This window comes from Sphingomonas jeddahensis (genome assembly GCF_001981525.1).
Classification (GTDB): domain Bacteria; phylum Pseudomonadota; class Alphaproteobacteria; order Sphingomonadales; family Sphingomonadaceae; genus Sphingomonas; species Sphingomonas jeddahensis.
Window position 1 is genome coordinate 55415 of record NZ_MPSB01000007.1, and the last position, 55823, is coordinate 111237.

At 65.6% G+C, this 55823-nt stretch carries 57 protein-coding genes (2 of these 57 running past the window's edge); 30 read left to right on the forward strand and 27 right to left on the reverse strand.

The window, feature by feature from the left end:
* Together SPHI_RS09140 and SPHI_RS09145 are read left to right on the forward strand one after the other, a co-directional pair.
* Positions 1–117, forward strand: partial view of a YybH family protein gene (locus SPHI_RS09140; RefSeq protein ID WP_076744622.1) — the final stretch only. The gene continues 300 nt to the left of window position 1, outside the view; only the last 117 of its 417 coding nucleotides appear in the window; the start codon falls outside the window, past its left edge; it ends in the stop codon at positions 115–117.
* A gap of 16 nt (positions 118–133) precedes the next feature.
* Positions 134–565, forward strand: coding sequence for a DUF488 domain-containing protein (locus tag SPHI_RS09145; protein WP_198927842.1), 432 nt, complete (start codon positions 134–136; stop codon positions 563–565).
* Between the two features lie 134 nt (positions 566–699).
* Here the strand turns inward: SPHI_RS09145 and SPHI_RS09150 are convergent, their stop codons facing one another.
* Both SPHI_RS09150 and gyrA read right to left on the reverse strand, forming a co-directional pair.
* Positions 700–1050 (reverse strand): DUF952 domain-containing protein, encoded by a 351-nt coding sequence (locus SPHI_RS09150; protein WP_076744624.1) that lies wholly within the window; start codon positions 1048–1050, stop codon positions 700–702.
* The gene (gene gyrA, locus SPHI_RS09155; RefSeq protein WP_076744625.1) at positions 1047–3830 is read right to left on the reverse strand and encodes a DNA gyrase subunit A; all 2784 of its coding nucleotides are present in this window, start codon (positions 3828–3830) and stop codon (positions 1047–1049) included. The genes SPHI_RS09150 and gyrA overlap by 4 nt, the downstream gene beginning before the upstream one ends.
* 185 nt (positions 3831–4015) lie before the next feature.
* Between gyrA and SPHI_RS14980 the strand changes: the two genes are divergently transcribed.
* The 3 genes from SPHI_RS14980 (at position 4016) to SPHI_RS14985 (ending at position 5039) form a co-directional block, all read left to right on the forward strand.
* Positions 4016–4189: a hypothetical protein gene (locus SPHI_RS14980; RefSeq protein ID WP_158049670.1), complete on the forward strand. Its 174-nt coding sequence runs from the start codon at positions 4016–4018 to the stop codon at positions 4187–4189.
* A gap of 140 nt (positions 4190–4329) precedes the next feature.
* The gene (locus SPHI_RS09160; protein WP_144036175.1) at positions 4330–4731 is read left to right on the forward strand and encodes a hypothetical protein; all 402 of its coding nucleotides are present in this window, start codon (positions 4330–4332) and stop codon (positions 4729–4731) included.
* A gap of 149 nt (positions 4732–4880) precedes the next feature.
* Entirely contained in the window at positions 4881–5039 is a 159-nt protein-coding gene (locus tag SPHI_RS14985) for a hypothetical protein (RefSeq protein WP_158049672.1), read from the forward strand.
* 297 nt (positions 5040–5336) lie between these two features.
* On the opposite strand, the gene SPHI_RS09165 is transcribed toward SPHI_RS14985, so the two are convergent.
* The 7 genes from SPHI_RS09165 to SPHI_RS09195 form a co-directional block, all read right to left on the reverse strand.
* Positions 5337–5981 carry a TetR family transcriptional regulator gene (locus SPHI_RS09165; protein ID WP_083719914.1) on the reverse strand — a complete coding sequence of 215 codons (645 nt, stop codon included), beginning with the start codon at positions 5979–5981 and terminating at the stop codon, positions 5337–5339.
* A gap of 24 nt (positions 5982–6005) precedes the next feature.
* Entirely contained in the window at positions 6006–7199 is a 1194-nt protein-coding gene (locus tag SPHI_RS09170) for a CaiB/BaiF CoA transferase family protein (RefSeq protein ID WP_198927843.1), read from the reverse strand.
* A gap of 53 nt (positions 7200–7252) precedes the next feature.
* Entirely contained in the window at positions 7253–8152 is a 900-nt protein-coding gene (locus SPHI_RS09175; protein WP_076744629.1) for an SDR family oxidoreductase, read from the reverse strand.
* A 250-nt stretch (positions 8153–8402) separates the two neighbouring features.
* Positions 8403–10001, reverse strand: coding sequence for a S10 family peptidase (locus tag SPHI_RS09180; protein WP_076744630.1), 1599 nt, complete (start codon positions 9999–10001; stop codon positions 8403–8405).
* A 184-nt stretch (positions 10002–10185) separates the two neighbouring features.
* Positions 10186–11382 carry a CoA transferase gene (locus SPHI_RS09185; protein WP_076744631.1) on the reverse strand — a complete coding sequence of 399 codons (1197 nt, stop codon included), beginning with the start codon at positions 11380–11382 and terminating at the stop codon, positions 10186–10188.
* Between the two features lies 1 nt (position 11383).
* Complete coding sequence (locus SPHI_RS09190; RefSeq protein WP_233130826.1) at positions 11384–12562, reverse strand: acyl-CoA dehydrogenase family protein; 1179 nt, start codon at positions 12560–12562, stop codon at positions 11384–11386.
* 11 nt (positions 12563–12573) lie between these two features.
* Positions 12574–13482: an SDR family NAD(P)-dependent oxidoreductase gene (locus tag SPHI_RS09195; protein WP_076744709.1), complete on the reverse strand. Its 909-nt coding sequence runs from the start codon at positions 13480–13482 to the stop codon at positions 12574–12576.
* Positions 13483–13590: 108 nt separating this feature from the next.
* Between SPHI_RS09195 and SPHI_RS09200 the strand changes: the two genes are divergently transcribed.
* The 3 genes from SPHI_RS09200 (at position 13591) to SPHI_RS09210 (ending at position 17464) form a co-directional block, all read left to right on the forward strand.
* Positions 13591–14355, forward strand: a complete 765-nt coding sequence (locus SPHI_RS09200; RefSeq protein WP_076744632.1) for an IclR family transcriptional regulator domain-containing protein — start codon at positions 13591–13593, stop codon at positions 14353–14355.
* Positions 14352–15515 (forward strand): acyl-CoA dehydrogenase family protein, encoded by a 1164-nt coding sequence (locus SPHI_RS09205; protein WP_076744633.1) that lies wholly within the window; start codon positions 14352–14354, stop codon positions 15513–15515. The genes SPHI_RS09200 and SPHI_RS09205 overlap by 4 nt, the downstream gene beginning before the upstream one ends.
* 62 nt (positions 15516–15577) lie before the next feature.
* Entirely contained in the window at positions 15578–17464 is a 1887-nt protein-coding gene (locus SPHI_RS09210; protein WP_076744634.1) for a gamma-glutamyltransferase family protein, read from the forward strand.
* Positions 17465–17524: 60 nt separating this feature from the next.
* On the opposite strand, the gene truA is transcribed toward SPHI_RS09210, so the two are convergent.
* Positions 17525–18283, reverse strand: coding sequence for a tRNA pseudouridine(38-40) synthase TruA (gene truA, locus SPHI_RS09215; RefSeq protein ID WP_076744635.1), 759 nt, complete (start codon positions 18281–18283; stop codon positions 17525–17527).
* A complete protein-coding gene (gene fmt, locus SPHI_RS09220; RefSeq protein ID WP_076744636.1) occupies positions 18280–19251 on the reverse strand; it encodes a methionyl-tRNA formyltransferase in 972 nt (323 codons plus the stop codon). Before fmt ends, truA begins: the two co-directional genes overlap by 4 nt.
* 56 nt (positions 19252–19307) lie before the next feature.
* Here fmt and recR point away from each other — a divergent pair, with 56 nt between their 5' ends.
* The 3 genes from recR to rmuC all read left to right on the forward strand — a co-directional run bounded on the left by recR (position 19308) and on the right by rmuC (position 21938).
* Complete coding sequence (recR, locus tag SPHI_RS09225; RefSeq protein ID WP_076744637.1) at positions 19308–19904, forward strand: recombination mediator RecR; 597 nt, start codon at positions 19308–19310, stop codon at positions 19902–19904.
* 47 nt (positions 19905–19951) lie between these two features.
* On the forward strand, positions 19952–20488 hold the full coding sequence (gene def, locus SPHI_RS09230) for a peptide deformylase (RefSeq protein WP_076744638.1): 537 nt from the start codon (positions 19952–19954) through the stop codon (positions 20486–20488).
* Between the two features lie 64 nt (positions 20489–20552).
* Positions 20553–21938, forward strand: coding sequence for a DNA recombination protein RmuC (gene rmuC, locus SPHI_RS09235; RefSeq protein ID WP_076744639.1), 1386 nt, complete (start codon positions 20553–20555; stop codon positions 21936–21938).
* A 380-nt stretch (positions 21939–22318) separates the two neighbouring features.
* On the opposite strand, the gene eda is transcribed toward rmuC, so the two are convergent.
* The 8 genes from eda to SPHI_RS09275 form a co-directional block, all read right to left on the reverse strand.
* Positions 22319–22924 (reverse strand): bifunctional 4-hydroxy-2-oxoglutarate aldolase/2-dehydro-3-deoxy-phosphogluconate aldolase, encoded by a 606-nt coding sequence (gene eda / locus SPHI_RS09240; protein WP_076744640.1) that lies wholly within the window; start codon positions 22922–22924, stop codon positions 22319–22321.
* On the reverse strand, positions 22921–23889 hold the full coding sequence (gene glk / locus SPHI_RS09245; protein ID WP_076744641.1) for a glucokinase: 969 nt from the start codon (positions 23887–23889) through the stop codon (positions 22921–22923). The genes eda and glk overlap by 4 nt, the downstream gene beginning before the upstream one ends.
* 129 nt (positions 23890–24018) lie before the next feature.
* A complete protein-coding gene (edd, locus tag SPHI_RS09250) occupies positions 24019–25836 on the reverse strand; it encodes a phosphogluconate dehydratase (RefSeq protein ID WP_076744642.1) in 1818 nt (605 codons plus the stop codon).
* 136 nt (positions 25837–25972) lie between these two features.
* Positions 25973–26680, reverse strand: a complete 708-nt coding sequence (pgl, locus tag SPHI_RS09255; protein WP_076744643.1) for a 6-phosphogluconolactonase — start codon at positions 26678–26680, stop codon at positions 25973–25975.
* Between the two features lie 108 nt (positions 26681–26788).
* Positions 26789–28252, reverse strand: coding sequence for a glucose-6-phosphate dehydrogenase (zwf, locus tag SPHI_RS09260; RefSeq protein WP_076744644.1), 1464 nt, complete (start codon positions 28250–28252; stop codon positions 26789–26791).
* A gap of 68 nt (positions 28253–28320) precedes the next feature.
* Complete coding sequence (gene argC, locus SPHI_RS09265) at positions 28321–29235, reverse strand: N-acetyl-gamma-glutamyl-phosphate reductase (RefSeq protein ID WP_076744645.1); 915 nt, start codon at positions 29233–29235, stop codon at positions 28321–28323.
* Positions 29232–29576 (reverse strand): SH3 domain-containing protein, encoded by a 345-nt coding sequence (locus tag SPHI_RS09270; protein ID WP_233130828.1) that lies wholly within the window; start codon positions 29574–29576, stop codon positions 29232–29234. Before SPHI_RS09270 ends, argC begins: the two co-directional genes overlap by 4 nt.
* Positions 29542–29868, reverse strand: coding sequence for a MarR family transcriptional regulator (locus SPHI_RS09275; protein WP_076744711.1), 327 nt, complete (start codon positions 29866–29868; stop codon positions 29542–29544). The genes SPHI_RS09270 and SPHI_RS09275 overlap by 35 nt, the downstream gene beginning before the upstream one ends.
* A gap of 209 nt (positions 29869–30077) precedes the next feature.
* Between SPHI_RS09275 and secG the strand changes: the two genes are divergently transcribed.
* The 3 genes from secG to SPHI_RS09290 all read left to right on the forward strand — a co-directional run bounded on the left by secG (position 30078) and on the right by SPHI_RS09290 (position 32755).
* The gene (gene secG / locus SPHI_RS09280) at positions 30078–30467 is read left to right on the forward strand and encodes a preprotein translocase subunit SecG (RefSeq protein WP_076744646.1); all 390 of its coding nucleotides are present in this window, start codon (positions 30078–30080) and stop codon (positions 30465–30467) included.
* Positions 30468–30552: 85 nt separating this feature from the next.
* Complete coding sequence (locus SPHI_RS09285; RefSeq protein ID WP_076744647.1) at positions 30553–32187, forward strand: CTP synthase; 1635 nt, start codon at positions 30553–30555, stop codon at positions 32185–32187.
* The gene (locus SPHI_RS09290; RefSeq protein WP_083719915.1) at positions 32180–32755 is read left to right on the forward strand and encodes an NUDIX hydrolase; all 576 of its coding nucleotides are present in this window, start codon (positions 32180–32182) and stop codon (positions 32753–32755) included. The genes SPHI_RS09285 and SPHI_RS09290 overlap by 8 nt, the downstream gene beginning before the upstream one ends.
* 203 nt (positions 32756–32958) lie before the next feature.
* On the opposite strand, the gene SPHI_RS09295 is transcribed toward SPHI_RS09290, so the two are convergent.
* Positions 32959–33429, reverse strand: coding sequence for an Hsp20 family protein (locus SPHI_RS09295; RefSeq protein ID WP_076744648.1), 471 nt, complete (start codon positions 33427–33429; stop codon positions 32959–32961).
* 214 nt (positions 33430–33643) lie between these two features.
* Between SPHI_RS09295 and SPHI_RS09300 the strand changes: the two genes are divergently transcribed.
* Entirely contained in the window at positions 33644–36136 is a 2493-nt protein-coding gene (locus SPHI_RS09300; RefSeq protein WP_076744649.1) for a TonB-dependent receptor, read from the forward strand.
* A 6-nt stretch (positions 36137–36142) separates the two neighbouring features.
* On the opposite strand, the gene SPHI_RS09305 is transcribed toward SPHI_RS09300, so the two are convergent.
* Positions 36143–37030 (reverse strand): LysR family transcriptional regulator, encoded by an 888-nt coding sequence (locus SPHI_RS09305; RefSeq protein WP_076744650.1) that lies wholly within the window; start codon positions 37028–37030, stop codon positions 36143–36145.
* Between the two features lie 113 nt (positions 37031–37143).
* Here SPHI_RS09305 and SPHI_RS09310 point away from each other — a divergent pair, with 113 nt between their 5' ends.
* Positions 37144–37857, forward strand: coding sequence for a pirin family protein (locus tag SPHI_RS09310; RefSeq protein WP_076744651.1), 714 nt, complete (start codon positions 37144–37146; stop codon positions 37855–37857).
* Between the two features lie 26 nt (positions 37858–37883).
* On the forward strand, positions 37884–38486 hold the full coding sequence (gene wrbA, locus SPHI_RS09315; RefSeq protein WP_076744652.1) for an NAD(P)H:quinone oxidoreductase: 603 nt from the start codon (positions 37884–37886) through the stop codon (positions 38484–38486).
* 48 nt (positions 38487–38534) lie between these two features.
* Here wrbA and SPHI_RS09320 read toward each other — a convergent pair whose 3' ends face one another.
* Positions 38535–39329, reverse strand: a complete 795-nt coding sequence (locus SPHI_RS09320; RefSeq protein ID WP_076744653.1) for a M15 family metallopeptidase — start codon at positions 39327–39329, stop codon at positions 38535–38537.
* A 47-nt stretch (positions 39330–39376) separates the two neighbouring features.
* On the opposite strand from SPHI_RS09320, the gene SPHI_RS09325 reads away from it, so the two are divergent.
* From SPHI_RS09325 to SPHI_RS09340, 4 genes are all read left to right on the forward strand, one after another.
* Positions 39377–40027: an RluA family pseudouridine synthase gene (locus SPHI_RS09325; protein ID WP_076744654.1), complete on the forward strand. Its 651-nt coding sequence runs from the start codon at positions 39377–39379 to the stop codon at positions 40025–40027.
* Positions 40020–40418, forward strand: coding sequence for an alternative ribosome rescue aminoacyl-tRNA hydrolase ArfB (gene arfB, locus SPHI_RS09330; protein ID WP_076744655.1), 399 nt, complete (start codon positions 40020–40022; stop codon positions 40416–40418). Before SPHI_RS09325 ends, arfB begins: the two co-directional genes overlap by 8 nt.
* 51 nt (positions 40419–40469) lie before the next feature.
* Positions 40470–40799 carry a hypothetical protein gene (locus SPHI_RS09335; protein ID WP_144036176.1) on the forward strand — a complete coding sequence of 110 codons (330 nt, stop codon included), beginning with the start codon at positions 40470–40472 and terminating at the stop codon, positions 40797–40799.
* A gap of 70 nt (positions 40800–40869) precedes the next feature.
* On the forward strand, positions 40870–41952 hold the full coding sequence (locus SPHI_RS09340) for a helix-turn-helix transcriptional regulator (RefSeq protein ID WP_076744657.1): 1083 nt from the start codon (positions 40870–40872) through the stop codon (positions 41950–41952).
* A gap of 15 nt (positions 41953–41967) precedes the next feature.
* Here the strand turns inward: SPHI_RS09340 and SPHI_RS09345 are convergent, their stop codons facing one another.
* Together SPHI_RS09345 and SPHI_RS09350 are read right to left on the reverse strand one after the other, a co-directional pair.
* Positions 41968–43164 (reverse strand): mechanosensitive ion channel family protein, encoded by a 1197-nt coding sequence (locus tag SPHI_RS09345; RefSeq protein WP_083719917.1) that lies wholly within the window; start codon positions 43162–43164, stop codon positions 41968–41970.
* 17 nt (positions 43165–43181) lie between these two features.
* Positions 43182–44132: a DNA topoisomerase IB gene (locus SPHI_RS09350; protein ID WP_083719921.1), complete on the reverse strand. Its 951-nt coding sequence runs from the start codon at positions 44130–44132 to the stop codon at positions 43182–43184.
* Between the two features lie 170 nt (positions 44133–44302).
* Here SPHI_RS09350 and SPHI_RS09355 point away from each other — a divergent pair, with 170 nt between their 5' ends.
* On the forward strand, positions 44303–44854 hold the full coding sequence (locus SPHI_RS09355; protein WP_076744659.1) for a type 1 glutamine amidotransferase domain-containing protein: 552 nt from the start codon (positions 44303–44305) through the stop codon (positions 44852–44854).
* 40 nt (positions 44855–44894) lie between these two features.
* Positions 44895–45692 (forward strand): formate dehydrogenase accessory sulfurtransferase FdhD, encoded by a 798-nt coding sequence (fdhD, locus tag SPHI_RS09360; protein WP_076744660.1) that lies wholly within the window; start codon positions 44895–44897, stop codon positions 45690–45692.
* Between the two features lie 141 nt (positions 45693–45833).
* On the opposite strand, the gene SPHI_RS09365 is transcribed toward fdhD, so the two are convergent.
* Complete coding sequence (locus SPHI_RS09365) at positions 45834–46160, reverse strand: HNH endonuclease (RefSeq protein WP_233130831.1); 327 nt, start codon at positions 46158–46160, stop codon at positions 45834–45836.
* Positions 46161–46265: 105 nt separating this feature from the next.
* On the opposite strand from SPHI_RS09365, the gene SPHI_RS09370 reads away from it, so the two are divergent.
* Positions 46266–47012, forward strand: coding sequence for an SDR family NAD(P)-dependent oxidoreductase (locus SPHI_RS09370; RefSeq protein ID WP_076744661.1), 747 nt, complete (start codon positions 46266–46268; stop codon positions 47010–47012).
* Positions 47012–48079 (forward strand): oxidoreductase family protein, encoded by a 1068-nt coding sequence (locus SPHI_RS09375; RefSeq protein WP_076744662.1) that lies wholly within the window; start codon positions 47012–47014, stop codon positions 48077–48079. The genes SPHI_RS09370 and SPHI_RS09375 overlap by 1 nt, the downstream gene beginning before the upstream one ends.
* A 76-nt stretch (positions 48080–48155) precedes the next feature.
* Here SPHI_RS09375 and SPHI_RS09380 read toward each other — a convergent pair whose 3' ends face one another.
* The gene (locus SPHI_RS09380) at positions 48156–48812 is read right to left on the reverse strand and encodes an SDR family NAD(P)-dependent oxidoreductase (protein ID WP_076744663.1); all 657 of its coding nucleotides are present in this window, start codon (positions 48810–48812) and stop codon (positions 48156–48158) included.
* Positions 48813–48937: 125 nt separating this feature from the next.
* On the opposite strand from SPHI_RS09380, the gene SPHI_RS09385 reads away from it, so the two are divergent.
* Positions 48938–50233 carry a hypothetical protein gene (locus SPHI_RS09385; protein ID WP_076744664.1) on the forward strand — a complete coding sequence of 432 codons (1296 nt, stop codon included), beginning with the start codon at positions 48938–48940 and terminating at the stop codon, positions 50231–50233.
* A gap of 131 nt (positions 50234–50364) precedes the next feature.
* Here the strand turns inward: SPHI_RS09385 and SPHI_RS09390 are convergent, their stop codons facing one another.
* Entirely contained in the window at positions 50365–50844 is a 480-nt protein-coding gene (locus SPHI_RS09390) for an Lrp/AsnC family transcriptional regulator (RefSeq protein WP_076744665.1), read from the reverse strand.
* A gap of 184 nt (positions 50845–51028) precedes the next feature.
* Between SPHI_RS09390 and SPHI_RS09395 the strand changes: the two genes are divergently transcribed.
* The 4 genes from SPHI_RS09395 to SPHI_RS09410 all read left to right on the forward strand — a co-directional run.
* The gene (locus SPHI_RS09395) at positions 51029–52708 is read left to right on the forward strand and encodes a sensor histidine kinase (RefSeq protein ID WP_198927844.1); all 1680 of its coding nucleotides are present in this window, start codon (positions 51029–51031) and stop codon (positions 52706–52708) included.
* 32 nt (positions 52709–52740) lie between these two features.
* On the forward strand, positions 52741–53727 hold the full coding sequence (locus SPHI_RS09400; protein ID WP_233130833.1) for a polysaccharide deacetylase family protein: 987 nt from the start codon (positions 52741–52743) through the stop codon (positions 53725–53727).
* A gap of 124 nt (positions 53728–53851) precedes the next feature.
* Positions 53852–54379: a TspO/MBR family protein gene (locus tag SPHI_RS09405; protein WP_076744666.1), complete on the forward strand. Its 528-nt coding sequence runs from the start codon at positions 53852–53854 to the stop codon at positions 54377–54379.
* 1234 nt (positions 54380–55613) lie between these two features.
* Positions 55614–55823, forward strand: the 5' end (the start) of a protein-coding gene (locus SPHI_RS09410; RefSeq protein ID WP_076744667.1) for a tyrosine-type recombinase/integrase. The gene runs 1578 nt beyond the window's last position; only the first 210 of its 1788 coding nucleotides appear in the window; its start codon is at positions 55614–55616; its stop codon lies off the right edge, out of view.

Consider the following 55823-nt stretch of genomic DNA (forward strand, 5'->3'; position numbering starts at 1 on the left):
CACGTGGCACGCTGGACGCTGACGCCGGCCAGCGGCGCTGCGCAGACTGGACTCACGACCTTGCTGTTCGAGCGGCGCAAGGAGGGATGGCAGATCATCGCCGACCATAGTTCGTAAGGGCACGATGGCGGCGTTGACGATCTATACCATCGGATATGAGGGCGTGACGATGGACGCCTTCACCACCGCGTTGCGCGACGCGGGAGTGGAGCGGGTGATCGACGTCCGGGCGCTCCCGCTCTCGCGCCGGCCGGGCTTCTCCAAATCGACGTTGGCCGCTTCACTGCGTGAGGCAGGGATCGACTATGTCCATCTGAAAGCGCTCGGCACGCCCAAGCGCGGGCGCGATGCGGCGAAGAAGGGCGACGCGGTGACGTTGCGCGCGGTGTATGACGATCAGTTGATGCTGCCGGAGGCGCAAGCGGCGGCGGCGCAGATGCGGGCACTGGCGGCGGAGAAGCCGTCGGCGCTGCTGTGCTACGAGCGTGATCCGTGCCACTGCCATCGAACGTTGCTGTTGCAGGCCGAGGGTGAAAACGCTGAGGTGGTGAATCTGTTCGCCTGAGGATCGCTTATCCTCGCCGCTGCGCGGGGACGGACGGCCGCAGTGGGCGCCGGTGGAAGGGCGCTTTCACAGAGCGCATTGCTTGTGGAGGCGCCCTCCACCAGCTTCGCCGGCCCCCCCCGTGCCGGCGAGGGTTAGCCGGTGACCGGCAGTCGTACCTTGCCTTCGTCGTCGCGATCGAGGGCGCTGTAGGCCACCACCACGTCCAGCGTCAGCGTGCCGTAGAGGTGGGGGAACATCTGCCCGCCACGGCTTTCTTCCCAAAGGATCTTGTCGCCAAGCGCTTCGAGATCGACGGCCGCGACGTACAGGTCGCTCTTGCCGGCGAAGTGCTTGTCCACCGTCTCCGTCAGCTGGGCGGCGGTGGAGAGGTGGATATAGCCATCCTCCAGATCCACCGGTGCGCCGGCGAATCTGCCGTCATGCTCCAGAGTCGCCATCTGCTCGGCGGTGAGCACCTTATAAGCGGTGGTCGGGTTCGTCATTGGCCATCCTCCGGTCCGGCGGCGGCATCGTCACCCACCGTTGCGCCGGTGTCCGGAGCGATCTCGGGCGCGGACAGTTCCGCGGCAACTGCTTCCTCCGCCGCATTCTCGGGCTCGGGCTCCTCGTCGATCCGCGCGCAGCCGACGACATGCTCGCCGTCGCCGACGTTGAACAGGCGCACGCCGGCCGAGTTGCGGCCGATGACGCGCAGGCTTGCGAGCGGCATGCGGATCAGCTTGGCCTGATCGGTGACGAGCATTAGCTGGTCGTTCTTGCTGGCCGGGAAGCTCGCCACCACCGGGCCGTTGCGCGCGATGTTGTCGATGTTGGTGATGCCCTGGCCGCCGCGGCCGGTCCGGCGATATTCGTAAGCGGACGAAAGCTTGCCGTAGCCGTTCGCACAGACGGTGAGGATGAACTGTTCGTGGGCGCGCAGGTGCTCGAAGCGGGCCATGTCGCTCGGCTCACCCTCGCGCTCGGTGGCCTTCCAAGGTGCGAACTTCAGATACTCCTCGCGTTCCTCCTGCGTCGCGCCGGCGCGGTGGAGGATCGAGAGTGAGATCACCTCGTCACCATCCGCCAGCCGCATGCCGCGCACACCGGTGGAGTTGCGGCTCTGGAACTCGCGCACGTCGTCGCCGGGGAAGCGGATCGCCTTGCCCGCGCGGGTAGCGAGCAGGACGTCGTCATTCTCCTCCAGCAGCGCGACGCCGATCAGGCGATCGTCGGCATCCTCGCCCTCGAACTTCATGGCGATCTTGCCGTTCGAGGGCACGTTGGTGAAGGCGTCCATTGAATTGCGCCGCACGCTGCCGCGCGACGTCGCGAACATGACGTGAAGCTTGCCCCATTCTGCCTCGTCCTCGGGCAGCGGGAGCACGGTGGAGATCGTCTCGCCGGGCTGGAGCGGGAGGAGGTTGATCATCGGGCGGCCGCGGGTGTTGGCGCTGCCCTCGGGCAGGCGCCACACCTTCATGCGATACACGCGGCCCAATGTGGAGAAGAACAGCACCGGCGTGTGCGTCGAGGTGACGAACAGGCTGGTGACGGCATCCTCGTCCTTGGTCGCCATGCCGCTGCGGCCCTTGCCGCCGCGCGCCTGGGCGCGGAACGCCTCCAGCGGCGTGCGCTTGATATAGCCCTGCATGGTCACGGTGACGACCATGTCCTCGCGCTCGATCAGATCCTCGTCGTCGATGCCGTCGGCGGCGGCGGCGATCTCGGTGCGGCGCGGGGTGGCGAAGAGCGAGCGGATCTCGGTGAACTCGCCGCGCATCACCTCGTACAGCTTCACGCGATCGGCGAGGATGGCGAGCAACTCGGCGATCGAATCGGCCAGCGCCTTCAGCTCGTCGCCGATCTCGTCGCGGCCCAGCGCGGTGAGGCGGTGGAGGCGCAGGTCGAGGATCGCGCGGACCTGGATCTCGGTCAGGCGATAAGTGTCGCCGGTGATCTCGGTTTCGACCGCCTCGACCAATTTGATGTAGCCGGCGATCTCGGCAATCGGCCAGTCGCGCGCCATCAGCTTGCCGCGCGCCTCGACCGGCGAGGACGAGCCGCGGATGATGCGGACGACCTCGTCGAGGTTGGTGACCGCGATCACCAGGCCAAGCAAGATGTGCGCGCGATCACGCGCCTTGGCGAGTTCGAACTTCGAGCGGCGGGTGATGACCTGCTCGCGGAACTGGACGAATGCCGCGATGATGTCGCGCAGCGGCAGCATCTCGGGCCGGCCGCCGCGGATCGCAAGCATGTTGGCGGGGAAGCTGCCCTGCGCCGGCGTGTGGCGCCAGAGCTGGTTGAGGACGACGTCGGTGGTGGCATCGCGCTTCAGCTCGATGACGACGCGGACGCCTTCGCGGTTCGATTCGTCGCGGACGTCACCGATGCCCTCGATCCGCTTGTCCTTGGCGGCCTCGGCGATCTTCTCGACCAGCGCGTTCTTGCCCTGCTGGTACGGAATTTCGGTGAGGACGATCGAGCGGCGGTCGCCGCGGCCTTCCTCGATCTTGTAGCGCGAGCGGACGATGATCGATCCGCGGCCGGTCTCATAGGCGCTGCGCGCGCCGGCGCGGCCGAGGATCACGGCGCCCGTGGGGAAGTCCGGGCCGGGTACGATCTCCATCAGCTCTTCGGTGGTCAGCGGCTCGCCGCCGTTCACCGCGCGATCGAGATAGGCGAGGCACGCGTCGATCACTTCGCCGAGATTGTGCGGCGGGATGTTGGTCGCCATGCCGACCGCGATGCCGCCGGCGCCGTTGACCAGCAGGTTGGGGAAGCGCGCGGGGAGGACGGAAGGTTCGCTTTCCGAGCCGTCATAGTTCGGCTGGAAATCGACCGTGTCCTTGTCGAGATCGTCGAGCAGGTAATCAGCGATGCGGGCGAGGCGCGCCTCGGTGTAGCGCATCGCGGCGGGCGGATCGGGATCCATCGAGCCGAAGTTGCCCTGGCCGTCGATCAGCGGCGCGCGCATCGACCAATCCTGCGTCATGCGCGCCAACGCGTCATAGATCGCTGTGTCGCCGTGCGGGTGATATTTACCGATCACGTCACCGACGATGCGCGCCGATTTGCGATACGGCCGATTGTAGGTGAAGCCGCTTTCGTTGGCCGAGAAGAGGATGCGGCGGTGGACGGGCTTCAGGCCGTCACGCACATCGGGAAGGGCGCGCGCCACGATCACGCTCATCGCGTAATCCAGGTAGCTGGTCTTCATTTCCTCGACGATCGAGATCGGAGCAATGTCCGAAGGGTCGGCGAGGACGGTCTCGTCGGTCAAAACGCTACTTTCGGGTTGGGAATCCTGATCGGCTCGCTCTAGGACCCTGCCACGGAAATGTCACGCGCGCGTACGTGCGCGCACGAGGCCCGGTCGGCCCGGAACATTACACCACAACCTTTGTTATTGTATTAGCGGCCGAAGTTTGTTCTGCTGTGCAAAAGCAAGGTGGGGGCAGCGCAGGCATGCGGAAGAAAACCGCGATGATTGCGGAACTGGAACAGCGTGCGCGCACCGCGTCGACGCTCGCCGAAGGGCAGCGGCTCCAGATGGAGGCCGAGCAGCTCCGCCAGCAACAGCAGGCCGGTGGGTGGAACTGGCTCAACCTGCGCTTTGCGGCGGCATTGCCGCGCAACTGACCGCCGCGCCGCGGAAGCGTCGCGGGTTGAAGCGGATCGGCTGTACCTTCGCTGCGGCGGGCAGGGGAGAATAGGCGCGTTTCTGTCACCTTGAGGGCGCAGGTCCGGACCGGTGCTGGCCACCGGATCGGAGGGTCACGATGAGGCGATTGGGCTGTCTGCTGTTCTTTCTATTGCCGGGCACGGCGCAGGCACAGACGCTGGTTTACCATCCGATCACCGCGCCAGGTGTGATGTTTCCTGTCGTGATGAATCCCTGTCCGGGCGGCACATGCCCTTTGGCCAAGGCGGCGCGTGCGGATCGCGCTGGCAGGAGCGCGCGGGCATCTGCCGCACGGCGAGGGGCGGATGCGCTGGCGTTCACGTCGAGCGTCGCCGCGCGGCAAGCGAATGTGGCGCGGTTCGTGCGCGCATCGAACAACGATGCCGCGCTGCGCCAGATCGCCGCGCAGGCCGACCGTATCTTTTCGGCATTGTCGCGGCAGATGGCGTCCAAGGGGCTGAGCGCAAGTAACGTCGGCGATGCCTATACCGTGTGGTGAATCGCAGCCTATGATGCGGTGCATGGCCATGGCGGCACGCGCCGGACAGCCATTTATCAGGCGGTGAAAAAGCAAGCAGCGGCGGCGATGCTGGGCGATCCGCGGGTGCGTGGGGCGACATCGACGCTGAAGCAGGAAATGGCGGACGCGTGCTGGTTCAGGCGATCATGATCGATGTGTCGCTGGAGCAGGCCAAGGGCGATCGGGACAGGGTTGAGGCGGTGGGGCGAGCGGTGGCGCTGGGCGCGCGGAAGATGGGGGCGGACCTAACGACGATGAGATTGTCGGAAGGCGAATGTTCTGGGTGAGGGTTGCAGGCGTCTCTGGGCCGGAGTGCCGGCAGAGGTTATCACAAGGTCGATAGCCGAGGATGTGCGGCGCGGTGGATGCCGGGACTAGCTCGGCATGACGGGTGGGGTTGGCCTCTGCTTTGCCCGTCCGCGCCGCCTTCCCATCTGGGCCCCGGCCTTCGCCGGGGAGGTGGCGCATGAGGCATAAGCCAGCTTTGGGTCACCGTCGGCGACTACGCGCACCTTCTCACTTGGGCTTTCCCGACTGGGTACCGGCGCTCGCTGGCGAGGCGGTGCGCCTTGGTGGGGCGGGTCTTAGACGCGCAGTCCGTTGAGGATGACGTCGAGCACCGTTGCCGGGAAGTCGCGCGCGAAGGAGGCGTCGCTGAGTTTGCCGCCCATGATGTCGGCGAAGGCGACACGCGACGAGAAGAGATATTGGCAGGCGCCGACGATGATGAAGTAGAGCTGGTCGGGATCGATCGCGCGCAGCTGGCCTGCCGCGACGCCGGCCTCGATGATGCGGCGCTGTGCGTCGAACAGGGGGGTGACGAAGCTCGCCTTGATCCGCTCCGACGCCTCGCCTTGGGTTTCGCGCAGCAGATGGTTGAGCAGCCCGACCAGATAGGGGTAGCGGCTGTAGGTCCGCACGATGCCGGTGATATGGATCTTCAGCTTGGCGAGCGGGTCGATCGCCATCGCGTTAAGTTCGTCGAGCTGCGCCAGCGAGCGCGCCGTGTCACGCTCGACCAGCGCGACGAGCAGGCCTTCCTTGCTGCCGAAATAATATTTCACCAGCGGCGCGGTGACGCCGGCGCGGCGCGCAATGGCGTGCAGCGACACTTCGGGTGTGCCGAGTTCGATCATCAGATCGCTTGCCGCTTGCAACAGCACCTCGCGTGCGGGCCCCTCGCTCCGTCCCGCCCCGGTCATCGGTGCTGCCCCGTCTGCTTTCGCCATTGAATCCCCTTGCTCAAGCCGATCCTAGGCTGCCGAAACGGCCTTGGCGATACCGAGTTCTGCGCGGATCGCATCGCCATCCGCGTCGAGCGCCGGGGCCAGCTTCGCCGAGGGCGTATGCGCCTCGAAGTCGATCGGCGTTGCGGGCAGTCGGATCGCGGTGCCGTCGCTGCCCTGGGCGTCGACATAACAGCCTGCAGCGAGCGCCTGCGGATCGCGCGTCGCCTGCGCCACCGACTGGACCGGGCCGAAGATGATCTTTTCCGCCTCGAGCGCGACCTGGGTCTGTTCCCAGGTCATCGCGCCGAACGCCGCGTCGAGAATGTCGACCAGCGCCGGACCGTTGCTGCGCCGGTTACGCACGCCGGTAAACCGTTCGTCCTCGAGCAGCTCGGGACGGCCGATCGCGCGCGCGATGCGCGGCCAATCGCCCGAGCCCTGACGCGGCACCATGACGAACCACTGGCCGTCCGACGTTTGGAAGAAGTTGTTGAGCGGATTGACCGCCTCGGGGCGCGCCTTGGTGGAGGCGAGCTTGTTCATCTGCAGTTGGATGGCGTGCTCGCAACTTGCGGCATAGATGCCCATGCGGAGCAGCGAGGTTTCGAGCTTCTGGCCCTGTCCGGTTTGTGCGCGATGGAACAGCGCGCCCATGACCCCGGCGACCAGGCCCATCGCCGCCATGTGATCGCCAATGCCGGTGCGCAGCTGCGCGGGATCGCCGCCCTTGACGGTGGTCAGTGCACACAGGCCCGAACGCGCCCAGAAGGCGGTGATGTCGAAGCCGGGCTTGTCCGCCTCCGGACCGTTCGAGCCATAGCCGGTGAAGTTGGCGAAGATCAGGTCGGGCTTGATCGCCTTGAGCTGTTCCCAGCCGAGCCCCAGCCTCTCCAGGCTGGCGGGACGGGTGTTGGTGACGAACACGTCGGCGGTGGCGACGAGGCGGCGAAGCACCTCGGCGTCATCGGCGTTGGTCAGATCGAGTGCGATCGAGCGTTTGCCGCGATTGTCATTGTCGAAAACGCGATTCTCGGTGTTCTCCAGCCCGATCGAGCCGAAGAACTGGCGGAACGGGTCGCCGGCAGGCGGCTCGACCTTGATGACTTCGGCGCCCCAATCCGCGAGGATGCCGCACGCGCCCGGTCCAGCGACATAACTGGCCAACTCGACCACGCGAATGCCCTGCAACATCAATCCAACTCCCGTGTCGTGCGGCATTGTCGCTCTCGCGGCCGCTTGTGTTCACCTTTACCGCGCGTGTTTCCGCTTGTTCAAGCGGTGCGCTGCGCCTTGTCCTTTGCGGTGGTCGCGCGGATCGATTGCCGCGCCTCGGCCCACTGCTCGTCTGTCCAGGAGCGCATCGAGGAAAAATTACCGCCGGTGGCGAGGTAGCGCGCGCCGTCGATCGCGATTGTCTGGCCGCTGACATATTCGGCCTGCGGCGACATCAGGAAGGCGGCAAGATTGGCGAGTTCGGGCATTCGCCCGACGCGGCCCATCGGATAGTCGGTGGTGTCGCGGAAGGCGCTGCCGCCCTCGGTGGGGCGCAGGCGGGCGGACATGCCCTCGGTAGGGAAAGTGCCCGGCGCAATGCAATTGAGGCGGATGCCCTTGTCGGCCCATTCCACGGCCAGACTTTGCGACATGACGTTGATGCCCGCCTTGGACATGGCGCTGGGCACGGTGAAGGCCGAGCCGTTCCATACCCAGGTGGCGAGGATCGACAGCACCGAGGCGGACACGCCCTGGTCAATCCAGCGCTTGCCGCACGCCAAAGTCACGGCGAAGGAGCCGCGGAACACGATGTTCGAGATGGCGTCGAACCCGCGCATCGAGAGATCCTGGGTGCGGCTTACGAAATTGCCGGCCGCATTGTTGACGAGGCCGGTGAGCGCGCCGCCGTTGTTCCAGATCCGGTCGAGCATGTCATCGATCGCGTCGGCATCGCGGATGTCGCAGGCGAGGCCAACCATCTTGCCGCCATGCTGGCCCATCAGCTCCTCGGCGGTTTCATCGAGCACGTTGCCGCGGCGGCCGCAGATGAACACCTCCGCGCCGAGGATCAGGAACGCCTCAGCCATGACCTTGCCGAGCCCCGTGCCGCCGCCGGTGACGAGGATGCGGTGGCCGTTTAGCAGGCCATCGCGGAACATCAGATCGTCGCGGGTCAAAGTTATCCCTCCCTTGGAGCGATGCTGGTTCGCGGGAGTGGGCGATCGATCGAGAATCGCGATCGCCCCGCGTCCTGCATCGCGATCTTTATGATCGTTAAAACAGGTGCGGGGTTGCTGCAAGCATAAACGCGTGGAGGCGTTTACGGTCGGAAAGGAGGGTTGAGGAGGAGATGGCAGTGTGGGGGGCATGACGCTTTATTACTGCCCTCTCTCCGACCCTCTCCCCCGCAAGCGGGGAGAGGGAGAATTAATTTGGCGTGGGCGAGCGCGCGTCGCTGACCGCTTCGTCGTACCAGCGGGCGAGATCCACCTTCATCTGGCGCAGCGCATCCGGGTTCAGATAGGTCATGTGGCCGGCCGGATAATATGTGTAGGTGAGGTTGGCCTGCTGCGCCGGCTCGAGCATCATATGGCCGAGATCGTTTTCCGTGCCGAAGAACGGCGTCGCCATGTCGTAATAACCGTTGAGCGACAGCACCTTGAGATACGGATTGGTCCGCATCGCCGCAGCGAGATCGATGGCGGTGTTGGGATTGTTCTGGCTGCCGAAGCCGCTGCCCGGTGCCTTGTGCGCCCAGTTCCACTTGAATCCGGCCCCGTCGCGTGCGGAGAGCCGGTACGGCAGCTCGGTCCGGTAGCCCAAGGTCGAGTGCAGATAATCGTGAAAGGACGCAATGTACGCGCCGGAGATTGCGTCAGACGATGCGTCGGTTTCGGGCCGCTCGCCCGCCGCATCAGTGTCGATGCCGAGATAGCGAGAGTCGAAGCGGCCGACCGTGCGGGCGGAATCGCGCAGCAGCTCCTTGCGGAAGCGCGACAGTTCGATGCGCAGGTTGTTCTGCTTGATATACCCCGGGCTGACGCCGATCAGCTGGCTCATCTGCTCGGCGATTTGATCACGTTCCTGCGACGAGATCAGCTGACCCTTGGCGAGCGCGGCCAAATACGGGCCGGTGGCGAAAGCGCGCGCCCGGGCGACGATCGTCGCGACGTCGGCGGGGCGGTTCTGCAGGCGATTATGGTACCAGGCGGTGGCGGCATAGCTGGGCAGATAGTTGATATAAACCTGGTCGAGCCCGGGCTGACGATAGCCGTAGTTCATGATCGAGCTGAGCAGCATCACGCCGTTCAGCGCCATGCCGCGATCCTGAAGCTGATAGGCGAGCGCGCCGGCCCGCAGCGTGCCATAGCTTTCGCCCAGAATGAACTTGGGGCTCATCCAGCGGCCGTATTTGGTGACATAGCGCATGATCGCTCGCGCGAAGACGTCGACATCCTCGTCCACGCCGTAGAAATCGCCCGGCTTCATGTCGCCAAGCGGGCGCGAATAACCGGAACCGATCGCGTCCAGGAAGACGAGGTCGGTCTTGTCGAGCAGCGAGTCCGGATTGGGGCCGACATCGTACGGCGCGGGACGGACGAATTCGGGGTTGGTGGTGCGGATGCGGATCGGGGCGAAGGATCCCATGCGCAACCAGAAGCTCGGCGATCCCGGGCCGCCGTTGAACAGGAAGGTGATCGGCCGCTTGGTGCCCGGCTTGGTGCCGTCGAGCGTGTAAGCGGTGTAGAACATCGAGGCCGTCGGCTTGCCTTCGTTGTCGCGCGTCGTCAGCGTGCCGGCGCTGGCGATGTAGCTGTAGCGCTTGCCGTCGATCGTCACGCTGTCGCGGTGGCGGGTTTCGGTCTCTTCGACTGGTGCCTTGGCCCAGGCGGCCTCCGCCTCGGCCTTGACGACTTCGGCATGGGGGCGGGCGGAGGGCTGCTTGCTGTCGGGCTTGTCCTGCGCCGCAAGCGGGGCGGCGAGTGCGGCGGCGGCGATCAGTGCGGGGAGGATGTGCTTGGTCACGAATGGCTCTGCATGGCGAAATGGGGCATCATCTTTGACCTAAACTCGAGCGGGGGCAAGACGGTACTATCCTGCTCGACACGACAGGCTGATGGGGGGGTAGTCGCTGACGGTGCGCATCGTGGCGACGCCCCTCCACCACCGCCTTCGCCGGCGGTCCCCCTCCCCGTGCCAGGTAGGATTGTTATCCGTTGCGGGCGATGCCGGAGTCGAACAGGCGGCCAATCTCGCCGGAGGATAGGCCGAGGCGTTCGGCGAGGATCTGCTCGCTGTGCTGGCCGTTGCGGGGGGCGGGAGCCGGGGGACGACGCTCGTCGTGCGGGAGGGTCGCGAAGGCGCCGGCGGCGGGGTAAGAGGTGCCGCTGGGGTCGGCGGCGGTGCCGAAGATCGGGTTGTCGCCGACTAGTCGCGGGTCGCGCACGGCGTCAGCCATTGTGCCGTAGGCCGAGTGGACGATGCCGCCCTTGTCGAACGCTGCGGCAAGATCGGCGTGGTCGCGGGAACCGATCGCGGCCTCGAACAGCGGGAAGAGAGCGTCGCGGTGGTTAAAGCGCAGGCCATCGTCGGTGGCGAAGCTGACGCCGCGGTCGGCCTCGACGCGGGCGATCGCGTCGCCGAGGTTCAGCGCGGCGATGAGGTTCGCCCATTGGCGGTGGGTGACGACGACGATCATCGTGCGCTTGCCGTCGCGGGTGACGAAATCGCGCCCGAACAGGCCGAAGACGGTGTTGCCGAGGCGGGGGCGATCGGTGCCGGTGTCCAGCACCTCCGCGATGCCGCCGAGGTTGGCGACGGTGCCGATCGCGACGTCGGAGAGCGGGATGCGGACCTCGCCGCCCTGGCCGGTGGCGTCGCGGCGGCGGAGCGCGGCCATCAGTGCGAAGGCGGCATAGGCGCCAGTTAGGAGGTCCCAGGCGGGGAGGACGTGGTTGACCGGCTCGGGGCCGGCACCGGTGAGCATCGGGTAGCCGACCGCGTTATTCACCGTGTAGTCGAGTGCGGGGCTGCCGTCCGCCCAGCCCATTACGCGCACGGTGATGAGGTCGGGGCGGCCCTCCGCCAGCGTGTCATGCGCGAGGAAGCCTTTCACCGGAAAGTTGGTGACGAACTGCCCCGTCGCGCGCACCAGCGCCTGGAGCAGTTCGCGCCCCTCCGGCCGGCCGAGATCGAGCGCGAGGCTCTTCTTCGCGCGGTTGAGGTTCTCCCAGTAGAGCGAATCGCCCTTGCCGGTGACCGGCCAGCGGCGGAAATCGGGGCCGCCGCCGATTTGGTCGACGCGGATAACCTCCGCCCCCATCTGCGCGAGATACAGCCCAGCAGTAGGCGAGGCGACGAAGGACGACGCCTCGATCACGGTGAGGCCGGGGAGGAGGTTGTACATATCAGTTCACCCCGGCGTTGAACTCGCGCAGCATGTGCTTGGCGATCTGCAGCTGCAGGATCTGCGTGGTGCCTTCGTAGATGCGATAGATGCGCGCATCGCGGAAGAAGCGCTCCGCGTCATATTCGGCGAGATAGCCGGCACCACCATAGATCTGGACGACACGATCGACGATCCGGCCGCATGCTTCGGAGGCGAACACCTTGGTCGCGGCCGCCTTGCGCAGCACCGGCTCGCCGGCGTCGACGCGGCGGGCGCAATCGGCAAGCATCGTCTCGGAGGCGTAGAGCTCGATATCGCTGTCGGCGAGCATCTGCTGGATCAGCTGGAAATTGGCGATCGGCTCGCCGAACGCCTTGCGCTCGCTGGCGTAGCGAAGCGCCGAATCGACTGCCCGGCGGGCATAGCCCATCGACGCCGCCGCCACCGACAACCGTCCGTTGTCGAGGCTCTTCATCGCGGTGACGAAGCCTTTGCCTTCCTCCAGCCCGAGCAGGGCATTGGCGGGGACATGGACGTCTTCCATGATGATGTCGGCGATGTGGGTGCCGGCCTGGCCCATCTTCTTGTCGGACTTGCCGACCGTGACGCCGGGGGTGTCCATCGGCACGATGAAGGCGGAGACGTGCGCGTTCTTAGGCAGCGCCTCCTTCGAGGTGCGCGCCATGATGACGGCCATCTTCGCGTCGGGGGCATTGGTGATGTAGCGCTTGGTGCCGTTTAGCACCCAGCCGTTGCCGGAGCGCACCGCCATCGTCTGCATGCCGGCGGAGTCGCTGCCCGAGCCCGGCTCGGTCAGGCCGAAGGCGACGACCATGCCGGCGGCCATCTGCGGCAGCCATTCGGCCTTTTGCTCCTCGGTGCCGCCGTTGCGCAGCGCCGAATTGACCATGCCGACGGTGATCGAGATGATCGATCGGAAGCACGGCATGGCATAGGCCAGCTCACGGATCGTCTGCGTGTACTGGTAGGTGTTCATCCCCGCGCCGCCGTACTCCTCGGCGATGGTCAGCCCGAACAGCCCCATGTCGCGCATCTCGCCGAGGATGTCGGCGGGGATGCGATCGGTTTCGAGGATCTCCTTCTCGGCCGGGATCAGCCGGTCACGCACATAGCGGCGCAGCTGGTCGATGAACTGATCGAACGTCTCGGCATCCATGCCGGGGTTGAGCGTGGACATGTTGGTGGTCCTCAGATCGGATCGTAGGGGAAGACGTGCGCCGACACTTCGTCGGCCCGCGCGAAGCTGGGGCGGAAGGAGGGGACGAGCTCGTCGGCGATCGCCTGCGCCGTCCACCCTTCGGTCTTGGTCATCGACCGAACTGGTCGCGGTTTGGAGAAGAGCACGATCTCGTTGCGGCGGACGGCGAAGATCTGGTTGCTGACGTCCTTCGACGCATCCGAGGCGAGGAACGCGACCAGCGGGGCGATCTTCTCGGCGCCCATCGACTGCATGCGCTGGACGCGCTCCATCGCGGCGGGCGTGTCGGTCGGGATCGAGGCGGTCATCCGGCTCCAGGCGAAGGGCGCGATGCAGTTCGAGCGGACGCCGACGCGCGCCATGTCGAGCGCGATCGATTGCGACAGGCCGACGATGCCGAGCTTGGCGGCGGAGTAGTTCGCCTGGCCGATGTTGCCGATCAGGCCCGAGGTGGAGGTGAAGTGGACGAAGCTGCCTGAGCCTTGCTCACGGAAATAGGGCGTGGCCGCCTTGGAGACGTTGAACGCGCCGTTGAGGTGGACGTCGATCACCGCGCGCCAATCCTCGTGGCTCATCTTGTGCCAGATCGTATCGCGCAGGATGCCGGCGTTGTTCACCACCGCGTCGATGCGGCCGAACTTCTTGACGGCATCCTCGATGATCGTCGTCGCGCCGGCCGGATCGGCGACGCTAGCGAGATTGGCGATCGCCTGCCCGCCGGCGGCGATGATGTCGCTCGCGGTCTGCTCTGCGGGACCGGCCTCGCCGCCGTCGCCGCTTTCGCCGACGCCAGGATCGTTGATCACCACCGCCGCGCCTTCCTTGGCGCACAGCAACGCGATCTCGCGCCCGATCCCGCGGCCCGCGCCGGTGACGGCTACGACCTTTCCGTCGAGAATGCCCACGCTCCACCTCCTCAAACTGTTGCGCAGCGGGTTACGGCGGCCCGCCCGTCATTTCAAGATGGTGCATTGCCGTTTCACTCCAATGAAGTTTATGACGCTGGCATGAGTTCGCCCGTGCCCTCCGTCGTTCAAGCCTTCGCGATCATGCGTGCGCTGGGAGACGGGCGCGCGCTGACGCTGTCTGAAGTCGCGCTGACCTGCGGGATCAGTCCGTCCAGCTGCCTTGGCTTGTTGCGGACGTTGGTGGGGGAGGGGGTGCTCTCGCTCGGCGAGGGCAAGCGCTACGCGCTGTCGCCGCCGTGGTCGGAGATTGCCGCCAGCGACCTTGATCGATCGACCCGCCTCGTCGCCCGTGCGCGTCCGTTGCTGGAGCGTGCCGCTCGCGCGTGGCATGCGCCGATCGGCCTGTGGCGAGTCGCCGGGCGCGATCGGTTGCAGCTCGTCGCGCTGGGGCAGAGTGTCGCCGCGACGCGAATCCACATGGAGGAAGGCCAGCGCCAGCCGATCGGCAGTGGGGCGGTAGGGCGTGCGCTTGCCGCTGCGCAGCGGGTTGGGCGCGACGAACTGGCGCGGCGGTTCGCCGCAGTGCGCTGGCAGCGGCCCGTCAGCTTCGATGATTATGCCGCCGAAGTAGCGCAGGCTGTGACGCAGGGTCACGGCGTGGATGACGGCCTCAGCTACGCGGGCATCACCTCCGTTGCGGTCTGCCTTCCGGATGACACGCTTTGTGTCTCCGCATCGGTTTTCGCCGGCTCACGCACCGATGCCGAGTTCGCCGACCTTGCCGCCGCGCTTCAGGAGCTGGCGGCGGAGATCGCCGCGCTCGACCAGAAACACGCCCTGCCGCTCAGAAAGGCCCGCGCATGATCCCCGCTGCCCGTGACGACTTTCCCGAGATCCGTAACGCTGTCCGCGCGCTCGTCCGCGAGTTCGGGGACAGCTATTTCCGCGAAGTGGACGACCAGCGCGTCTATCCCGAGGCGTTCGTCGAGGCGCTGACCAAGGCGGGCTGGATGGCGGCGCTGATCCCGGAGAGCTACGGCGGGGCTGGTCTTGGCCTCACTGAAGCTTCGGTCATCATGGAGGAGATCAACCGCGCGGGCGGCAATTCGGGCGCTTGCCACGGCCAGATGTACAATATGAACACGCTGCTGCGCCACGGATCGGACGCGCAGAAGCAGCGCTTCCTGCCCGAGATCGCAAGCGGCGCTTTGCGGCTCCAGTCGATGGCGGTGACTGAGCCGACCACCGGCACGAACACGACCGAATTGAAGACCCGCGCCGAGCGCCGTGGCGACAAATATGTCGTCAACGGCCAGAAGGTGTGGATCAGCCGCATCCAGCATTCGGACCTGATGATCCTGCTCGCGCGCACGACGCCGCTCGACGAGGTTAAGAAGAAGGCCGACGGGCTGTCGATCTTCCTGGTCGATCTTCAGGCGGCGATCGGCAACGGCATGGAGATCCGCCCGATCCGCAACATGGTCAATCACGAGACCAATGAAGTGTTCTTCGACGATCTGGAGCTGCCAGCAGACAGTCTGATCGGCGAAGAAGGCAAGGGTTTCCGATACATATTGGACGGACTCAACGCGGAGCGCGCGTTGATCGCGGCCGAGTGTATTGGCGACGGCTATTGGTTCGTCGAGCGGGCGGTCCAGTACGGTTCGGAGCGGATCGTGTTCGACCGGCCGATCGCCAAGAACCAGGGTGTCCAGTTCCCGATCGCCCAGGCCTATATGGAGGTGCGCGCGGCGGACCTGATGCGCTACGAGGCGTGCCGGCTGTTCGACGCGCACTTGGCCTGCGGGGCAGAGGCGAACATGGCCAAGCATCTTGCGGCGGAATCGTCGTGGAAGGCGGCAAATGCGTGTTTGCAGACGCATGGCGGCTTCGGCTTCGCGGCGGACTATGATGTCGAGCGCAAGTTCCGCGAGACGCGGCTGTATCAAGTCGCGCCGATCAGCTCGAACCTGATCCTGAGCTTCGTCGGGGAGCATGTGCTGGGAATGCCGCGCAGCTTCTGACCAGCGGCCTTGCCGCCTGAAGTGATTGCAGCAACAAGGGGCTGAAATTGGGGAGCCTTTTGATGCGTCGTCGGACCTTTGTCGCCACCTTGCCCGCGCTTGCCATGGCGCCAGCGCTCGCCCGCGCGCAGCAGGGTGCCCCCAGCCAATCGCAAGGCACCGAAGGGCCGGGGCAGGGCGGCGCGCCGCAGCCGGCGACGGCGAAGGCGGCGGAATTGCCCGGTCACTGGAAAGCCGGCGAAGACCGCTTCATCCGCCCCGATGTGCATGCCGGTGATCGGCCGGTAGGCGCCAGCTTCGCCTCGCGCACCGCAGTCTATGGCGTGAACGGGGCGGCGGGCACTGCGCACCCGATGGCGACTCAGGCGGGGATCGACATCCTGCGGCAGGGCGGATCTGCCGTCGATGCTGCCATTGCGATCAACGCTTGCCTTGGCCTGCTGGAGCCGACCGCCAACGGCATCGGCGGCGACGTTTATGCGATGATCTGGGATCCGAAGCTGAAAAAGGTCGTCGGCCTCGCCGGCTCCGGTGCCAGCCCGCGCGGGCTGTCGCTGGAAACGGTGCGCGGGCGGGCAAAGAACGGCGTGCTGCCGCCGCTGGGTGCGATCACCGTTTCGGTGCCAGGCACCGTGGATGGCTGGTGGACGATGCACCAGCGCTACGGCAAATTGCCCTGGGCCAAGCTGTTCGAGCCGGCGATCGCGATGGCCGAGGCGGGGACGCCGGTGCCCGACATCATCGCTTATTACATCCGCCGCAGCATGGTGAACTTCGCGCGGCCCGGCAACGGCGTGGAGGATGCGAGCAACGCGCTCAAGACCTGGGGCATGGCGGACGGCAAGGGGCCGAAGGCGGGGCAGGTGTTCCGCAACCCCGACCTTGCACGCACCTATCGCGCGATCGCGCAGGGCGGGCGTGACGCTTTCTATGCCGGTGATCTCGCGCGGATCATGGACCGGTATTTCAAGCGCATCGGGGGCTGGCTACGCTACGAGGATCTGGCGGCGCACCGTTCGGAATGGATCGAGCCGAACCGCACCGATTATCGCGGCGCCACCGTTCACGCGCTGGGCGCCAACACGCAGGGCATCGCGACCTTGCAGATGCTCAACATCCTCGAGCATTTCGACTTGGAGGGGGCCGGGTTCCAGTCGGCGCTGTCGATCCACCTCCAGGCGGAGGCCAAGCGGCTGGCCTATGAGGATCGCGCGCGTTTCTATGGCGATCCCAAGTTCTCGGACGTGCCGGTCGAATGGCTCGTTTCCAAGGAATATGCCGCTGAGCGCGCCAAGCTGATCCGACCGGACCGCATCCTGACGCCGGTTTATCCGGGGCAAGCGCCGAGCCGTGGGGACACGACCTATTTCTCCTGCGCCGACAAGGATGGGATGATGGTGTCCCTTATCCAGTCCAACTTTCGCGGCATGGGTTCGGGACTGGTCGCCGACGGCCTTGGCTTCATGTTCCAGGATCGGGGGCAATTGTTCAGCCTGAAGGACGGACATCCCAACATCTATGCGCCGGGCAAGCGGCCGTTCCAGACGATCATCCCGGGCTTTGCGACAAAGGGAGACGATCCATGGATGAGCTTTGGCGTCATGGGCGGTGACATGCAGCCGCAGGGGCAGACGCAGATCATCGTTAACCGTGTCGATTATGGGCTGGAGATCCAGTCCGCCGGCGACGCGCCGCGCTGGCACCACGAGGGTTCGTCACAGTCGATGGGCGAAGACGATCCCGACCTCGGCCCCAAGGGGCGGCTGCGACTGGAAAGCGGCGTGCCGCTCGCGACCCGGCAGAAGCTGGCGGAGATCGGGTGGAACATCGGCGATCCGGACGGCGGCTTTGGCCGATACGAATGCGTGGAGCATCGCATGGATGGCGCCACCCGCGTCTATGCCGCGGCCAGCGAGATGCGCGCCGATGGGTGCGCGCTGGCTTACTGAGGGAGTTGCGATCACCAGGAGCGGATCAAGGTGATCGGGTCTCGCTTTGGATGAGGTGATTCAGCGGCCGTCGGTTGTTGGCGGATAGCTGGCGCCCATGAAGAACAGGCCGTCGGGCGGCGCGTTGAGGCCGAGCCGTGCGCGATCGGCCGCCAGCAGCGCATCGCCCATGTCAGCGACCGACCAGCGGCCCAGACCCACCATTGCGAGACAGCCGACCATCGAGCGGACCTGATGGTGGAGGAACGAGCGGGCCTGTGCGATCACCATGACCAGATCGTCTTCGCGCAGCACGTCGAGCTTGTTCAGCGTCTTGACCGGGCTGGCCGACTGGCAGTGCGCCGAGCGGAAGGTGGTGAAGTCGTGCTGCCCGATCAGCAACTGCGCCGCCTCGTGCATCGCGGCTTCGTCCAGCGGCTGGGCGATTTGCCACGCGAGACCCTTCTCCCACGTCAGTGGGGCCCGCCGGTTGATGATACGATATTCGTAGGATCGCCCGGTGCAGGAGAAGCGGGCGTGCCAGTCGTCCGCCACTTCCTCGCACGCCAGGATCGCGACCGGATTCGGCCGGAGACGCGCGTTCAACGCCTCGCTTAGGCGAAAGGCGGCGATCGGCTTGGCGATGTCGAGATGCGCGCGCATGGCGGTGGCGTGAACGCCGGCGTCGGTGCGGCCGGCGGCATGGACCGCCGTGCGTTCGCCGGTGATGGCGAAGGCGGCTTCCTCGATCGACTGCTGCACGCTGGGGCCATGGTCCTGCCGCTGCCAACCCATGAAGGGGCGGCCGTCATATTCCACCGTCAGCGCGAAGCGAGTCATAGGCGCGTGCCGGCTGGGATCGGGAAGCCGCGCAGAAGTTCCTCGACGCTCATCACGCCGCGACCGGCGCGCTGGACCGAGGTGGGGCGGATCGCGCCGGATGCGCAAGCGATCGCGAGTCCGTGGTCGAGAACCTGTCCCGCCGCTCGCCCTGAGCTTGTCGAAGGGCTGCTTTCCGTCGTGGGCAAGGACAGGGCTTCGACAGGCTCAGCCCGAGCGGGGGTGTCCATCACCTCCGCCGCAAGCACACGGACGCGTTCTCCATTCACCTCGAACCAGGCGCCGGGCGGATTGAAGGCGCGGATTTGCCGCTCAACCGCAGCGGCATCCTGTGCGAAGTTTAGTCGCAGCTCTTCTTTGGCGATCTTCGTCGCATAGGTGATCCCATCTTCCGGCTGCGCGATCGGCGGATGGCCGTCGAGATCGCCCAGCACCGTCACCATCAGTCGCGCGCCCATGTCGGCGAGTTCGTCGGTGAGTTCGCCCGTCGTCTTGCCAGCGATGGGTGTCCGCGCCTCCAGCCGCACCGGTCCGGTATCCAGCCCAGCCTCCATCTGCATGATCCCGACGCCGGTTTCCGCGTCTCCGGCGAGGATCGCCCGGTGAATAGGCGCGGCGCCACGCCAGCGCGGGAGCAGCGAGCCATGAATGTTGAAGCAGCCGTGGCGCGGCGCATCAAGAATGGCTTGCGGGAGGATCAGGCCATATGCCGCGACCACCGCCACGTCGGCCCGCAACGCCGCAAAGGCGACCTGCTCGTCGGCGCTGCGCAACGAGGCCGGCGTGAGCACCGTGATCCCCAGTTCTTCCGCCCGGCTGTGGACGGGGGAGGGCACCAGCGCACGGCCGCGCCGGCCACCCGGCCGTGGCGGCTGGCTATACGCCGCGACGACATCATGCCCGGCGGCGACCAGCGCATCGAGCGCTGGCACCGCGAACTCGGGCGTTCCCATGAAGATGATCCGCATGGGCGGCGCTTCAACGCGCTGGCGCGGGCGGGCGCAACCCCCTATCTGTTCCCGTGATGGCATCGCAGGAGATCGAGGCGCTGACGGGCGCGCTAGCGCGGCTGCCCGGTCTTGGCCCCCGATCGGCCCGGCGGGCGGTGCTTCACCTCGTCAAGAAACGTGAGGGCGCGCTGGTGCCGCTGCTGACCGCATTGCAGGCGGTGGAGGAGCGGCTGGCGACCTGCTCGTCCTGCAACAATGTCGACACCACCGATCCGTGCGCGATCTGTGCCGATCCGCGGCGCGATGCGCGTGCTTTGTGCGTGGTGGAGGAAGTGGCGGATCTGTGGGCGCTGGATCGCTCGCGGTTGTTTCCGGGGAAGTATCATGTGCTCGGTGGGCGGCTGTCTGCGCTGGAGGGCGTGCGGCCGGAGGATCTGGCGATCGATCAACTCGTCCGCCGCGTCGAGGGCGGCGGGGTGGACGAGGTGGTGCTGGCGATGAATGCCACGCTGGAGGGCCAGACCACCGCGCATTATATCGCCGAGCGGCTGGAGCGTTTTCCGGTGCGGCTCACGCAACTGGCGCATGGCCTGCCGGTCGGTGGCGAGCTGGACTATCTCGACGAGGGGACACTGGCGCAGGCGCTCCGCGCACGTCGTCCGGTTGCCTAATTCGCGGCTCGCTTGATTCGCCAACCGGCTGCCAATATCTGCTCGGGATGGCCGTTCTTCCCATTGTAGAAATCCCGGATCCTCGTCTTCGCCTGATGTGCGAACCTGTCGCCACGATCGACGACGAGGTGCGTCAGCTTGTCAGTGATATGACCGAGACGATGTATGCCGCGCATGGCATTGGCCTCGCCGCCATCCAGGTCGGCGTGGCGCGCCGCGTAGTCGTGATCGATCTTCAGGAGCGCGAAAGCGAGGACGAGGAAAAGCCCGAGGCTGTCCGCAATCCCCGCGCGTACATCAATCCCGAGATCCTGTCGGTCTCCGACGAGTACTCCCGCTATCAGGAAGGCTGCCTGTCGATCCCTGAACAATATGCGGAGGTCGAGCGCCCGGCGCGCTGCCGCGTGACGTGGCTCGGCCTCGATGGCGAGCGGCACGAGGAAGAGATGGATGGTCTGCTCGCGACCTGCATGCAGCACGAGATCGACCATCTGAACGGCGTGCTGTTCATCGATCATATCACGCGGCTGAAGCGCGACATGCTGCTCAAGAAGCTCGCGAAGGCGCGCAAGAACGCGGCCTGATTGGCGCTTGCCTCGTTGCGGGGCGAGGGGTAGGTTCGCGCTTCGTTCTCCTTGAGGAAGAAGCGTGGAGCCTGTCGCGGTCCTGTTCGTCGTTATTGCGTTGCTGGTCGGGTTGGCTGCCGGTTGGTGGCTCGCGAACCGTGGGCTGGCCGCGTTGCGCGCCGAGCGTGATGCGCGCACGAACGAGTTCAAGAAGGCGATTGTCGATCTGGCGGGCGCCGAGGAGCGGGCCAGGGCGGCGGATGCGTTGCGGACCGAGCTGGCGGCGATCCGTGACGACCGCGATGCGCGCCGGGCGGAGATCGCGCGGCTGGAGGCGGAAGCGCGTGGATTCGATGCGCGGCTGACCGAATTGCGTGAAGCGAAAGACGCGCTGGCGGCGCAGTTCGGGCAGGTCGGACAGAAGCTGCTGGCCGAGGCGCAGGACCGTTTTCTCCAGCGCGCCAACGAGCGTTTCCGCGAGTCGGAGGAGACGGCGGGGCAGAATTTGCGGGCGATGCTCCAGCCGGTGAGCGAGCGGCTTCAGCGCTATGAAGAGGGCGTGCAGAAGGTCGAAGCCGAGCGGCGAGATGCTTTCGGCGAATTGCGCGGGCAGATCGAGCAGATGCGCGTCGGGCAGGAATCGGTGCGCAGCGAGGCGGCGAAGCTGGTCAATGCGCTACGCAATGCGCCGAAGGCGCGTGGTCGCTGGGGCGAGCAGCAGTTGCGCAACGTGCTCGAAAACTGTGGGCTTTCCGAACATGCCGATTTCGCCACGGAAGTGTCCGTGACCGACGGGGAGGGCGGACGCTTCCGCCCCGACGTGATCGTGCGCATTCCGGGCGGGAAGTCGCTGGTGATCGACGCCAAGGTGTCGCTGAACGCTTATCAGGATGCGTTCGGCGCAGTGGACGAGGCGGAGCGCGCGGCGGGGCTGACGGCGCATGCCGCGGCGATGCGCGCGCACGTCAACGGGCTGGGCGCCAAGGCCTATTGGAACCAGTTCGACGATGCGCCCGACTATGTCGTGATGTTCGTGCCGGGGGAGCATTTCCTCTCCGCCGCGCTCGAGCATGACCCGACGCTCTGGGATTTCGCCTTCGATCGCCGGGTGCTGCTGGCCACGCCGACCAACCTGATCGCGATCGCGCGCACCGTGGCGGCGGTGTGGCGGCAGGAGCAACTGGCGGAGCAGGCGCGCGAGATCGCGCAACTCGGCAAGGATCTCTATGCGCGGCTTTCGGTGATGGGCGGGCATGTCGCGAAGCTGGGGAAGAACCTCGATACTGCCATGGGGGCGTACAACCAGTTCGTCGGTAGCCTGGAATCGCAGGTGCTGACCCAGGCGCGGCGGTTCGAGGCGCTCAAGATCGACACCGCGGGCAAGAGCATCGAGGCGCCGCCGGTGAGCGAGCAGAGCGCGCGGCCGTTGACGAAGCTGATCGCTGAGGTGGGCGAGGCGGCGGAGTAGCCGCCCCCGGACGTCGGCCCTTCCGTCATGCCGGGCTTGTCCCGGCATCCACTGGGTCGCGCTTTCAGCGACGTGGCATTTGCGGCGGCCTGGATGCCGGGACACGCCCGGCATGACGGGTTTGGCTGACGTTGCCTCGCTCGCGCTGTCATCCCGGCCTTGAGCCGGGACCCATCGTGCGGCAAACGCTGTGCCGAGTGATCTGGCGTCAGCATCTGCGGCGCCTTGGGTCCGGGCGCAAGGCCGGGATAACTAAGTACGTGGCTTACTCTCACCGGACAGATCAACCATCCGGTCGTGCTGAGCTTGTCGAAGCATGTGCGTTCTGGGCACGCCCTTCGACAGGCTCAGGGCGAACGGAGCTCAATGAGGTAGTGTCTTTATCCCCGCAACGCCGACGCCGCGCGCGCCTTGGCCTCGATCTCCGCAGGCGTGCCGCTAGTGACCCAGCTGCCGCCGACGCACAGCACCCGGTCGAACGCCAGCCAATCCGCCGCATTGGCTTCCGAAATCCCGCCGGTCGGGCAGAATCGGCACTGGTAAAAGGGGGCGGCGAGTGCCTTCAGTGCCTTGAGGCCGCCCGACGTTTCGGCGGGGAAGAACTTGAAATGGGTGAGGCCCAGGTCGAGCCCGCGCATGATGTCCCCCGCGGTCGCCACGCCGGGGAGGAACGGGACGCCGCTGGCGATGATCGGATCGGCGAGCCGCTCGGTCAGGCCGGGGGAGACGATGAACTCGGCGCCGGCGTCCATCACCTGGCCGAATTGCTCTTCCGTCACGACGGTGCCGGCGCCGACGATCGCGCCGGGCACCTGCTTCATCTCGCGGATCGCGTCGAGCGCGGCGGGGGTGCGCATTGTCACCTCCAGCACCTTCAGCCCGCCGGCGACCAGCGCCTCGGCGAGCGGCCGCGCGGCCGCCGCATCCTCGATCACCAGCACGGGGATGACCGCGCTGGTCCGCATGATGTCGCCGATTTCGCTCATGACGTATGTTCCTGTGCAAAGGCAGCCGCGGCGCCGAACAGGCCCGGCTGGGGATGGGTGATGAGCTTGACCGGAATGCCGGCCATCATCGATTGGAAACGCCCCTTGGCGACGAAGCGCTGGTCGAAGCCGGAGCGGAGCAGCTTGTCCTTGATGCGCAGGCCCAGTCCGCCGGCGATCACGACGCCGTTCGCGCCATGCGCCAGCGCAAGGTCGCCCGCCGTCGCGCCGAGCGCGAGGCAGAAGCGGTCGAGCGCGGCGAGCGCGATCGAATCGGTGCCCTCCAATGCCTCGGTCCAGATCGCCTTGTCGTCGCGCGTCGGAACGGAGCGGCCCTCCATCTCGGCGAGCGTTTCGTAGATCGCGACGATGCCGGGACCGGCGCAGATCCGCTCCGTCGAAACGCGGGTGAAGGTTTTCCGCAACCGCTTCAGGATCGCGTCTTCGATGCCGTCAAGCGGGGCGTAATCGACGTGGCCGCCTTCGGTCGGCAGCACGTAATAATGACCGTTGGTCTTCAGCACCTGCGCCACGCCCAGACCTGTGCCCGGCCCGCAGACGGTCGTCACCCCCTTGGCGGGGATCGGCACGTCGGGGCCGCACAAATGGTCGAAATCTGCTTCGGGCAGCTGAGCCACGGCGTGGCCGATCGCGCCAAAATCGTTGATGATCGTATAGGTGGTCGCGCCGAGTCGCTCGGGGATCAGCGACGGGCGGATCACCCAGGGATTGTTGGTGAGGCGGATCACGTCGCCAGTGATCGGCGAGGCCACCGCGATTGCTGCGGCGCGCGGGATCGGGCGATCGAGTTTCTTCTCGAACGCCTGCCAGGCGGTTTGCAGGCTGGCGTGTTCGGCGGTCTTGAGCGTGACCGGCTCGTCGAGCGAGACGACACGGCCGCCCTCCACCTCAGCAATGGCGAAGCGCGCGTGCGTGCCGCCGATATCAACTGATACGATGTCCACTTTTCTACTCCCTCTCCCCTTCAGGGGAGAGGGCCGGGGAGAGAGGCTGTCCCTCACATCCGGCCCATGCGTTCAGAGGCTCCGTACTGCCCCTCTCCCCGACCCTCTCCCCTTAAGGGGAGAGGGAGACTAAAGACCTGCCCCGGCCAGCACAGCACTCGCGCCCTTTTCGGCTTCATCGGAAAGCCCGCGGAACATGCCGAACAGCTCGCGCCCGAAGCCTTCGGCCGCAGGCGGCGCCGCGGCTGGCTCGCGTGCTGCCCATTCCGCCGCGTCGACCAGCGCTTCCAGCGTGCCCGCGACCGCATCGACGCGGATCAGGTCGCCGTCGCGGATCAGGCCGATCGCGCCGCCGCCGAGTGCCTCGGGCGAGACGTGGATCGCCGCAGGCACCTTGCCCGAGGCGCCGGACATGCGACCGTCGGTGACCAGCGCCACGCGAAAGCCCTTGTTCTGCAACACGCCGAGCGGAGGCGTGAGCTTGTGCAGTTCGGGCATGCCGTTGGCCCGCGGGCCTTGGAAGCGGACCACCACTACTACGTCGCGATCGAGTTCGCCGCGCTGGAAGGCGGCGAGCACCTCGGCCTGGTCGGAGAAGACTGCGGCGGGTGCCTCCACGATCCAGCGGTCGCGCTCAACGGCGGAGACCTTGATGCACGAGCGGCCGATGTTGCCAGCGAGGATGCGCATGCCGCCGTCGGGCGAGAAGGGCTCGGCCGGCGTGCGCAGGATCGTGTCGTCGCCGCTCGGGCCCGGATCGCGCCACGTGAGCTTGTCGTCTTCCAGCATCGGCTTGTTCGCCGAGGCGCCGAGCGTGTCGGCGCCGGCGGTCAGGATGTCGCCGTGCAGGTGCCCGCTGGCGATCAGTTCGCGGATCACGAACGCCATGCCGCCCGCCGCCTCGAAGCCGTTCACGTCGGCCGAGCCATTGGGATAGACGCGCGCGATCAGCGGGACTGCGCCCGACAGGCGGTCGAGATCCTCCCAGTCGATGATGATCCCCGCCGCACGCGCGATGGCGGGCAGGTGGAGGAGGTGGTTGGTCGAGCCGCCGGTCGCCAGCAGGCCAACCGCCGCGTTCACGATCGCGCGCTCGTCGACGCAATGGCCGATCGGACGGTAATTCTCGCCGCGCCACCCCAGCCCGGCGACGCGATGCACTGCCGCGCGCGTCAGTTCCTGGCGCAGCTTGGTGCCGGGGTTGACGAAGGCGGCATTGGGCACGTGGAGGCCCATCACCTCCATCATCATCTGGTTGGTGTTGGCGGTGCCGAAGAAGGTGCAGGTGCCCTGCGTGTGATAGGCGGCGATCTCGCTGTCGAGCAGCTCCTCGCGATCCGCATCGCCGGTGGCGTAGCGTTCGCGCACCGCTGCCTTGCTCTTGTTCGAAATGCCGGTCGGCATCGGGCCGCCTGGAACCAGCAGCATCGGCAGGTGGCCGAAGCGAAGTGCGCCCATCAAGAGGCCGGGGACGATCTTGTCGCAGATCCCGAGGAGCAAGGCGCCCTCGAACGTGCCGTGGCTGAGCGCAATGGCGGTGGACAGCGCGATCGTATCACGGCTGAACAGCGACAGCTCCATGCCGGCATAGCCCTGCGTCACGCCGTCGCACATAGCCGGCACGCCGCCGGCGACCTGCGCCGTCGCGCCGACCTCGCGTGCCCAGACCTTCATCTGTTCGGGGTAGCGGTAATAGACCGCATGGGCCGAGAGCATGTCGTTATAGGCGGTGACGATGCCGATGTTCATGCCGCCGCCGGCCTTCATCGCCGGGCGATCCTCCTCGGTGCCGGCATAAGCGTGCGCGAGGTTGGCGCAGCCGAGCATCGGGCGGCCGATCCACTGGTCGCGCTCGCGGGTGAGCAGGTCGAGGTAGCGCGTGCGGCCCTCGCGCGAGCGTTCGATCACGCGATCGGTGACGGCGGAGACGACAGAGTTCAGGGGCATTTCAATCTCTCATTCCCCTCCCGCTTGCGGGAGGGGTTAGGGGAGGGCGTGTCCACCTTACGCCTGCGCGACCGTTGCGGACAGGCCCTCCCCCAGCCCCTCCCGCAAGCGGGAGGGGAGTTTGGATGGCGTCAGGCTATTCCGCCCAGTGGATGTCCACCGGCAGTTCCGCATCGGCCAGCACGCGGCCGATCGGATAGGCCGAGCCGGCGCCTTGCGCGATCGCATCCTCCAGCACCTTGCGCTTGGCTGCGCCGGTCACCGCAATCATCAGCGCCTTGGCCGAGATGATGCCCGCGCGCGACAGCGTGACGCGCGCCACCGGCGCCTCGGGCGGCAGCGGATCGGGCAGCACGCCCAGCGCGCGGCGCTCCCGCGGGCCGTTCAGCGCCTCGTCGTAATCGGCGCCGGGGAAGATCGAGGCGGTATGGCCATCGCCGCCGACGCCCAGCAGGCACAGGTCGAGCGGCCAGTGCAGATCCTGCATCAGCGCATCCGCGGAGCGGCCCGCGGCTTTATAGTCGGCGGTCGCCTGCGGCACGATCGGGATGACGCGCGCGCCCTTGGGAATGAAGGTCTTGCCGATCATCGTCACGTTGCTGAGCGGATCGCCCAGCGGCACGATCCGCTCGTCGGTCGGCAGGATCGTCACGCGCTTCCAGTCGAGCTTGGCGCTCGCCAGCTTGGCGTAGATCGGGATCGGCGTCTTGCCGCCCGACAGCGCGATCACCGCTGCGCCGCGTGCCTCGATTGCGGATTCGATGATGAACTGGACGTCGCCGGCGACGGCCTCGGCCATCTCCTGCGCATCGTCATATTCCCACCATTCGATTTCGTCGCTCATAATTCCACTTCCGTTCGTCCCGAGCAAAGTCGAGGGACGGGTAAAGCCAACGTGTCTCGACTTCGCTCGACACGAACGGGTGAGGGGAACCCTTGGCTCCCCTCTGGTTCAATCGTCCTGCCAGCTCACCCCGTCACGCTCGGTCAGCGCGATCGAGGCCGCGGGGCCCCAGGTACCGGCGGAATAATGCTTGGGCTTCATGTCGTTCGCTTTCCAGCCTTCGCGGATGGCGTCGATCCAGGTCCATTGCGCCTCCACCTCGTCGCGGCGCACAAACAACGTCTGGTCGCCCTCGATCAGATCGAGCAGCAGGCGTTCGTAGGCAATGCGGCGGCGGGTGCCGGCGAATTCCGCGTCGAGGCTGAGGTTCAGCGGCACTTCGCGCAGGCGGATGCCCTCTCGGTCGAGGCCGGGTTCCTTGGCCATCACCAGCAGCTGGATATATTCCTCCGGCTGGAGGCGAATGATCAGCATGTTGGGCTGGAGCAGCCCGCCGCGCCCCGAGAACATCGAATGCGGCACCGGCTTGAACTGGATCGCGATCTCGCTGCGCCGTGTCGGCATACGCTTGCCGGTGCGCAGGTAGAAGGGCACGCCCTGCCAGCGCCAATTGTCGACATGGGCCTTCAGCGCGACGAACGTCTCGGTGTTCGAGTCTCTGCCGAGTTCCTCGTCATAGCCCTTGACGATCTCGCCCTTGACGGCACCACCAGTATATTGGCCGATGACGCTGTTCTGCGGCACTTCCTCGGGCTTCAGCTGGCGTAGTGATCGGAACACCTTGGCCTTTTCGTCGCGGATCTCGGTCACATCGTAGCGCGCCGGCGGCTCCATCGCGATCAGCGCGACGAGTTGGAGGATGTGGTTCGCCACCATGTCGCGCAGCGCGCCGGCGCCGTCATAGTAGCTCGCGCGATCTTCCAGCCCGACCGTCTCGCTGACGGTGATCTGGACGTTGTCGATCCCCTGCGCATTCCACACCGGCTCGAAGAAGGAGTTGCCGAAGCGCAGCGCCATGATGTTCTGCACCGTCTCCTTGCCGAGATAATGATCGATGCGGAAGATCCGCTCCTCGGGAAAGGCGGTGGCGACGGTATCGTTGATCTCGCGGCTGGAAGCGAGATCGTAGCCGAGCGGCTTTTCCAGGCCGATGCGCACCGTCTCGCCGGCGAGGCCGGCGCTGTCGAGGCCCTGAATCACCTGCTCGAACAGCGAGGGGGCGGTGGACAGGAAGATCGCCAGTCCGCCGGAGATGTCGCCGACCTTTTCGGCGAGAACGTTATAATGGTCGATATCGGTCGCGTCGAGCGACTGAAATTGCAGCCGCTTGAGGAAGCCGTCGATCGCGGCCGCATCCTTGCGGTCCCTGGGCAGGAACTCGTCGAGGGCTTCTTTGGCGAAGGCGCGGAAGCCCTCGTCGTCATGATCGGCGCGCGCGGTGCCGGTGATCGTCAGCCCCTCGGGCAGCAGCTTGTCCGCATGCAGATTGTACAGCGACGGCAGCAGCATGCGCTGGGCGAGATCGCCGGTCGCGCCGAACAACAATAGCTTCCCGACCGGGTTGCGCTGCATGCGTGCTCCTCTTGCTGGCTTTGGGCGACCTCGTGGGGGCGCGGTGCGCTCCATAGTCCGCCTTTGGGCTAGGTGACCAGCCCGGTCATCGGATCGGCGCCGATCATCAGGTTCAGGTTCTGCACCGCGGCACCCGACGCGCCCTTGCCGAGATTGTCGAGTGTGGCGACGAGGCGGAACTGGTCGCCCCCCGGGCTGCCGAAGACGTGAAGCGTCATGCGGTCGGTCGCCGCGTCGTCCTCGATCCGGATGAGCTTGGCGTCTTCGTTCGCAACGCGGACCAGCGGAGCGTTGGCGAAGGTCTCTGCCAGCGTCGCGCGCAGCTGATCGGCTGTGGTGCCGGGCGCGAGCTGGGCGGCGTGGATCGGCACTTCGATGACCATGCCGCGATGGATGTTGGCCACCGATGGCATGAAGATCGGCGCGACCGAGAGGCCGGCGTGCTGCGTCATCTCCGGCACATGCTTGTGACCCAGGCCGAGCGCATAGGCGCGGTGCGCAGAGCTGTTGCCGCCTTCGAACTCGGCAATCATACCCTTGCCACCGCCCGAATAGCCGGAGGTGCCGTGTACCGCGAGCGCGGCATCGGCCGGCAGCAGCCCGGCGCGAACCAGCGGCTCGACTAGCGCGAGAAACCCGGTGGGATAGCAGCCGGGGTTGGTTACCCGTGTCGCGACCGCGACATCGAAGCCGAGCTCGGGAAAGCCGTAGGTCCAGCCCTCAGCCACGCGATGCGCGCTCGACGCGTCGATCACGCGCGTGCGTGGATTGTCGATCAGCGCCACTGCCTCGCGCGCAGCATCGTCCGGTAGGCAGAGGATGACGACGTCGGCGGCGTTGATCGCCTCGCGCCGCGCGTCGGCGTCCTTGCGCTGCTCTTCCGGCAAGGTCACCACTGACAGATCCCTGCGGCCGGCGAGCCGCTCGCGGATCTCCAGGCCGGTCGTGCCGACCGCCCCGTCGATAAAGACCGTAGCCGTCAAGCCACGTCCCCCAGCGCCGCCGCATCAACATAGCCGACGAGCCCGGTCACCGTCGCAACACCCCAGGCGGTGTCGCCCGTCACATCGAGCATGTCGAACGGATCGCCCGCGGCGAGGATCGCGAGGCGCGGCGAATCGCTGGTCCGCTCGGCACGGAGTTCCGTGGTGGCAAGGATCTGGCGACGGAGGGGAGCGGCATAGTGCGGCGCGAACACCTGGTCGGCCAGACGAACGTCGGCCAGATCCTTGCGCACCGCATGGCGGGTGGGATCAAGCGAGTGCGAACGGCCCAGCAGCGCGAACGACTTACGCGCTGGCGCGGGCTGGGACGGGCTGCTCATGCTCGCCGTCGCCGATAAACTGGCCGAACTCCTCAAGAAAATTTGCCCCTTCGGATGTACGTGCGACGAAGATGTTGCGCTTGTCGCTATCGTCACGTTGTCGGCGCAGATAGCCGAGCGCGCCAAGTCTATTCAAGGCGCGTGTCACCACGGGCTTCGACACATTCAGAATTCGTGCCAGCCCGCGCACCGTATGGGGGCCAGGCTTCAGGTACACCACCAGCAGCAACGCCATTTGGCGATTGGTTAGATCGGGTTCACCCGAGCGGACATAGTCCACCAGGGTGTTCATCCAGGAACCGAGTTCGGAATTCGCGAATACAGCCACATGCGTCATCCGGGTTGGGTGCGCTAACGCGCGCCATTTGCGGGGAATAACGTCCGCCTGCGCGGCTGGTTTCAGTACTGTCACGAAATCGACCAACGGTTGATCGCGCGGCGGCCTGCGCCTATGTGCGCGCATCCGCTGGCACCGCTGGCCGCTTTAATTCGGGTTCATCCATGTTCACCTTCCTTCTCGTCGTTCAGGCGATCATTGCCGCCGCACTTGTGACGGTGATCCTGATGCAGCGATCGGAAGGCGGCGGCCTCACCACCGGCGGCAGCCCCTCTGGCCTGATGTCGGCGCGCGGCGCGGCGGATTTCCTGACGCGGGCGACCTCCGTTCTGGCGGCGCTGTTCGTCCTGATGTCGATCACGTTGGCGGTGCTGGCGGCGACGCGCGGCGGCACCAACGTTGATACCTCGCTGGAGCGCACTGCGCCGGTGAGCCAGTCCGCACCGCAGCCGCAAGCCGATGGCGCGGCCCTGTCGGGTGCCGAGGCAGCGGCGGCGGCAGCGGCGGCGAACCAGACGGCTCCGGCCGACAACGGCGTTCCGCTCGCCCGCTGATTTTCCCGGTTCGCCGGTTTCGCAGCGCTCGTGGTCACGCGGGCGCTTGTTCCCCATGCCTGTTCAAGAGTAGTCGGATATTCCCATGGCGCGGTTCATCTTCATCACCGGCGGCGTGGTCTCCTCGCTCGGCAAAGGTCTCATGGCGGCGAGCCTCGCCGCATTGCTCCAGGCGCGCGGCTATCGCGTGCGGATCCGCAAGTTCGACCCCTATCTGAACGTCGATCCGGGCACGATGAGCCCGTATCAGCACGGCGAGGTCTATGTGACCGACGACGGCGCCGAGACAGATCTCGATCTTGGCCATTACGAGCGCTTCACTGGCGTCGCGGCGCGGCAGAGCGACAACGTCACCTCCGGGCGCATCTATCAACAGATCATTCAGCGTGAGCGTCGCGGCGATTATCTCGGCGCGACGGTGCAGGTGATCCCGCATGTCACTGATGCCATCAAGTCGTTCGCCAAGGACCAGACCGACGATCTCGATTTCGTGCTGTGCGAAATTGGTGGAACCGTGGGCGACATCGAATCGCTGCCGTTCATTGAGGCGATCCGCCAGCTGAAGAACGAGGTCGGCCGCGGCAATGCGATCAGCGTTCATGTGACGCTGGTGCCTTATATTGCCGCCGCGGGAGAGCTGAAGACCAAGCCGACGCAGCATTCGGTGCGTGAGCTGGCGGCCTTGGGCGTGCAGCCAGACGTGCTGGTGTGCCGGTGCGAGAAGCCGTTGCCGCCGTCAGAGCGCGCCAAGATCGCCTTGTTCTGTAACGTGCCCGAGACGGCGGTGATCCCGGCGCTGGATGCGAAGAGCATCTATGCCGTGCCGCTGCAATATCACGGTGAGGGGCTGGACACCGAAGTGCTGCGCGCCTTCGGCATCACGCCTTCGTCGGCACCCGATCTGTCGCGCTGGACCGAGATCGTTGATCGCCTGACCAATCCGGAAGGCGAAGTGACGGTTGGCGTGGTGGGCAAATATGTCGGCCTGCAAGACGCCTATAAGTCGTTGAACGAAGCGTTGGTGCATGGCGGCATCGCCAACCGGGTCAAGGTCAACGTCCGGTGGATTGATGCCGAACTGTTCGAGAATGACGATGCGGAGATCGCCGCCCAGCTCGAGCCGTGTGACGCGATCCTTGTTCCCGGCGCGTTCGGCGAGCGTGGTGCGGAGGGCAAGATCGCCAGCGTCCGCTTCGCTCGCGAGCGTGAAATTCCTTACTTCGGCATCTGCTTCGGCATGCAGATGGCGTGTGTCGAAGGTGCGCGCGATCTTGCGGGCATTCGCGACGCGTCCTCCACCGAGTTCGGACCGACGCCGGAGCCGGTGGTCGGCCTGATCACCGAATGGATGGGACGCGACGGGCTGGAGAAGCGTGAAGCGGAGGGTGACCTTGGCGGCACGATGCGGCTCGGCGCCTATGAGGCGCGGCTCGATGGCAACAGCGTGGTTTCGTCAATCTATGGTGGTACGACCATCTATGAGCGCCACCGCCATCGCTACGAAGTGAACACCGGATACAAGGAAGCGCTGGAGAAGGGCGGGTTGGTATTCTCCGGCATGTCGCCGGATGGGACCTTGCCCGAGATCGTCGAGCGGCCGGATCATCCGTGGTTTGTCGGCGTGCAGTTCCATCCTGAGCTGAAGAGCAAGCCGTTCGATCCGCACCCCTTGTTCGCCAGCTTCATCGGCGCTGCGGTCAAGCAGAGCCGGCTTGTCTGACGACGCCGACCTGCCCGCGTGGCGGGTCGAGGCCTCGCGCTATGTGATCGAGGATCCGTGGCTTCGCGTCCGCGCGGACGATTGCTTGACCGAGGAGGGCGTGCGGATCGCGCCCTTTTTCGTCACCGAGCATCGCGATTGGGTGATCGTCGTCGCGATCACGGCGGATGATCGCCTGCTGCTGGTCGATCAGTACCGCCACGGCTGGGGCATCACCTCGCGTGAGCTGCCCACAGGAGCGATCGATTCGGAGGACGCCGATCCGATCGCAGCGGGACGACGCGAGTTGCTGGAGGAGACCGGCTATGGCGGCGGCGAGTGGCGGCTCGTCAACACGCTGGCACCCAATCCGGCCAATCAGTCGAATCGCTGCTACACGGTGCTTGCCACTGGTGTGGAGAAGCTCGCCGAACCGCAGGACGAACCGACCGAGCGGCTGCGGTTGCTGACCGTTGCGGTGGTTGATGCGCTGGCACTCGCTAGATGTGGCGGCATCGTGCAGGCGATGCACGTTGCGGCGCTGGCAACGGCGTTGGGCAGCCGGTGGGGCGAGGGAAGCCTTGCTTAGCGGCTATTCATTCAGCGACTGACTGGCCGTTGCATCCGGCCCGTGCCTGTCGAACAGCTTGTCCCGCGCGAACGGACTGAACGGCAGACGTCGGTCGAAGATCGCCCCCGATGCCCGTGCGGCGAGAAACAGAAGGCGCCCGGACCTTTCGGCCCGGACGCCCCACGACGCCTCGAAAAGGGAGCTAAAGAGGCGCCGAACGGTTAAGCGGCTTGAGCCTCGTCCGTGTCGCGCTTGTCCTCGACAACAGTGGGCCTCTGGCCGGTCTTGATCGTGATCGACTTCGGCTTCATCGCCTCCGGCACTTCGCGCACCAGATCGATCACCAGCAGCCCGTCGTTCAGCCGCGCATCCTCGACAAACACGAAGTCGGCGAGTTCGAAGCGGCGCTCGAAGCTGCGAGTAGCGATGCCAACGTGCAGGAAGTTGGGGCTGGTCGCCTTGTCATCCTTCTTGCCGGAGACGAGCAGCAGGTTCTGCTGCGCGGTGATCTCGATCTCGTCGCGTGCGAAGCCTGCCACCGCGAGAGTGATCCGGTAGCGATCATCCGCGACACGTTCGAGATTGAACGGCGGGTAATTTTCGGAAGCCGAACGAGCATTGGTCTCGATCAGGTCAAACAAACGATCGAAGCCGATGGTCGAGCGGCGGTAGGGGGTAAGATCCAGACGCATCTTCAATTCCTCCAATGAGCGAGTTGAAAGCGGCAGCGCGCGATAACGCCACGTCGCCGGCTGTGCGGCCCGACAATGGCGCCGCACGCCCAGAAATCTGGTGCGGTCAAGCAATCTTTCAAGGGGGTGTGCAAAAACCCTCTAAATAGATCGGGTATTGCAATCCCTACCTCGTAGATGGACGATAGATCGACTTACTGAGGGGACGATACCCATGTCGATCACGCTTGCTCTTTTGCTCGCTGCGCGGGCCGCCGAAGCCGTGCAGGCTGAGGACCTACCGCCACCCGTGCATGCCGCGACAACCGAGGTGCAACCGGGCGATGTTCCGGCCGATACGGCGGGGGAGGGGCGGCTTGGCCCGGCGCAGCAGGGCGGCGGTGACATCGTCGTCACGGCGCGCCGGCGCGCGGAAACGGTGCAGAGCGTGCCGATCGCGATGTCGGTGATCGGCGGCGAGGCGCTGGCAGAAACCGGCGCGTATAACGTCAACCGGCTGACGCAGCTTCAGCCGACGCTGCAATTCTATTCCACCAATCCGCGCAACTCCGCCGCCAACGTGCGGGGTCTAGGGGCGCCGTTCGGCCTTACCAACGATGGCATCGAGCAGGGCGTCGGCATCTATGTGGATCAAGTCTACTATAGCCGCATCGCCTCGGCGACATTCGACTTCACCGACACCGAGCGGATCGAGATCCTGCGCGGGCCGCAAGGGACGCTGTACGGCAAGAACACCACCGCCGGCGCGATCAACATCACCACCCGCAAGCCGAGCTTCGAAACCGAAGCGCGGGTAGAGCTGACCGGCGGCAATTACGATTTCTTCCAGGGCAAGTTCTCGCTGTCCGGCCCGCTGGTGGAGGATGTGGTCGCCGCACGTATCTCCGGTTCTGTGACGACACGGCGAGGGACGATCTACAACACGCTGCAACGCGAATGGCAGAACAGCCAGGACAATGTCGGGCTGCGCGGGCAGATGCTGTTCCAGGCCGCGCCGAATTTCGATGTGACGCTCTACGCCGATTACAACCGGCAGAACCCGAATTGCTGCGTGCAATATTATGCACGAACCGGCGCAACCCAGCGGCCGCTGAGCCGGCAATATGCGGCGCTTGCGGCGGCGTTCGGCTATGCGCCGCCGTCGAACAATGCGTTCGACCGGCTGACCGATGTCGATACGGATCTGCGAGCGAAGCAGGAGCTTGGTGGTGCCTCCGCGCTCGCCAACTGGAACCTCGGCGCCGGCACGCTGACGTCAGTCACCGCATGGCGCTTCTGGCACTGGGATCCATCCAACGATCGGGACTTCATCGGCCTGCCGATCACCACCGCGTCCGCCAACCCTTCGCAGCAAAGCCAGTTCACGCAGGAGCTGCGCTTCGCTTCCGACACCAAGGGGACGATCGATTATACCCTTGGCGCCTTCTACTTCTACCAGACGATCGATACCCAGGGGTTGCAGGTGCAGGGGCCAGCGGCGAGCCGGTTCCTGCTCAATCCCGGCAATCCGCCGTTCCTTCCCAATGGCTGCGCGACGGCAACCGCCGCGGCGTGCAATCCCGCGGTGCTCGACAGGCTGACCTCCCGCAACACGGTCGGGTTCAAGAACACTTCGGCGGCGCTGTTCGGCAAGCTGACATGGCGGCCGGCGGAGAAGCTGGAGATCGCGCCGGGCCTGCGGCTCAACTACGACAAGAAGGAGGGTGATTACCTCGCCACGGTCACAGCCGGGAACGGCAGCAGCACGCTGACCAACGATCAGCGCGGCGTCCTCGCCCCGCAAAGCTACCGGCCCGAGTTCGACAATTGGAACGTGTCGGGCGACATTACCGTGTCATACGATTTCACGCCGGACGTGCATTATTATGCCACCTATGCCCACAGCTATAAGTCTGGCGGAATCAATCTCTCCGGCCTGCCGCTCGATGCCGCGAACAATCCGATCCTGGCGGTGCAGACGATCGATCCCGAAACGGTGAACCATTTCGAACTGGGGCTAAAGACGCAATTCTGGGATCGCGGCGCGACCGTCAACGTCGCGGCGTTCTGGACCGAGATCGATGATTATCAGGCAACGGTGAACAACCAGCAGGTCGGCGTGCTGCGCGGTTATCTCGCTAACGCCGGCAAGGTGCGCACGCGCGGCATCGAGGTGGACAGCGCCTTTCGCCCGGTGGCCGGGCTGAACCTTTACGCCAATGGGGCCTTTACCGACGCCAAATATGTCCGCTTCGTCGATGCGCCATGCCCGCCCGAACTGTCCGGCGGCACGACGGTGACGGGAAGCCAGCGGCCGGGCGCCGCGGGAACGCCGGGTGCGCTGAGCCCGCAATCGTGCGACATCTCCGGGCAAGTGCTGCCCGGTGTGTCCAAATGGGCGTTCAGTTACGGCGCGGAATATGGCGTTCCAACGTCGATCGCCGGCCGCGCGGGACAGGTATATGTCGGCTACGATGGCAGCTATCGTTCGCGTTTCTCGTCGAACCCGTCGCCTTCAGCCTATACGTTCGTGGACGGTTACTCGCTGTCCAACTTCCGCCTGGGCTTCAAGACCGACGACGGCATCAATCTGTTCGCCTGGCTGCGCAACGCGTTCGACCAGAATTATTACGAGGTGCTGGCGACGCAATCTGGCTCGACCGGGCTCATAGTCGGCCAGCCCGGCGATCCGCGTACCTATGGCGTGACCCTGTCGGCGAGCTTCTGATTGACTTCAATCCCGCAAACGGTCGCCGAGGAAGGCGATCAGCGCCTCGACTCGTGCGGGGCGCAGTGGGCTGGGCGGCGTCAGCAGGTGGAGGCCGATCGGCGCCGGACGCCATTGCGGCAGCAGTTCCACGACGGCGCCACTCGCCATCGTGTCGCCCAGGATGAAGGCTGGCAGGCGCGCGATGCCCAGCCCGGCAACCAGCGCCGGGATCAGCGCCTCGCCACTGTTGGCGGCGATCGGCCCTTGCGCCTTGACGGAGATGTCCGCGCCATCTTGCCCGCGGAAGCGCCATGGCCCTGATACGTTGGTGTATCCAAGCAGGTCATGGTCGCCGAGCTGGCCCGGGTGGGTGGGGGTGCCGCGGCGCGCGAGATAGGCGGGCGCCGCGACGAGGTAGGACTGGATCGTGCAGAGGCGGCGCGCGCGCAGCGAGCTGTCCGGCAGTTCGGCGATGCGCAAGGCAACGTCGAACCCTTCGGCGACGATATCAACTCGGGCGTCCGAGAGGTGGAGCTCGATCTCGACGCCAGGGTGCGCAGCCAGAAACTCGGACAGTAATGGTGCGACTTTGCTGACGCCAAAGGTCATCGGCGCCGCGAGCCGGATACGGCCGACCGGCGCGCTAGCAGCGTCACGCGCGGCTTCTTCAGCGGCCTGAGCGGACGCAATGATCAGCGCAGCATGCTCCGCCAGCGGCCGCCCGGCCTCAGTGAGCGCGAGGCGCCGTGAGGTGCGGTGGAACAGCGACTGACCCAGATCCGCCTCCAGCCGTGACACAGCTTTGGAGATCGTTGCCTTGCTCAGCCCGAGCGCCTCCGCGGCGCCTGTGAACGAGCGATGTTCCGCAACGGTTGCGAAGATCGCCCATGCTTCGAGATCAGGCAGGCGCATGTAAAAACTCCTCAGGTCAGGCATGCTTAGTCGAGGAAACAATCCGTTTCAATCGTTTCTGTTTTCGCGCGTCAGCGAACTTCCTATCTCCGGCGTAACAATTGGAGGTTCCCATGACCGACACTCGCTCCCGTATTGACCGTCGTTCGTTCAACAGCCTTGGTCATGCCGACCATGGCTGGCTCGACGCCCGGCACCATTTCAGTTTCGCCAGCTATCATGATCCCGCACGGATGGGCTGGGGCGCGATTCGCGTCTGGAACGACGACACGATCGCGCCGCAGACCGGTTTCCCGCCGCATCCGCACAGCGACATGGAAATCATCACCTACGTTCGCAGCGGCGCGATCACGCATCAGGATTCGATGGGCAACAAGGGTCGCACCGGCGCCGGCGACGTTCAGGTGATGAGCGCGGGTTCGGGCGTCCGCCACGCTGAATATAATCTGGAGAACGAGCCCACGACGCTGTTCCAGATCTGGATCGAGCCGCGTACCTCGGGCGGTAGCCCAAGCTGGGGTGCCAAGCCCTTTCCCAAGGGCGATCGTTCCGGCCGCTTCGTCACGCTGGCCAGCGGGTTCGCCGACGATGTCGATGCGTTGCCGATCCGTGCCGAGGCCAGAGTGATGGGCGCGACGTTGAAGGCTGGCGAGAGCGTCCGCCACACCGTGGGCGAGGGTCGGCATGCCTATCTCGTCGCAGCAACCGGTGCGATCACGATCGATGGCGACCGGTTCGACGCGCGCGACGGCGCGGCGTTGGTTGGCGGCACCTATGAAATCGTTGCCAGCGACGACGCCGAACTCGTCCTTGTCGACGCGGAATAATCCTTCAGACATTAAGGAGATACATCATGACCAAGGTTCTGGTTCTTTATTACTCGTCCTACGGTCACATCGCGAAGATGGCCGATGCCGTTGCGCAAGGTGCGCGCGAGGGCGGTGCAGAAGTCGATGTGCGCCGCGTTCCCGAGACCGCGCCGGCCGAGGTCGCCAAGAACGCCGGGTTCCAGGTTGATGATACGCATCCGGAGATCGAGGGCGTGAATGCGCTGGCCGATTATGATGCGATCATCATTGGCGCGCCGACGCGGTTCGGCCGCATGCCGAGCCAGATGGCAGCATTTCTCGACCAGGCAGGTGGCTTGTGGGCGCGCGGTGCGCTCAACGGCAAGGTCGGCGGAGCGTTCACCTCCACCGCTTCGCAGCATGGCGGCCAGGAAGTGACTCTGTTCTCGATCATCACCAACCTGCTGCACTTCGGCATGACGATCGTCGGGCTTGATTACGGCTACCAGGCGCAGATGACGCTTGATGCGGTGCATGGGGGGTCGCCTTATGGCGCAACCACGCTGGCGGGCGGCGACGGCAGCCGTCAGCCGAGCGACGTCGATCTCGGCGGCGCCCGTTATCAGGGCAAGCGGATTGCCGAGACCGCGGCGAAGCTGAAGGGCTGATCTATCGGTGTCCTGCCCGATCGCGAGTCGGGCGGGATCACCTTGAACTTACTTGCGGTCCTGCACGCGCCGACGTTCCCGGCGCTCGCGCCGCTCGCGCTCCTTGCGCTGCTTCTTTGTTTCGGGCCGCGGAGGCGCGACGATCGGCATGAAATGCGGCGCGGCTACCGTCGGCAGGACGGGATCAACGGCCGGGTTGGCCGGAAAGGCGGTGCGCGCCTTCGCGAAGAGGAAGCGCGCGCGCGCTGCTCCCGGTGCCGCCGCAGAGGTGCCGACCCAGCGCCAGTGCCATGGCTCCCATTTCACATTCTGCTTGTTGCCAGCCGGGAACGACATTTCGAACCCGAAACGCGGAGCGTTGGCAGCGAGCCAGCGGAACGCCGGCTTGGCCGCCATGCAGGCCTCCGCGTCCGGACAGCCATCCGCAGGGCGGACCGTGAAATCCAGCGCAAAGCCGCTGGAATGTTCGCTGTGCCCCGGCGGCGCGGCGGAGATCGCGCGATCAGCGCCGCTCGCGCTCTGCCGCGTTCGGCAGAAGGTTGCCTGCTGCTGCGCAAGCGAGCGGTGACAGGAAAGGGCATAGAGCCGCCCCTGCACGGCCGGGTCGCCAGCGGCAGCAGCAAGCAGGCGCTTGAGATCGTCGGCCGCTTCCGGCCGCAGGCGGCAGGCGCCAATCGCCGTGCCGGCGGGCAGCGCAACCAGATCCCCGACCGGCGCCTCACCATAAGGAAAGTGCCCGAGCGCTCGGCCATCGCTGCTGACCGGCACACTTGCCCTGTCGCATAATTGCGCTTGCGCCGGTGCGGCAGCGAGCAGGAACAAGGCGGGAAGGCGAGGGTGCATCCTTGTGTCTCTGGCCTTGTACCCACTGTGATGGCAAGGGCGGGGGCATGTTGGGTGATCGTGTGCTGTTCCTCGATGGCGAGGCGTTGATAATCGACAAACCGGCAGGCCTGCCGGTCGACCCGCCGCGCGACGGGGCGATCAGCCTCGAAAACCATCTGGCAAACCTCACCTTTGGCTTTCGTCGCTGGCCGCAGGCGGTGCATCGACTGGATCGCGACACCAGCGGCTGCCTGCTGTTATCGCGCAATCCTAAGGCGCATGCCCGGCTGCAGCAGGCGTTTGAGGCTGGTGCAGTGACCAAGCGTTACCTGGCGGTTCTCGATGGGGTGCCGGTGGGCGACGAGGGAACAATCGATCTCCCGCTCGCCAAGATCTCCACTGCCGAACGTGGCTGGCGAATGCACGGGGATCCCGCGGGTAAATCGGCGCGCACGGACTGGCGGCTGCTCAAGGTGCAGGATGGGCGCGCGCTGGTTGAGTTCAGGCCGGCGACGGGGCGAACGCACCAGATCCGCGTCCATGCGCTGGAGGGGTTGGGGGTACCGGTGCTGGGCGACCCGGTTTATGGCCGGGCGCATTCCGCCGGCATGATGCTTCATGCGGCTGAGCTGATCGTGCCCCGCGCTGGCAAGGCCCATGTCGCTGCAGAGGCGCCATGGCCCGGGCGCTTCGGCGATGTGGGCTTTGATGGTTGATGTACCGGAGGAGGCGATCGAAGAGCGCTTCCTTGCCGCCACCGGTCCGGGTGGGCAGAACGTCAACAAGGTGGCGACTGCGTGCCAGCTACGCGTCGATGTGTTTCGGCTTGGCCTGCACCCGGAGACGTACCGGCGATTGAAGCTGCTGGCCGGATCACGCCTCACCGCGAGCGGCACATTGGTGCTTACCGCGCGGCGATATCGCACACAGGAGGCCAACCGGGCTGACGCACGCGAGCGGCTGGCCGAGTTGCTGGCGAAGGCGGAAGAGCGCGAAGCGCGGCGCGTGAAGACAAAACCGTCCCGGGCCGCAAAGGCAAAGCGGGTCGATGAAAAGAAGGGCCGAAGCGCCGTGAAGGCGGGCCGCGGCAAGGTGCGGGACTATTGAAGCGCCGATCGAGTGTATTATGTTGTCGATACACACAGCGGCAGGATCGGCATGGCGAAGAAGGACAAGAAGGGCTTTCGTATTCCTAAAGAGATTGGGGGGGTGAAGGTGCCCAAGGAAGCCCGCCGCGCGGGCGAGGCCCTGATCGAAAAGGCGAGCAGCCCCGCCGGTCGTCAGATGCTGGCGTCGGGGCTCGCAATGGCGGCAACGGCCGCCGCCGCCGTCGCCGCGCGCCAAGCACGCGACCATGGCCCGGCAAGCAATGCCAATGCTGCTGGCGAAAGTGGCACCGCTTCTGTTGATCCAAGTCGAGTGGCGGATGCGCTCGGAGACGCGGCGAGTGCATTCATGACCAGTCTCTTTGCTCGGAGTGCAAAGTAAACAGCTAGGTCTCTAGAAACGGCGCGAAAGTTCTAATAAGCCGAGGTTTGAACAATAGAGTTGGAAGCCCGTGGGGCAGCCGCACGCAATAGGGGAAGCATTTCTGGCCGCGGCGGTGGAGCCGCAGCGCTGGCTTGATGCGCTCGGGCAGCTTGCCTCTGCCACTGGCTCCGACCACGCGCAATTGATCGGTATCGGCCTACGCTATTCGATAGATTTCAACTGGGTGAGCGACACGGATGATGTGGCCCATGCCGCCGCAGACCGACCGGAACTGACGACGCCGACAACGAATTTTCGCGTTGCGGCAGGGCTCACCGCGCCACCCAATGCGATCCTGGCTGAGGATCGATATGCCGCATTGAGGCCGCACTTGATCGATGACGCCTATCTCGATCTCTGTAGCGATTTGCACATACCGCACGGCTGCCAGACCACTCTGCTGAGCGGCAGCACTGGGTTGATCGGCTTCGCCTTGCTTCGTTCGCAGCGCACCGGGCCAACAGATGCCAAGACCCGCGAGATGTTTGCAAGCGTTCGGGCGTCGGCGGCTACGGCTGCTGCCTTGCAACTTGCCCTGGAGCGAGAAGGGCATCGCTTAGTGGCCGGCAGCTTCGAGGCGATGGGTACCGCCTGTTTCGTGCTCGACCGAAAAATGACGGTGCAGGCAGTTACCCTTTCCGCAGAAACTTTGCTTCACGAGGGTACGCTTCGCTTGGCCGATGCCCGCGTTGTGCTGCCGCGGGCGGACGACAACAAGCGGCTTGCCGCGGCAATGACGTCGCTTTCGGCCGGGCAGGTTCAGGCAGGCACGATCGCCATCGCGGACGAAGGAGGAGCGCTCACGCTTCGGCTACATCGTTTGCCTTTGCGAGAATGGAACATGGGCTTTGCACCCTATGCCATTTTGATCGCCAAGAGAGCGGGCGGGGGAGCGGCCGATCTCGCGTTTCTCCGCGGAAATTACGACCTGACCGCCGCGGAGGGAGAGATCGCGCTGCTGCTGCACGCAGGGCGCCCGCGCGACGCAATCTGCGCGGCGCGCGGCATCACGCGCGAAACGCTACGCAGCCATCTGCGGTCGCTATTCGCCAAGCTTGGCGTCAGCCGCGAGACCGAGGCGATCCACCTGCTACACGCGTTGTTCGACTGAGGCGCCGCGCTGATATCAGGCCTGTGGATCAGGTGTGGCACGGCGTTGTGATACTTCGTGAACCGGTTGCACCTCCGGATAGGGCATGATCAATTTCCCATCCGGGGCGGCCGTGTAAGTGGTCTGCGATGGGAACGGGATCGAGACGCCTTCTGCGTCCAGCCGCCGATAAAGCGCGATACCTACCTTGTGGCGCGCATCGTAGGCGCGCTGGTAGTCGGCAGCCGGAGAGTCGAACTCGAGCTCGAAATCGACGGACGAGCCGCCAAAGGCGACAAAGCCGGCGCGAATGAAAACCAGATCATGTGCCTCCACCACTTCCTTGAAGATGTCGGGCAAGCGATCGAGCAGGTCGCGATCAGTTTCATAGCCGACACCGATGGCAAGTTTGGTGCGCCGCCGCTCTCGCTGAGTGTTGTTGATGATCTCTTTGTCGAGCAGGTTGCGGTTTGAAATGATCCGCTGTTCGCCGTTCACACCCCGGATGCGGGTCGATTTCAGGCCGATTTCTTCCACCGTGCCTGAACTCGAATCATAAGTGATCGCGTCCCCGCGGCGAAAGGGGCGGTCAAAGATAATCGCCAGCGCCGCGAACAGATCGGCGAAAATACCCTGCGCGGCGAGACCAATGGCGATGCCACCAACGCCGAGACCCGCGACGAGACCGGTGACGTTGACGCCCAAATTGTCGAGCACCACCACCAGCGCGATGGCGAACACGACGATGGTGACGAGGAGCCGGATCAGCCCCATGGCGTTCATCAGGGCTTCGCCGGAATAGTTTTCCGCGCGGGTGCGATGCTCGATCGCGCCGAGGATAAGTTCGCGTGCCCAGGTCGCGGCCTGGAATACTGCTGCTAGCGTGAACAGGAAGTTGATCGTCGTCGCAACAATGACCGGTGGGTCCGCGTAGCCGCCAACCAGGCGCGCTGCGACCATGATGATGAAGAACGTGCTGGTGCGGCTGATCGCGCGGCCGAACACCGCAGCCCACCCTTTGCCCGAGGTGGAGCGTCGCGCCAGTCGCGGACCGAGGCCGCGAAGCCAGAGCAGGGCGAGGACGATGGCCGATCCAATCGCCAGTGCGATCGCAATCTGAAGCCAATACGCGCGAAACCAATCAACGCTCGAACCCCAGAAGGCTGCGATCTGCTGCTGTACCCCCTCAGCGGAGATCTTCGGCAGGGGTGCCGCACTATTCGTTGCTGTCATCCGGTCCTTCTAGATGCTCATGCGGCTTGGCATGCACTGCCGTTTTCGCCGGTTTCAAGAAAGGCGATCAAGCCACGTTCGGCCCGGCTCAGCCAGCGGGTGGTGCGTGGCAGATGAAGCGTGGTGCGAAACGCTTCCTGCCCATCCTTGATCAGTGCGATCAGTGCTGGATGAACATAGGATTTTCGGGCGATCGCCGGCGTGTTGCCGAGCCTTTCAGTGACGGGAGCGAGCAGCGTCTTGAGGCTGATGTCCTTGTCCGCCTCAGCCAATGTTTCGAAGGCGATGACGCTGGCGCCCCAGGTGCGGAAGTGCTTGGCGGTGAAGTCGCTGCCCATCGCTTCCTTGATATATGCGTTCACATCCGAAGAGGTGACGGGGCGAGGCGCCCCATCCTCATCGACGTATTGAAAGAGCTTTTGTCCGGGCAGATCCTGGCACTTCTTCACAAAGCGTGCGAGGCTGCCATCGGTGATCGTCAGCATGCGCAGCTTGCCGGACTTCGCTTTGTATTGAAGCTTGAGCGTGCTGCCCTTGATGCGCGCGTGCCGATCGCGCAACGTGGTGACGCCGAAGCTCTTGTTGCTCTTGGCGTACGTCTCATTGCCGATACGCAGGTGCGCGGTATCGAGCAGCTTGACGATCGCGGCGATCGTCTTTTCCTTGCTATGCTTGCGGCTCTTGAGGTCAGCCTCCACTCGCTCGCGCAGCTTGGGAAGAGCACGCCCGAAGGCCGCGCAAAGATTGTATTTTTCGTCCTCGCGCGCGGCACGAAATTCGGGATGGTAGCGATATTGCTTGCGGCCCTTTTCGTCCCAGCCGACCGCCTGAATATGGCCGGCCGGATCGGGGCAGAACCAGGCATCGCGATAGGCGGGCGGAAGCCCGATCGCGTTCAGCCGGTCGATTTCCTCGCGATCGGTGATGCGCTGGCCCTGCGGATCGAAATAGCCCCAGCCGTGCCGCATCTTGCGCCGGGTAATCCCGGGTTCCTCATCATCGTGATAGACGATCTTTGTCGACGCCACCTTGCCACCTCCACGTGGCTCGGGAAATGCGCAGGCCACCGCACGGTTCCGGAACGGCCCTGCGCGGCGACTGTTGTGAAGGGCAATCCCGACACAGGAGTTCCAGCGACATGGCCGACCTTTCCCACGCCCGCGTGCTTATTCTGGCGACCGACGGGTTCGAGGATTCCGAACTGTTCGACCCGCGCCAGGCGCTGCTGGATGCCGGCGTGAAGGTGACACTGGCGTCGATCAAAACCGATCCGATCCAAGGCGTGAAAGGCGACAAAGATCCGACCCGCACGATCACGCCGGACCTGACGCTGGATCAGGTCGATACCGAGGATTACGACGCGTTGTTGCTGCCAGGCGGGGTCGGCAATCCGGACAAGATGAGGATGGAGGATCGCGCGGTTTCGATCGTTGGCGAGTTCATGGACGATGACAAAATCGTGGCGGCGATCTGCCATGCACCGTGGCTGCTGGTGGAGGCCGACGTGGTGGATGGGCGACGCGTGACGGGCTGGCCGTCGGTGCGCACCGACCTCGAGAATGCCGGGGGCGAGGTGGTGGACGAGGAGGTGGTGATCGACGAAAACCTGATCACCAGCCGCAAGCCCGACGATATTCCTGCGTTCAGCCGTGCGTTGATCGCTGCTTTGGAGCAAGAGCTGACGGGCTGACAATTGCCTGTCCATCAGCGCCGTATAGATAAAGTCGTGCATGATAAGTGATTTCCACCGATCGCCGGCGACCATCATCGAGTTTCGGCGGATCCTCGCGAAGGGCGGCGAAGATCCCGTCACGCGATTGGTTGCGGAGGAAGTGCCGGTCGCGATCGAGTGCAACGGCATCGCTTACGCCGTGTTGATGGCGAGTCCGGATGCGATCGCGGACCTCGCCTATGGCTTTGCGATGGGCGAGCGGCTGATCGACCGGGCGGAGGATATTCGCGGCGTCGATGTGCATGATGCTGGCGACGGCATCGTGGCCCGGCTGACTCTGGCGCGGCGGGTAGCGGATCGGATCGGGGATCGCGTGCGGCATCGCAGTTCGGATGCGTCATGCGGGCTGTGCGGCGTGGAGACGGTAGCCCAGGCGCTGCGGCCGTTGCCGATGGCAGCGCGGTGGGACGGCGAGGATGCGGCGGTGTTTCGCGCCTATCGAGCTTTGCGCGATCACCAGCCGCTCAATGCGGAAACTGGGGCGGTGCATGCCGCCGCTGCCTGCACGCCGGATGGCGCGATCCGGCTGGTGCGGGAGGATGTCGGGCGGCACAATGCCTTCGACAAGCTGATCGGGGCGATGCTGCGGCGGGGAGGGGGCTGGGAGGGCGGCTTCGCACTGCTCACTTCGCGCTGCTCCTATGAGCTGGTGGAGAAAGCGGTGCTCGCCGGATGCCCGATGCTTGCCACGATTTCTGCGCCGACCCGGCTGGCGGTGAAGCGGGCGGCGGGAGCGGGGCTCGCCTTGCGCACCCTGGTTCGCGCCGATGGGCTGTTGGCGAGCGGTGCTGGGTAGGTCGGTTCACGCTATGCAACGCCGCCGTCAGGCGTCACCCTGAACTTGTTTCCGGGGCCCACCTTTCCGCCTGCCAGGCCGCTGTTTGGGCGCGGTGGATGCTGAAACAAGTTCGGCATGACGGAATGGAAGAGGCCGATCTTACCGCGCCTTGAAGGTGGGCGCGTGAAAGTCGGGGGGCTTGTTTGCGACCCATTTCAGGAAACGCGCGACGGGCGGCAGTGCGCGTACCGGCCCGAGATCGCCGAGCCGGGCGAGCGTTGCGTTTTCGGCGGCGGCGTGGATGGTACGGTGGCAGATCGGATGGAGGGGCACGGTTTCGCGGCCGCCTTCGCTTTTGGGCACGACGTGATGCCATTCGGTGCGGGTGCCCAGCGGACGGTGGCACAGGGCGCATACGAGTGGCGGCGGCGCCTCGGCGCGCGCTGCCGCCTCCAGTAAACCGAGCTTGCGTTTCACCCGACCCATCCCGCGCAACATAGGAAGTCACCGGGCGACTTGCAGCGCGCGGCGCAATCGGCATAACTCGCCTAAGTCAGCCGGCTTACGATCGGCGACGTTTAGGAGATGAGGATGGCTGGACCACAGGCTCTGTTCGACCTGTCGGGCAAGGTAGCGCTGATCACCGGTGGTTCGCGCGGGCTCGGGCGCGAAATGGCGCTCGCCTTTGCCGATGCCGGTGCCGATGTGATCGTTTCGAGCCGCAAGGCGGATGCTTGTGGCGCGGTAGTGGCGGAGGTGCAGGCCAAGGGGCGGCGCGCAGCGGCGATTCCGGCGCATGCGGGCAAGTGGGACGAGATGGACACGCTGGCCGATGCGGCGTGGGATACCTTCGGGCGCCTCGACATCCTGGTCGCCAACGCTGGCATGGGGCCGCTGGTGCCGAGCCATGAAGTGTCCGAGGCACTGTTCGACAGCGTGGTCGGGCTGAACTTCAAAGGTCCGTTCCGGCTGATGGCCAATGTGGCGCATCGTATGGCGCAAGGTGACGGGGGCGCGATCCTCGCCACGTCGTCGATCGCGTCGCTGCGGCCGACCCCGCAGGTAGTGCCCTATGCCGGAGCCAAGGCCGCGCTCAATGCGATGGTGTCCAGCATGGCGCACGAATATGGCCCCAAGGTGCGGATCAATGCGATCGCGGCCGGGCCCTTCCTGACCGATATTTCCAAGGCGTGGACCGAGGAAGCGCGCGAGCGGACGAACAGCGCCAGCGGCCGGCCGGGGCGGCCGGAGGAGATCGTCACCAGCGCGCTGTATCTGGCGAGTCCGGCGTCGAGCTTCGTCACCGGCACCGTCATCCGCTGCGATGGAGGCTGCTGATGGCGAGCGATCTGGAGGCCGGCGCGGTCGACGCAGCCTGGCTGACCAAGCGGCTGCGCGGGGCCGGTGTGCTGCGCGAGGCGTCGGTGACGGCAGTCACGTCGAAGCCGGTGGGTGTCGGGATGCTGGGCGACTCGATCCGGTTCGAAGTGGCCTATGATGGCGATGAGGGTGCGCCCGCCTCGTTCGTCGGCAAGTTCGCCAGCGCCGATCCGACCAGCCGACAGACGGGCGCGGGCTTCGGCCTGTATGAGCGCGAGGTGGGCTTTTATCGCGAGGTTGCGCATACCGTGGCGATCCGATCGCCGGGATGTGTTTCCGCGGAGCACGATCCGGCGGACGGCACCTTTGCGCTGTTGCTCGAGGATCTGACACCGTCGCGGCCGGGCAATCAGCTTACGGGATGCGACATCGCCGACGCCGAGCGTGCGATGGAGCAGGCGGCAGCGCTGCACGGCCCGCGGTGGAACGATGAAACGCTGCGTGACCATTCCTTTCTGAACGTCAGCGGTGCGCGCGAGTTCGTGATCCAGGTGTTTCCGGACTGCCTCGCCGAGTTCCACCGACGCTACGATGGCGTGTTGGAGCCCGAATATATGGCGGTGTGCGACCGTTATGGGGCGCTGATGGCCAATGCGACCGTTCATCCACCAACCAGCTTCACGCTAACGCACGGGGATTTCCGGCTCGATAACATGCTGTTCGATGCGCGCGGGGGTGAAGTGCCGCTGGCGGTGCTCGATTGGCAATCGCCGGCGATCGGCGTCGGCGCAGTGGACGTCGCGTATTTCATGGGACTGGCGATCTCTATTGAAGATCGGCGGCGGCATGAGCGGCATCTGCTGGAATATTATCTTGAGCAGCTGCGTGGCTTTGGCGTGCGGGATTATGACTATGACGCGCTGTACCGCGACTATCGAATGACGTTGCTATCTGGGGTTTCGACCGCGGTGTTCGCTTCGGCCTCGACCAAGCGGACCGAGCGGGGCGATGCAATGTTTCTGGCGATGGCGCGCGGCGGGTGTGCGCAGGCGATCGATTGCGATGCGCTGGCGTTGATGGGGTGAGGGGCAGTTTCCTCTCCCAAGGGCGATGAGGTAATCGTGGCGCGCTGCGACTTCGCTCAGGAAGTGTTCCGAGCGGCTAGGGTGCGATCTCGGTGCCGTCCCACGCGATAATCTTGCCGCTGTCCTGCGGCTTCAGGCCGTCGAGTACGTCGAGCAGCTGCACGGCGGCGCGATCCGGCCGGAAGATGTCGCGGCCGGATTGCTGAAACGGTCGCGACAGCTTGGTATCTACCGTGCCGGGGTGGAGCGCGACGACGATACTGCGATCGTTGCGACGCTTGTCCTCAATAGACAGGGTGCGGACGAGCTGGTTCAAGGCTGCCTTGCTGGCGCGATAGCCGTACCAGCCGCCCAGCCGATTATCCGAGATGCTGCCGACCCGCGCGGAAAGCACGGCGAACACGGACCGGCCAGCGCGGGGCATGATCGGCAGGAAATGCTTGGCGACCAGGGCGGGGCCGATCGCGTTTACGGCATATTGGCGGGCGAGCCAGTCGGGGTCGAGATCGCGGATCGCCTTTTCCGGGCCGTGCTCGCCTTCGTGCAGCAAGCCGGTGGCGACCACCACGAGATCAGGCGTGCCGGCGCCGGCGGCTGCAACGGCGAGCGACGCTTCGTCCAGGATGTCGCATTCCGGACGGGCTAGACGATGAACCGACGCGTCTTCTTCGACGAGCGCATCCGCCAGTGCCTTGCCGATCCCGCCGTTGGCGCCAATGATTACTGCATTCATGCCAAAACGGCTAAGCCCCTGAGACGTTACGTTCAATGTCCATTCAGCGCACTTCCTTGATGAGGCGGCGCAACGGGACTAAGCGTTTGTTCAAGCATTCACGCCTCGAGAGGAGAGCAGATTTCATGAAGAACATTTCCCGCGTCGCCTTTGCGGCCGCGTTGATGGCCGGCGCGGCGGGCCTCGCCGTGTCGCCCCCGGCGATCGCCCAGAAGAAAAAGGAACAAAAGGGCGGTGCTCCTGCGCTCAAGCTGAGCAAGGACGTGCAGAATGCCGCCGCCGCCGCGCAGGCTGCCATCGCCGCAAAGGATTTCGCCACCGCCGCCACGCAACTGACTACCGCGCAGGCGGCCGCCAAGACTGATGACGATCGCTACATTGTCGCGGCGCTTCAGCTGCAATCGGAAGCGGTGAAGATCCAGGATGCGCGCGCCGCCAACCAGCAGATGAATGAGGCTGGGCTCAAGGCTCCGCTGGAGGCGCTGATCGCCAACCCGAAGACCCCGGCGGTCGACGTTGCCAAGTATAACTACCAGCTCGGCATCATGGCCGCGAACGCCAAGGACAGCGCGGGCGCGATCAACTATTTTCAGCGCGCGCAGCAGCTGGGCTATAACGATCCCAACTTGCCGCTGCAGATGGTCAAGCTGAAGATGGACGCCGGCGATGTTGCTGGCGGCGCGGCGGAGCTGGAAAAGGCGATCGATGCGCAGACCGCCGCCGGCCAAAAGCCGAGCGAAGATCTGTACAAATACGCCATCGCGCAGACCAACAAGAAGCGCATGGGCCCGCAGACTGCCAATTGGATCAAGAAGTGGGTGGTCGCTTACCCGACGTCCAAGAACTGGCGCGACGGCATCGTCACTTACGGCATGACTCAGCAGAGCGCGGTCACCCTGGACAAGGGGCAGAAGGTCGATCTTTATCGCCTGATGCGCTCGGCCAAGGCGCTGGCCGATCAGTATGATTATGAGACCTATGCGCAGTGGACCTATGACCTGGGCCTGCCGTACGAGACCAAGACGGTGCTCAACGAGGGCAAGGCTGCGGGCAAGATCCCGGCGAGCAGCGCTTCGGCAAACGACCTGATGCGCGTCGCCAACCAGGCGATCGCGAGCGAAGGATCGCTGGCACCGGTTGAGGCGAAGGCCAAGGCGGGCGCCAATGGCCGCATCGCGCTCAACACCGGCGATGCTTATCTCGGTATGGGCAATTGGGCCAAGGCGATCGAACTCTACAAGGTCGCCATGACCAAGGGCGGCGTGGACGCCGACGTGGTGAATACGCACATGGGCATCGCGCTGGCGAATTCTGGCGATAAAGCCGGCGCCAAGGCGGCGTTCGCGGCGGTGAAGACCGCGCCGCGCACCGACATCGCTTCGCTGTGGACGGTGTATCTCGACAATCCGCCGACGGCGTAAAGCTGGACGGTTGATTGATTGGGGAGGGGCGGCTTCGGTCGCCCCTTTTCGTTTGAAGTGGCGGTGCGAGGCGATACGCCACTTTTTGGTGGAGGCCTGTGCTGGTCCCTTCCGCTAGCGGCCAGGCGCGGTCAGGCGGCTGCTTCCTCGTCCACGGTAATCGGGACGCCGGGGGCGGACTTGGCGGTGCGGATCGTCAGCGAGGATTTAACGCTCGCCACATTGGGCGCGGCGGTGAGATGCGTGGTCAGGATGCGCTGAAAGGATTCAAGATCCGCGGCGACGATCTTCAGGATGAAGTCGATCTCGCCATTCAGCATGTGGCATTCGCGCACTTCGGGGATGCCGGCGACATGACGTTCGAAGGCGGACAGGTCATGCTCGGCCTGGCTGCGCAGGCTGACCATCGCGAACACGGTGATTGGGAAGCCGAGCATGGCGGGCTCGCAATCCGCGTGGTAACCGCGGATCACCCCGGCTTGCTCGAGCGAGCGCACTCGGCGGAGGCATGGCGGCGCGGTCAGTCCGACACGTTCGGCCAGATCGACGTTGGTCATCCGGCCATCTTCCTGGAGGAGCGAGAGGATCCGCCGATCGATCCGGTCAAGCATCGGCCGCCTCTGCTTTGCGCAGTTTTTCAATCAAGAACATGGTCGCACCTATAGGATAATTGCGTTTGAACGCAATTGTCTCACAGTGTGACAGGCGGATGATTCGGCTGTTTCACAAAGCTGGTACGTTCGCTACGAGCAGCAAACGCAGCGAGACGGTCGCCGCGAGATGACGAGGCAGCGCGTGCGGTTCGACGATAGTCTCAAGACTGTGTTGGCTGCCGATGCCTCCACCGCGTTCGGCGCGCAGGCCACGTTTCGTCAGTTGATCGACTTGATCGCGCGCGGCCGCATTCCCGAGGATGAGCAAACGCTGGAGCGGCTGCGGCTGCTGCGCGATCAGGTGCCAGCGTCGGTGCGCGGCGCGGCGGCGCGCGGGCTGGCGCTCGCGACACCACCGGCGGCGCTGGTGTCTCTGTTCGCGCAGGATGAACCGGAGGTGGCGTCCGCGGCGGTTCGCGCGGTTCGCTTGCCGGCGGATGCGTGGATCGCGCTGCTTCCGCAACTTGGGCCGGCCGCGCGTGCGACGTTGCGGCGTCGCGACGATCTCGACCCGGCAGTCGTCCGCGCGCTGGAGAGCTTCGGCGCGACCGATTTCGTGATTGGTTATGATCCGCCGCCGCCCGTCAATCAGCCGGTGTCGCCGCCGATGGGGCCAAGCCCGTTCACGTCGATCGGAGCCATTACCGATAGGCTGCCCCTGGTCGCTGCCGCGCGGCAGAATGCCGAGGCGCCCCAGCCGAACGAGACAGGCGGGTTCGAGATCGCGGAACTGGTCGATCGAATTGCCAGCTTTCAACGCCATCGCGGGCCTGTCGCGCCGATGCAGCCGGCGCGAATGGCGGACAATTTTCGCTTCGAGACGTGTACCGACGGGGTAATCCGCTGGGCCGATGCGGGACCGCGCGGGGCACTGATCGGCTTGCGGCTGGCGCTGCCGGGTGGCGGCGTACAGGTCGATGGCGTGGTCGCCGGTGCGTTTCGCGAGCGCGCGGCGTTTGCCGACGCACGCTTGACACTGGACAGCGGCACGGCGCTGGCTGGCGAGTGGCGCATTTCGGGCACGCCGCACTTCAATCCCGACACCGGGCGTTTCAAGGGCTATCGCGGGAGCGCGCGGCGCCCGCGCGTGGATGAAACGGCGGCGCGCGACATGGGAGAGGGTGGGGCAGACGGGCTCCGGCGCCTTGTTCATGAACTCCGCACGCCGACCAACGCCATCGCCGGCTTCTCGGAGCTGATCGAGGCGCAGTTGCTCGGCCCGGTAGCGCCGGTCTACCGCGAGCGGGCGGCCGCGATCCGCGGCTGCGCCGGCGACCTGGTTGCGGCAATCGAGGATCTCGACCTTGCGGCGCGGATCGAAGGCGCTGCGCTCGATCTTCGGCCGGGCACCGTGCAGGTGGCGCCGCTGCTCAGCCGGCTTACCGGCGAATTGCAGGCGCTGGCCGAACTACGCGGGGGCGCGCTGTCGGTCGCGCCGATGGACGCGGCGCTCGCCCTGATCTGCGATGATCGGGCTGTGCAGCGGCTGCTCGCCCGGTTGATCGCGACGTTGGTGTCGGCAGCTCAGGCCAGCGAAGCGATCCATGTTTCGGCCGGGCGGTCGGGGATCGACCGTGCTTTCATCGCGGTCACGCGGCCGCGCGCACTGGCGGGAATGACGGAGGACCAGCTGCTTGCGCTGGATGCGGAGCGTGAAGCGGCGCTATCGGGCGCCCCCCTGCTGGGAACCGGGTTTGCGCTGCGGCTCGTGCGCAATCTGGCGGCGGAACTGGGCGGCCAGCTTGTGATCGCCGCGGATCGCCTGACGGTGACGCTGCCGGCGTCGCCCGCCGATGGGCTGGGGCAGGCTGCGACGCATTGATCGTGGAGGCTGGCGGCTCGCATGGATGGCACGTGCCGCCGCCGCCGCCCTCGGATCGAGTCAATTGGCCAAGCGACTTCGGTTGCCGGTTCATCGTCTTCGTCGACACGGAGGAGGAGTTCGACTGGGCGGCGCCTTTCTCGCGCACGGCTCGGTCGGTGCGGGCGATTGCGGCGCTGCCCTCAATGCATCGCCGCTTCATCGATCACGGCGTCGCGCCTTGCTATCTATGCGACTATCCGGTCGTCGCCGATTCGGCAGCGGCCGATACGTTACGGAGTCTGATCGCGGACAAGGGCGTGGCGATCGGTGCGCAGCTTCATCCATGGGTCAATCCGCCGCATGACGAGCAGCCCTCCACCCATCTGTCGTTCGCCGGCAATCTGCCGCCGGCCTTGGAAGTGGCGAAGTTGGATGCGCTGACGCGAACGATCACCGATGCAATCGGTGCGCCGCCGCGTGCCTTTCGTGCCGGGCGCTATGGTCTGGGCCCCCGCACACTGCGCCTGCTCGCGGAGCGCGGCTATCGGGTGGATACATCGATGCGCGCCTTTCACGATTATTCCCGAGCGGGCGGGCCGGACTTCAGTGAAATCGCGCCCGATGCGTTTAGGACCGAGGAGCGGCAGCTGATCGAAGTGCCGCTGACTGTGGTCTATACCGGGGCGTTGCGGCGGCACGGTTCACGTTGGCATCGCCTTGCCGGCCATGTGCCGCGTGGGCATGGCCTGTTAGCCAGAAGTGGCTTGCTGTCCCGCGTGCCGCTGACGCCCGAGGACGTGCCCATCGACGAGGCAATGGCGGCGGTACGCCTCGCGGTTGACCAAGGCGCGCGGTTGCTGACCTTCTCGTTCCATTCGCCAAGCCTGGTGCCCGGTAACACGCCTTATGTTCGTGATGCGGCGGATCTGGCCCGCTTCCACCGCTGGTGGACCGAGCTGCTCGCGCTGCTGGCGCGGCTGGACGTGCGCCCTGCGTCGCTGGACGAGGTGATCGACGCGGCGGATCGTGTGACTTGAAAAGGTGGCCGCAGGCCGCAGGTTTCTGCATTGTTTAGCCGCCGCCTGGGGAGCCTCGGCCCCGACGGCGGGTTGAGCGGCCATGAAAGAGTCTTCACCCGGCAGATCAGGCGCCTCTCCCTTGATGGCGGCCGCAATTGTTGCAGGAGTGCTCGGCGCGAGCGCCTTGCTGGGCCGGCGCAACGCGCCCGAGCCTGGGCACCCGTCGATCGATCGCTGGTATCATCGTCTCCGCAAGCCTGCCTACACCCCGCCCGATGCCGTCTTCGGCCTGATCTGGCCGGTACTGGAGACCGGGATGGCGGTGGGCGGCTATCGCCTTCTTCGCCGGATGCCCTCGCCCGAGCGCAACGCTGCTCTCACGCTTTGGCTTGGCACGAGCGCGATGATCGGCGGATGGACCGAGCTGTTCTTCCGGCGTCACGCGCTGGGGCCGAGCACCGTGGCGGCGGCAGCGATGAGCGGCGCTGGTGTCGCCTATGTCGCAACTGCCGCTCGCTTGGACCGGCCTGCGGCGCTTGCCGGTCTGCCGCTTACCGCCTGGCTCGGCTTTGCGACGGTGCTCGCAAACGGCGTCCGCCGACGCAATCGCGGGGCGGACCAAGGCTCTGGCGGAATCGCCTTGCCCCGGAAACTTTCACCCGAGAGTTGAGGAGCGGTGCGACGCTTGCCAGCATGCAGGTGGCTCGGCGGCTATGCCGAGCAGGGCGTCCACAAAACTGAGCCCCCACCATGTCGCCTTCGTCCGGCGATGTGACGGAACCTGAGCTTGGCGGGCGACGAGGCGCACTCCGCGCGTCCTCTCGCTGCGCCGCTCAACCCCCGCGTCCGTCATCTCTGCGGCGCGCCCTGCACGGGTAAAGGACTCATGGCGCCGCCTGTCGGCCGGGCGCGGTACACTCCTTGCCTCCGTTAGCCGGCGGGAGCGAAGCCGGACAACGCAATGATAATGCGCCCCGCATCGGATGATCGAGCATGTGGCCAGCGCGCAGCGAGCCTATTGTCGCATCTTCCAGCCCGCGCGCTTCCGCTGCAATCGTCGAGCAGTCAGCGGTGACGGCCACGCGCGAGCTAAATGCCGCAGCGATGCGCGACACCGTTGCTGTGGCGTGCCGGCTGCCGCAATCGCGTTTGCTGCTGGTGCTGCGAGAGGGTGCAACCCTAACCAGTCACGCCTTCAACGGCCGTTCACCGCTGAATCTATCCGCCAAGTGCAAGCGGAGCCCAAGCCCACCTCCGGAGACTTTCACGGCAAGCGGGTGTGGCGCTGCAATCGGGTGCGCCACGCATTGTCCCGGCCGTTCATTGGCGAGTCGCTCGGGATTACAATTCCGTCCTGGCCCGCCGATCCGCGCGGCATCTACTTCGGCGGCAACGAGGTGCGGCTGTGCCCAGTCGCGCTGGCCCTTCGGGGGAGCTATACCTGCTGCACGGGATCATCGACGGGCGCCGAATACCTTCGCCCCGGGGTGGGTGGTTCAAAGCGAAACACCGCTCTCGACATCGCGATGGTGCAGCCAGGGCTACAGCTACGGCTGGTTTCCGTCCGAGGTGCGGGGCGATCCCACCCGGGTCGCCTTAGGTCCTGGCGGGTGGATGGTTTATGTGCTGCCCGACTGGCATCATTCCGGCTGCACAGTGCAGCGAAGGTTGACGCTAGACCGCCACGGTTGCTTCATCCGGTTGGCACGCTTGTCGTGCCTGCAGTCTTCTCGCCATGCGAACTTAACTGCCGGCAAGTGGTCGGGGAGACAGGATGGGAATAACTGGCCGGCATTGACACAGGATTGACCACGAGTCGCAGTTTTCTGCGGCTTTCTGACTCCACTTGCTACAGCAACCGTGCTACTAGTTGCTACAGCACTTGCACGGAGAACCCGCCTTCCATGTCTCTCGCCACCTACCTTGTTCAGCGCGGCAAGCGCGGCACTTGGCAGCTTCGTGTTCCAGTTCCGCGCGCACTTCACGCCCCCGGCAAGCCGAAGGAGCGCGTCAAGTCGATGGGCACGACCGATCGCCGGATTGCATCGGATCGCGCCTTGCGGGTGCTGGACGATTGGAAGCGAGAGTGGGCGATGTTGCGGGGCGAGTTGGTG

Bases quoted from the DNA above. Each gene is read 5' to 3' on its own strand.
- SPHI_RS09150 (WP_076744624.1), bottom strand. From the start codon at position 1,050: ATGACGAACCCGACCACCGCTTATAAGGTGCTCACCGCCGAGCAGATG.
- SPHI_RS14980 (WP_158049670.1), top strand. From the start codon at position 4,016: ATGCGGAAGAAAACCGCGATGATTGCGGAACTGGAACAGCGTGCGCGC.
- SPHI_RS09160 (WP_144036175.1), top strand. From the start codon at position 4,330: ATGAGGCGATTGGGCTGTCTGCTGTTCTTTCTATTGCCGGGCACGGCG.
- SPHI_RS09165 (WP_083719914.1), bottom strand. From the start codon at position 5,981: ATGGCGAAAGCAGACGGGGCAGCACCGATGACCGGGGCGGGACGGAGC.
- SPHI_RS09170 (WP_198927843.1), bottom strand. From the start codon at position 7,199: ATGCCGCACGACACGGGAGTTGGATTGATGTTGCAGGGCATTCGCGTG.
- SPHI_RS09185 (WP_076744631.1), bottom strand. From the start codon at position 11,382: ATGTACAACCTCCTCCCCGGCCTCACCGTGATCGAGGCGTCGTCCTTC.
- SPHI_RS09190 (WP_233130826.1), bottom strand. From the start codon at position 12,562: ATGTCCACGCTCAACCCCGGCATGGATGCCGAGACGTTCGATCAGTTC.
- SPHI_RS09200 (WP_076744632.1), top strand. From the start codon at position 13,591: ATGAGTTCGCCCGTGCCCTCCGTCGTTCAAGCCTTCGCGATCATGCGT.
- SPHI_RS09205 (WP_076744633.1), top strand. From the start codon at position 14,352: ATGATCCCCGCTGCCCGTGACGACTTTCCCGAGATCCGTAACGCTGTC.
- SPHI_RS09210 (WP_076744634.1), top strand. From the start codon at position 15,578: ATGCGTCGTCGGACCTTTGTCGCCACCTTGCCCGCGCTTGCCATGGCG.
- truA (WP_076744635.1), bottom strand. From the start codon at position 18,283: ATGACTCGCTTCGCGCTGACGGTGGAATATGACGGCCGCCCCTTCATG.
- fmt (WP_076744636.1), bottom strand. From the start codon at position 19,251: ATGCGGATCATCTTCATGGGAACGCCCGAGTTCGCGGTGCCAGCGCTC.
- recR (WP_076744637.1), top strand. From the start codon at position 19,308: ATGGCATCGCAGGAGATCGAGGCGCTGACGGGCGCGCTAGCGCGGCTG.
- def (WP_076744638.1), top strand. From the start codon at position 19,952: ATGGCCGTTCTTCCCATTGTAGAAATCCCGGATCCTCGTCTTCGCCTG.
- eda (WP_076744640.1), bottom strand. From the start codon at position 22,924: ATGAGCGAAATCGGCGACATCATGCGGACCAGCGCGGTCATCCCCGTG.
- edd (WP_076744642.1), bottom strand. From the start codon at position 25,836: ATGCCCCTGAACTCTGTCGTCTCCGCCGTCACCGATCGCGTGATCGAA.
- pgl (WP_076744643.1), bottom strand. From the start codon at position 26,680: ATGAGCGACGAAATCGAATGGTGGGAATATGACGATGCGCAGGAGATG.
- zwf (WP_076744644.1), bottom strand. From the start codon at position 28,252: ATGCAGCGCAACCCGGTCGGGAAGCTATTGTTGTTCGGCGCGACCGGC.
- SPHI_RS09270 (WP_233130828.1), bottom strand. From the start codon at position 29,576: ATGAGCAGCCCGTCCCAGCCCGCGCCAGCGCGTAAGTCGTTCGCGCTG.
- SPHI_RS09275 (WP_076744711.1), bottom strand. From the start codon at position 29,868: ATGAACACCCTGGTGGACTATGTCCGCTCGGGTGAACCCGATCTAACC.
- secG (WP_076744646.1), top strand. From the start codon at position 30,078: ATGTTCACCTTCCTTCTCGTCGTTCAGGCGATCATTGCCGCCGCACTT.
- SPHI_RS09285 (WP_076744647.1), top strand. From the start codon at position 30,553: ATGGCGCGGTTCATCTTCATCACCGGCGGCGTGGTCTCCTCGCTCGGC.
- SPHI_RS09295 (WP_076744648.1), bottom strand. From the start codon at position 33,429: ATGCGTCTGGATCTTACCCCCTACCGCCGCTCGACCATCGGCTTCGAT.
- SPHI_RS09300 (WP_076744649.1), top strand. From the start codon at position 33,644: ATGTCGATCACGCTTGCTCTTTTGCTCGCTGCGCGGGCCGCCGAAGCC.
- SPHI_RS09305 (WP_076744650.1), bottom strand. From the start codon at position 37,030: ATGCGCCTGCCTGATCTCGAAGCATGGGCGATCTTCGCAACCGTTGCG.
- SPHI_RS09310 (WP_076744651.1), top strand. From the start codon at position 37,144: ATGACCGACACTCGCTCCCGTATTGACCGTCGTTCGTTCAACAGCCTT.
- wrbA (WP_076744652.1), top strand. From the start codon at position 37,884: ATGACCAAGGTTCTGGTTCTTTATTACTCGTCCTACGGTCACATCGCG.
- SPHI_RS09320 (WP_076744653.1), bottom strand. From the start codon at position 39,329: ATGCACCCTCGCCTTCCCGCCTTGTTCCTGCTCGCTGCCGCACCGGCG.
- SPHI_RS09325 (WP_076744654.1), top strand. From the start codon at position 39,377: ATGTTGGGTGATCGTGTGCTGTTCCTCGATGGCGAGGCGTTGATAATC.
- arfB (WP_076744655.1), top strand. From the start codon at position 40,020: ATGGTTGATGTACCGGAGGAGGCGATCGAAGAGCGCTTCCTTGCCGCC.
- SPHI_RS09335 (WP_144036176.1), top strand. From the start codon at position 40,470: ATGGCGAAGAAGGACAAGAAGGGCTTTCGTATTCCTAAAGAGATTGGG.
- SPHI_RS09345 (WP_083719917.1), bottom strand. From the start codon at position 43,164: ATGACAGCAACGAATAGTGCGGCACCCCTGCCGAAGATCTCCGCTGAG.
- SPHI_RS09350 (WP_083719921.1), bottom strand. From the start codon at position 44,132: ATGCGGCACGGCTGGGGCTATTTCGATCCGCAGGGCCAGCGCATCACC.
- SPHI_RS09355 (WP_076744659.1), top strand. From the start codon at position 44,303: ATGGCCGACCTTTCCCACGCCCGCGTGCTTATTCTGGCGACCGACGGG.
- fdhD (WP_076744660.1), top strand. From the start codon at position 44,895: ATGATAAGTGATTTCCACCGATCGCCGGCGACCATCATCGAGTTTCGG.
- SPHI_RS09365 (WP_233130831.1), bottom strand. From the start codon at position 46,160: ATGGGTCGGGTGAAACGCAAGCTCGGTTTACTGGAGGCGGCAGCGCGC.
- SPHI_RS09370 (WP_076744661.1), top strand. From the start codon at position 46,266: ATGGCTGGACCACAGGCTCTGTTCGACCTGTCGGGCAAGGTAGCGCTG.
- SPHI_RS09375 (WP_076744662.1), top strand. From the start codon at position 47,012: ATGGCGAGCGATCTGGAGGCCGGCGCGGTCGACGCAGCCTGGCTGACC.
- SPHI_RS09380 (WP_076744663.1), bottom strand. From the start codon at position 48,812: ATGAATGCAGTAATCATTGGCGCCAACGGCGGGATCGGCAAGGCACTG.
- SPHI_RS09385 (WP_076744664.1), top strand. From the start codon at position 48,938: ATGAAGAACATTTCCCGCGTCGCCTTTGCGGCCGCGTTGATGGCCGGC.
- SPHI_RS09390 (WP_076744665.1), bottom strand. From the start codon at position 50,844: ATGCTTGACCGGATCGATCGGCGGATCCTCTCGCTCCTCCAGGAAGAT.
- SPHI_RS09405 (WP_076744666.1), top strand. From the start codon at position 53,852: ATGGCGGCCGCAATTGTTGCAGGAGTGCTCGGCGCGAGCGCCTTGCTG.